Origin of the sequence: Catenulispora sp. EB89 (assembly GCF_041261445.1) — a bacterium.
Lineage (GTDB): Bacteria > Actinomycetota > Actinomycetes > Streptomycetales > Catenulisporaceae > Catenulispora.
Genome location: NZ_JBGCCU010000006.1, coordinates 115343 through 173013, shown reverse-complemented (window position 1 = coordinate 173013; position 57671 = coordinate 115343). Strand labels below are relative to the sequence as shown.

General features: G+C 65.6%; 30 protein-coding genes (2 of these 30 running past the window's edge). 21 read left to right on the top strand and 9 right to left on the bottom strand.

The annotated features are described in order from the left end of the window. The 3 genes from ABH920_RS15265 to ABH920_RS15255 form a co-directional block, all read left to right on the top strand. Nucleotides 1-883: the 3' portion of an amino acid adenylation domain-containing protein gene (locus ABH920_RS15265; RefSeq protein ID WP_370349625.1), read on the top strand. It extends 5516 nt beyond the left edge of the window; 883 of the gene's 6399 nt are visible here — the last part of the coding sequence; the start codon falls outside the window, past its left edge; its stop codon occupies nt 881-883. Next, complete coding sequence (locus tag ABH920_RS15260) at nt 880-5994, top strand: SDR family NAD(P)-dependent oxidoreductase (protein WP_370349624.1); 5115 nt, start codon at nt 880-882, stop codon at nt 5992-5994. Before ABH920_RS15265 ends, ABH920_RS15260 begins: the two co-directional genes overlap by 4 nt. A 192-nt stretch (nt 5995-6186) precedes the next feature. Next, on the top strand, nt 6187-6657 hold the full coding sequence (locus ABH920_RS15255; RefSeq protein ID WP_370349623.1) for a hypothetical protein: 471 nt from the start codon (nt 6187-6189) through the stop codon (nt 6655-6657). 21 nt (nt 6658-6678) lie between these two features. Here the strand turns inward: ABH920_RS15255 and ABH920_RS15250 are convergent, their stop codons facing one another. The 4 genes from ABH920_RS15250 to ABH920_RS15235 form a co-directional block, all read right to left on the bottom strand. Continuing rightward, a complete protein-coding gene (locus ABH920_RS15250; protein ID WP_370349622.1) occupies nt 6679-8187 on the bottom strand; it encodes a methyltransferase in 1509 nt (502 codons plus the stop codon). 65 nt (nt 8188-8252) lie between these two features. Further along, nucleotides 8253-9941 carry a non-ribosomal peptide synthetase gene (locus ABH920_RS15245; RefSeq protein ID WP_370349621.1) on the bottom strand — a complete coding sequence of 563 codons (1689 nt, stop codon included), beginning with the start codon at nt 9939-9941 and terminating at the stop codon, nt 8253-8255. Between the two features lie 56 nt (nt 9942-9997). Continuing rightward, complete coding sequence (locus ABH920_RS15240; protein WP_370349620.1) at nt 9998-11029, bottom strand: ornithine cyclodeaminase family protein; 1032 nt, start codon at nt 11027-11029, stop codon at nt 9998-10000. Nucleotide 11030: 1 nt separating this feature from the next. Then, a complete protein-coding gene (locus ABH920_RS15235) occupies nt 11031-12131 on the bottom strand; it encodes a pyridoxal-phosphate dependent enzyme (RefSeq protein ID WP_370349619.1) in 1101 nt (366 codons plus the stop codon). 256 nt (nt 12132-12387) lie between these two features. On the opposite strand from ABH920_RS15235, the gene ABH920_RS15230 reads away from it, so the two are divergent. The 4 genes from ABH920_RS15230 to ABH920_RS15215 all read left to right on the top strand — a co-directional run bounded on the left by ABH920_RS15230 (nt 12388) and on the right by ABH920_RS15215 (nt 17932). Further along, entirely contained in the window at nt 12388-13728 is a 1341-nt protein-coding gene (locus tag ABH920_RS15230; protein WP_370349618.1) for an MFS transporter, read from the top strand. A 12-nt stretch (nt 13729-13740) separates the two neighbouring features. Continuing rightward, nucleotides 13741-14895: an acyl-CoA dehydrogenase family protein gene (locus ABH920_RS15225; protein ID WP_370349617.1), complete on the top strand. Its 1155-nt coding sequence runs from the start codon at nt 13741-13743 to the stop codon at nt 14893-14895. Then, a complete protein-coding gene (locus ABH920_RS15220) occupies nt 14888-16051 on the top strand; it encodes a hypothetical protein (RefSeq protein WP_370349616.1) in 1164 nt (387 codons plus the stop codon). The genes ABH920_RS15225 and ABH920_RS15220 overlap by 8 nt, the downstream gene beginning before the upstream one ends. Nucleotides 16052-16171: 120 nt before the next feature. Further along, nucleotides 16172-17932, top strand: a complete 1761-nt coding sequence (locus ABH920_RS15215; RefSeq protein WP_370349615.1) for an amino acid adenylation domain-containing protein — start codon at nt 16172-16174, stop codon at nt 17930-17932. Nucleotides 17933-18006: 74 nt separating this feature from the next. Here the strand turns inward: ABH920_RS15215 and ABH920_RS15210 are convergent, their stop codons facing one another. Beyond that, nucleotides 18007-18999, bottom strand: coding sequence for a cytochrome P450 (locus ABH920_RS15210; protein WP_370349614.1), 993 nt, complete (start codon nt 18997-18999; stop codon nt 18007-18009). 442 nt (nt 19000-19441) lie between these two features. Here ABH920_RS15210 and ABH920_RS15205 point away from each other — a divergent pair, with 442 nt between their 5' ends. From ABH920_RS15205 to ABH920_RS15190, 4 genes are read left to right on the top strand one after another with little or no spacing between them, the layout of a single operon-like run. Further along, nucleotides 19442-24865, top strand: a complete 5424-nt coding sequence (locus ABH920_RS15205) for a condensation domain-containing protein (RefSeq protein ID WP_370349613.1) — start codon at nt 19442-19444, stop codon at nt 24863-24865. Further along, entirely contained in the window at nt 24855-28697 is a 3843-nt protein-coding gene (locus tag ABH920_RS15200; protein WP_370349612.1) for an amino acid adenylation domain-containing protein, read from the top strand. Before ABH920_RS15205 ends, ABH920_RS15200 begins: the two co-directional genes overlap by 11 nt. Then, entirely contained in the window at nt 28669-33258 is a 4590-nt protein-coding gene (locus ABH920_RS15195) for an SDR family NAD(P)-dependent oxidoreductase (RefSeq protein WP_370349611.1), read from the top strand. Before ABH920_RS15200 ends, ABH920_RS15195 begins: the two co-directional genes overlap by 29 nt. Further along, complete coding sequence (locus ABH920_RS15190; RefSeq protein ID WP_370349610.1) at nt 33255-40349, top strand: SDR family NAD(P)-dependent oxidoreductase; 7095 nt, start codon at nt 33255-33257, stop codon at nt 40347-40349. Before ABH920_RS15195 ends, ABH920_RS15190 begins: the two co-directional genes overlap by 4 nt. A 113-nt stretch (nt 40350-40462) precedes the next feature. Here ABH920_RS15190 and ABH920_RS15185 read toward each other — a convergent pair whose 3' ends face one another. After that, a complete protein-coding gene (locus tag ABH920_RS15185) occupies nt 40463-41767 on the bottom strand; it encodes a hypothetical protein (RefSeq protein ID WP_370349609.1) in 1305 nt (434 codons plus the stop codon). A 307-nt stretch (nt 41768-42074) separates the two neighbouring features. On the opposite strand from ABH920_RS15185, the gene ABH920_RS15180 reads away from it, so the two are divergent. The 3 genes from ABH920_RS15180 (at nt 42075) to ABH920_RS15170 (ending at nt 47113) form a co-directional block, all read left to right on the top strand. Further along, entirely contained in the window at nt 42075-43271 is a 1197-nt protein-coding gene (locus ABH920_RS15180; RefSeq protein ID WP_370349608.1) for a 3-deoxy-7-phosphoheptulonate synthase, read from the top strand. 123 nt (nt 43272-43394) lie between these two features. Beyond that, a complete protein-coding gene (locus tag ABH920_RS15175) occupies nt 43395-44171 on the top strand; it encodes a thioesterase II family protein (RefSeq protein WP_370349607.1) in 777 nt (258 codons plus the stop codon). Then, the gene (locus tag ABH920_RS15170) at nt 44171-47113 is read left to right on the top strand and encodes an amino acid adenylation domain-containing protein (RefSeq protein ID WP_370349606.1); all 2943 of its coding nucleotides are present in this window, start codon (nt 44171-44173) and stop codon (nt 47111-47113) included. The genes ABH920_RS15175 and ABH920_RS15170 overlap by 1 nt, the downstream gene beginning before the upstream one ends. A 49-nt stretch (nt 47114-47162) precedes the next feature. Here ABH920_RS15170 and ABH920_RS15165 read toward each other — a convergent pair whose 3' ends face one another. Genes ABH920_RS15165 through ABH920_RS15155 form a run of 3 tightly spaced genes read right to left on the bottom strand, consistent with a single transcriptional unit; the run spans nt 47163 to nt 48576 of the window. Then, on the bottom strand, nt 47163-47384 hold the full coding sequence (locus tag ABH920_RS15165; RefSeq protein ID WP_370349605.1) for an MbtH family protein: 222 nt from the start codon (nt 47382-47384) through the stop codon (nt 47163-47165). A gap of 38 nt (nt 47385-47422) precedes the next feature. Further along, the gene (locus ABH920_RS15160; RefSeq protein WP_370349604.1) at nt 47423-47701 is read right to left on the bottom strand and encodes a phosphopantetheine-binding protein; all 279 of its coding nucleotides are present in this window, start codon (nt 47699-47701) and stop codon (nt 47423-47425) included. Between the two features lie 26 nt (nt 47702-47727). Further along, on the bottom strand, nt 47728-48576 hold the full coding sequence (locus ABH920_RS15155; protein ID WP_370349883.1) for a 3-hydroxyacyl-CoA dehydrogenase family protein: 849 nt from the start codon (nt 48574-48576) through the stop codon (nt 47728-47730). A 143-nt stretch (nt 48577-48719) separates the two neighbouring features. Between ABH920_RS15155 and ABH920_RS15150 the strand changes: the two genes are divergently transcribed. From ABH920_RS15150 to ABH920_RS15120, 7 genes are all read left to right on the top strand, one after another. After that, complete coding sequence (locus ABH920_RS15150; protein ID WP_370349603.1) at nt 48720-50372, top strand: formyltransferase family protein; 1653 nt, start codon at nt 48720-48722, stop codon at nt 50370-50372. A gap of 13 nt (nt 50373-50385) precedes the next feature. Next, the gene (locus ABH920_RS15145; RefSeq protein WP_370349602.1) at nt 50386-53403 is read left to right on the top strand and encodes an AMP-binding protein; all 3018 of its coding nucleotides are present in this window, start codon (nt 50386-50388) and stop codon (nt 53401-53403) included. Nucleotides 53404-53421: 18 nt separating this feature from the next. Continuing rightward, nucleotides 53422-54099, top strand: coding sequence for a cyclase family protein (locus ABH920_RS15140; protein ID WP_370349601.1), 678 nt, complete (start codon nt 53422-53424; stop codon nt 54097-54099). After that, nucleotides 54096-55511 (top strand): anthranilate synthase component I family protein, encoded by a 1416-nt coding sequence (locus ABH920_RS15135; RefSeq protein WP_370349600.1) that lies wholly within the window; start codon nt 54096-54098, stop codon nt 55509-55511. The genes ABH920_RS15140 and ABH920_RS15135 overlap by 4 nt, the downstream gene beginning before the upstream one ends. Beyond that, complete coding sequence (locus ABH920_RS15130) at nt 55508-56113, top strand: aminodeoxychorismate/anthranilate synthase component II (protein ID WP_370349599.1); 606 nt, start codon at nt 55508-55510, stop codon at nt 56111-56113. Before ABH920_RS15135 ends, ABH920_RS15130 begins: the two co-directional genes overlap by 4 nt. Next, entirely contained in the window at nt 56110-57189 is a 1080-nt protein-coding gene (locus ABH920_RS15125) for a phenazine biosynthesis protein (protein ID WP_370349598.1), read from the top strand. The genes ABH920_RS15130 and ABH920_RS15125 overlap by 4 nt, the downstream gene beginning before the upstream one ends. 322 nt (nt 57190-57511) lie before the next feature. Beyond that, nucleotides 57512-57671, top strand: the 5' portion of a protein-coding gene (locus ABH920_RS15120; RefSeq protein WP_370349597.1) for an aldehyde dehydrogenase family protein. Its footprint extends 860 nt past the window's final position; the window shows 160 of its 1020 coding nt (coding positions 1-160); it begins with the start codon at nt 57512-57514; its stop codon lies beyond the right edge, outside the window.

Here is a 57671-nt window from a genome sequence, read left to right as displayed (position 1 = left end):
GCTTGATCCGTGGGGAATGCCGTCCCCAGTTGGGGTCCGGGGCGAAGTCGCCATCGCGGGGACGGGGCTGGCCCGCGGCTATCTCGGCAGGGCCGGCCTGACCGCCGACCGCTTCGTGCCCGACCCGACAGGCGCCGGCGGCGGGCGGCTCTACCGGACCGGCGACGTGGGGCGCTGGACCGCGCAGGGCCGGCTGGAACTCTTCGGACGGCGAGACGACCAGGTCAAGGTGCGTGGCATGCGGATCGAACTGGGAGAAGTGGAACACGCCCTGGGCTCGCATCCGAACGTTACGGCGGTGGCTGCGGCGGTCGTGTCCGATCGCGGGGAGAACGAGTTGGCAGCCTTCCTGGTCTTGCGAGAGCGAGAAGGCCGGGCCGGTGATCTCGCCGAGATCAGGGATTACGCGGCCCGCAGCCTGCCGGCGCAGTATCTGCCCAGTCGTCTGGCCGTTGTGGACGAACTACCTCGTACTCCCAACGGCAAGACAGACCGCAAGGCGTTGTCCGTCGGCGCCGACTTCAAGCCCTCGGCAGTGAAGACTGCGGCGCCAAGCACCGGACCATCGGAACCGTTAGAGCCGGCTGTCGCGAAGGTTTGGTGTGAGCTGCTGGGCCTGGGCTCGGTAGGAGTGCACGACAATTTCTTCGACGTCGGAGGTCACTCGTTGCTGGTGATCAGACTGCATGCCCGTCTGGCTGAGACATCGGGCTGGCCCGGGTCGGTAGTGGATCTGTTCCAGTTCCCGACTGTGGCCAGCCAAGCCCGATTCATCGCCGGGCGGGAGTCGTCCGACGCCGCCGACCCGGCGCTGGAGGCGGCGCGCGTGTCGGCGGGGCGTGACCGCCTGCGTCGCCGTCTGGACGCACGGAGGCCCGCATGACCGTATCCCGAGGCACCGAGATCGCGGTCGTCGGAATGGCGGGCGAGTTCCCAGCCGCGAGTACGGTCGACGAGCTCTGGTCGCGGTTGAAGGAAGGCGAGGAATGCCTGAGCCGGTTCAGCGAGGAGCAGCTCGTGGCTGCCGGCGGCGATCGGGTCCGAATCCGGTCGACCGGCTACGTAGCGGCCCGTGGGACGCTGGAGCACGCCGAAGACTTCGACGCCGCGTTCTTCGGAATCGCGCCGAGTGAAGCGGCTGTGATGGATCCTCAGCAGCGACGTTTCTTGCATGTGGTGTGGTCTGCGCTGGAGCATGCCGGATACAGTGTTGCCGGCGCGCAACGAGTGGGTGTGTTCGCCGGCGCGGGCACCAATACCCACGTCTCGCGGCTCGCTGTTCCGACGGATCCGGACTCTGATGAGGCCTGGCGGGTCTCGCTGTGGAACGACAACGATTTCCTGGCGACACGGGCAGCGTACAAGTTGAACTTGACGGGACCCGCCATGACGGTCCAGTCGGCGTGTTCCACTTCGCTCTTGAGCGTCATCTTGGCGGCGCAGAGTCTGCTCGCCGGTGACTGCGACCTGGCCGTCGCGGGGGGCGCGGCGGTGAAAACACCTCAAGTCAGGGGATACATCTATACCAGCGGCGGAATACTCTCGCCGGATGGACGGTGCCGGCCGTTCGACCGGCGTTCGGGCGGCACCGTGCCCGGCAACGGCGTCGCCGCGGTGGTCTTGAAACGGCTGGACGATGCGGTGGCCGATCGGGACACGATTCACGCCGTGATGCGCGGATACGGCTTCAACAACGACGGAAGCGAAAAGGTCAGCTATAGCGCGCCGAGCGCGGTGGGCCAGGCCGGAGCGGTCGGCGATGCCCACCGGACCGCGGAGTTGAAGGCTTCCGAAGTTGGCTATATCGAGGCCCACGGCACCGGCACCGCGTTGGGTGACGCGATCGAGATCGCCGCGCTTCGACAGGTATTCGCAGGCGTCGACAACCTGGTCCGGCTGGGCTCGGTGAAGGGTAATGTCGGGCATCTCGACATCGCAGCGGGTATCACAGGCTTCATTAAGACCTGCCTTATGGTTCGTGACGGGCTCTTCGTGCCGACAATGCATTTCGAGGAGGCCAATGCCGAGCTCCGATTGGACGAATCGCCTTTCGAGATCTGCCGGAAGCTCGAGAAATGGGAAACGGCCGGCTTGCGGATAGCAGGGGTGAGCAGCTTCGGGATCGGCGGCACCAATACCCACGTGGTCGTCGAAGAACCGCCCGTGCGGTCGGCACCCGACTCGGCTCATGTCCCGGAAGTCATCATGCTGTCCGGGGCCAGTGCCGAAGCGGTCGACCGCCGACGCCGCCAGCTCGCCGATCATCTCGCCGCAAGCGGCACGACCGGACTCGCGGACGTCGCCTTCACCCTGGCCCGTGGCCGCCGGCCGATGGAATATCGCAGTGCCTTCGCCGCGGGGAGCGTGGAGCAGCTTATTTCAGAACTCGGCGTGTCCGGCGGTACCCGGCGGTCGGGTGCGGAGCTTCCCGTGGTCTTCATGTTCCCGGGCGGCGGGACACTTCACGCCGGGGCCGCTACGGCTCTGATGGCGTCCGAACCGATATTCCGTCAGCGACTGGAAGAATGTGTCGCAGCCTACAGCGAACACACTCGGGCTTCGGTACGCCGATTCCTCGTGGACCAAGTGCGGGACGCCGTGCCCTTTTCCATCACGCTGCAGGCGATCTTCGCTTTCGAATACGCGCTTTCCGAGGCCTTGCTCGCCCGAGGTGTGCGGCCCGCGGCACTGATCGGTCACAGTCTGGGAGAGTATTCGGCTGCGCTGGCCGCCGGTGTCTTCGACCTGCGGACCGCGGCCGCCGCGGTCGAAGCGAGATCGCAGGTGCTGGACCGTGCGGACGGGACGATGCTCAGCGTGGCATTGCCCGCTTCCGCGGTCGCCGCGGTCTTGCCTGCGGGCTTGTCCATCGCGGCGATCAATACCGACGACTTCACTGTGGTCTCGGGGAGCCATCAGGATATCGACGCATTCGAGCGGAAGCTCCAGGTGCAGCAGGTGGAAGTGCGCAGGGTGCCCATCGCGGCGGCGGCGCACTCGGCATTGCTCGATCCCGGGTTGCCGGGCTTCCGGTCTCACATGGCGTCGACGTCTTTCCACCGCCCGAAGACGCCTCTGATCTCCAACCTGACCGGTGACTGGGCCGACGCCGCGCAGTTCACCGATCCCGACTATTGGGTTCGCCAACTGCGTGAGCCGGTGAATTTTGCTGCGGGTATCAGGACGGCCCTGAGCTTGGAGCCGACCCCGATCCTGGTCGAAGTGGGCCCGGGCCACGATCTCAGTTCGCTGGTGTCCCGTGCGAAAGGCTCGCGGGAAGGGGTGGTGACGGTCTGTCCGCCGGACCGCGACGACTCACGCCTCGTCGCGTTGGCGGTGGCGCGTGTCTGGGAATACGGCGCGACGATCCATGGGATCGAAGACCGAACCACACCGCGCGGCCGGGTACCGTTGCCAACCTATCCCTTCGCCAACGATCGCCAGCCTTCCGCCGGTGCCGAGCCGCCACGAGCACGGCCGCTCGACGATTGGTTCTACGCGCCGGTCTGGCGGCCGTCGGTGTCGCCTCTTTCTTTGAGCGCGGGTGCGGCCGGCCGAATCTTGCTCGCCGGACTCAGCGACCCTGGAGACTTGGCCGCCCTTCTCGGCCTCGCGGATCATGAAGTCACGGTGGCGCACCGGATGCCAGGAGGCCATTGGGTCGGCATGCCCGAGGACCCGGCCTGGCGGCCGACGACTGTGGTCTTCGGTGTCGACGACGAGCCCTGTGGCGATCCGGTCGAGGGCGAAGCCGATCGGGCCGCGGGTTTTCTGGAACTGGTCCGTCGATTTGACGGCGACAGTGCCTCACGGATCCGGTTCGTCATCGTGGGGAACGGGTTGCACGAGGTCAACGGCGGGGACTGTGTTTGCCCCGAGCGGCGACAGCTCGCCGGTTTGTGCATCAGTCTGGCCCAGGAACTCGAATGGTTCGATTGGATCATCCTGGACCCCGGCAGCGATCCTGCGAATGCAGCAGACCCGGGCACGCTGGTCGCGGAGATCTCCGCCGATTCGACCGATCGCGTGGTCGCATATCGGGGAGCACACCGATTCGTCAGGAATTTCGTGCAAGTCGGGCTCCGCTCCGAGCCGGGGCCGAGAGTGCCGGCAGCGGGCAAGACCTACCTGCTCACCGGTGGACTCGGTCGGATCGGACAGCTGCTCGTGAGCCACCTGATCGACAAGGTCGGGGCGAATGTGGTGCTGCTCTCCCGTCGACGACCCGAAGACACACCGCCGTACACGAGGGACGCGGCAGCCGTGCGCCATGTGTCCGGTGACGTCAGCCGAGTGGAGGACGTACGCAGGGCCGTCGAGGAAGCGAAGCGCAGCTTCGGACGGTTGGATGGTGTGTTCCACTTGGCTGCGGTCACCAGGGGACGCTCGGTTCCGCGTCGTGGGTCCGCGACGGATCGCGAGGACCTGCTTGAACAACTCCTGCCCAAGGTGGGCGGCGCGCGTGCCTTGGCTGAAGTGCTCGCGGGCACCGAGCTTGATTTCTGCGTGCTCTTCTCGTCGAATGCCGGTGTATTGGGAGGGTTGGGACTCGGCGCCTACGCGGCAGCGAACGCGGTCCTGGACGGATTCAGCTCCGAGGCCGGCAGGCGCACTGCGACCCGCTGGGTAACCGTGAGCTGGGACGGCTGGCCTGGAGTGGGGGCGACCAGCTTTCGCGACGGCGGCCGTTCCAGCCTGGACGCTTTCGAACTCAGTGCCGAAGAGGCGATCGAGGCGATGGGCCGGGTTTTGGCGGCCGAGGGCTTGAGCTGGATCGTGGTTTCCAGGGGATCCTTCGAAGACCGTCAGCGGTTGTGGGTCGCCGAGCGAGGACTCGCCAGGCCTGGACACGTCGACCAGGCGCGCAGCAGGGTGTCCTCCGATTCCGAAGACGAAGCAGGCCGAAATCCTGCCATTCCCGACGGCGAGCGGATCGATGACGAATCCCGCGATGGGATCGAACGCGTCCTATGCCGGTTGTGGTCCGAAGTCTTGGGGATCGAAGCGACACCGCGTACTGATTTCTTCAACCAGGGGGGTCACTCGCTTCTGGGGGTCCGCCTCCTCAGGCGCATCGAAGAAGAGACGGGGGTGGCGCTCCCGCCGTATGTCATCGCACATGCGCCGACCCCAGGCCGTCTCGCGCCGTTGGTGGCAGCTCCTGGATCCGTGGCGCTGGTGGAGCTCGCTGCCCGCTCGGGCCCTCCTCTGATCCTGATCCATCCGCAAGGTGGAGGAGTCCTAAGCTACGCGCCATTGGCCGACGCGCTGGGTGACATCAGCGTTCTGGCCTGCGACGACAACCGGCTCACCGTTCAGGACCCGTCGACTTCCAGTGTCGAGGAACTCGCCGCGCGGCATGTGCGGACCATCAAGCAGGCGGCTGTGAAGGGTCCTTACCGCATTGGTGGATGGTCATTCGGTGGCGTGGTGGCTTACGAGGTGGCCAGGCAGCTGCGGAGCGAGGGGGAACAGGTCCGGTTGCTCCTTATCGATTCGCCGGCGCCTACCGGTGATCTGTTCCCCATCTCGACTGAGGAAGACCTGATGTCGACTCTCATATGGAACTGGTTGCGGCAGGCGGGGGTCTATCCCGCCCACAGCTATTCCGAGTTCCTCAGCTTGGCGCCGGAGGAGCGCGACAAAGCTGCGCGCGACGCGGCTGCCGCGGCCGGCATGCACTCCCTGGTGCGGGCGTTGGACGACGCGCAGGGAGACGGAATACTGCGGCGCACGGTGAGTGTCGCGGCGGCACACGGAGCCGAACTCAACGCTTACCGCCCCGATTCCTCCGACATCGAGGCTCTACTGGTGCGGGCGACCAGACAGCACGACGGGCCGCTCGCTGCCGTCCGAGACCATGAGACCGACCTTGGATGGGGTTCCTTGCTGCAATCCCTTACAGTGATTTCAGCTGACGGCGATCATGCCTCGATCCTCGCGCGTCCGGAGGTTCGCACCGTGGCGCTGGCTGTTCGGCGATGGCTGTTGTGAAGTGATTGCTCAGTCAGGCGCGGCCGGTGAGTCAGCCGGTATCATCGGCCGTGCCGGCTGGGATAGAATCCTTATGCAGACTCTATGTGTAGATTCTGCGGGTGTGACTGGAGCGGACGCCGAAGGCGGGGTGGGAGCGGACGCCTGACAATTCCGGAGGACGGGATCGCAGTGACTAGATACACGGTTACCGTGACGTCTGATGACGATCGCGCGATCGAGACCACTGTGAAGGTGGATGTTTCCGCAGGTGTGCCACTCATCACGGAGCTGCACCTGAAGGCTGCGCCGGGCGGCGGGGTGACGCCTTCCGAAGCAATGGAGCTGTTACTGCGGGCTCTTCCGCAGAGTACCTTCGCTGAGACTGATACCTCTGCCGCCTCGTCGGATCAGCCGACTGGAGTGGTCAGGCCGGTAGGCGAAAGCTCCGCACCGGCTCGCGTCAGCGTTCCGGCTGCTGTTCGGCCGTCGGCCGAGCCGGGATCCGAGCGGGCTTATCGGACCATGCCGGCCGGCTTCGTGGAGGCTTTCCACGAATACCCGACCATCGGCGCGTTGGCCGACGCCTTCGGCGTTCCCCGGTATACCGCTCAGGCGTGGGTGAACACAGCACGGCGTCGTGGCCAGCTACCGAGCGCCAAAAAACGTACCCGCCGCCGGTAGGAGGCCACGACCGTCCGCAGCTTAGCCGGGTACCGCCATCGTGAGATCCCACGGCAGCCGGCGCAGCGCTGATCTGTCCGGTTGGCCGTCAGGGGTTTCTGGCAGCGCATGCAGGAACGCGAAACGGTCCGGAAGCTTCGTACCGGACTCGCGCAGATCCAGGGTCAGCTCTGTGAGGAGGGCACCACAAAGGCGTTCCCACAGTGGGTCGTTCGCATGTCTTGAGACGTCATACGCGCACAGGTCCTGCTCCAGCCGGTGGACAGTGCCCGTCGGCGGCTCGCGGTCGAAGTATGCGTCGAACAACCCGTTCGGGTTACCGGCGCTCCAACTCAGGTCGAGATGGTACCCGTTGTCGCGGGCCAGATCCCATAGGTCCTCGGGATCGATGCCGGCCACGGTGGAGCCGTTCGAATGCGTAACCACTTCTCCGACCGGGGTGCAGGGATCCGCCGCTGCTATCGCGTGCTGTAGCGCGATAAGCGAGGACAGTCTGGCATTGGGGATCTCTCGGATCGTCAGGCGTGGCCCTCGCCAGGCCGACAGTCTCTCGCCGAAGCTCTGCAACGGCAGACCGCTATCCGGCCAGTGGAGGATCTCCTCGGCGCTCAGCGGTTCAGTCGAGGCTGTTCGGCCGATCCGGAGAATGACGTCGTATCGGAACCGGCTGACTTCGTTGCGGTAACGTCCGCGCTTGAGGAGTATGCGGACTCCCGTGACGCGGGGATTGCGACGGCTGAGCATGGAAAAGTAGCCGGGACTCAGGCAGAGCTCCCGCTCTTGGTCTGCCATGCGCTGGATCTGCGCTCGGAAGCTTCCGACTTCCGTCTCCGGTCGGGTTTTCAGCAGTTCGACCGAAGTGTGGAAGAGCTCAAGGAGCGGGAGGCTTCGGACGTCGCCGATGAAGATGTGACCGCCGTCCGCGGTCGCGTTGATCGCGAGCTCCAGAGTCTTGTCGAGATACTCGACTGACGGGAAGTACTGGATCACTGAATTCATGACGACGGTGTCGTACTCGGTTTCCGCGGTGAAGCTTTGATGCGCGGGCGCGGTCCACAGCAGGAGCGGTGTCGTCGTGTCCGGAGAATGGTCCAGCGCCTGCTGAAGGTAGTCGACGGCTGTTGGCGAGATGTCCGTGCCGGAGTAGGCCGTGCAGTGCTTGAGAACACGGCGAAGTATCATGCCGGATCCACAGCCGACTTCGATGACTCTGCCGGGCCGCAGCGCGGCGATGCGCTCCTCGGTGGTGTCCAGCCACGCGGCCATGTCGGTGCGTTTCAAAGGGCTTCCTGTATAGCTGCTGAGCCATCCGGCGAGGTTCAGATCCGGATCGCCCGCCGCCAGGCTGCCTTGATACGTATGCTCGTACAGGCCACGCCATTCGGCCAGACGCTGGTCGCCCCACTCGGCGTCGCGCAGGCTCGGCTCAGGGCATACGTACGCGATGACGTCGGCCTCAGGGCCCGGCGTCTGCACCTCCTCGACAGCGCAGACACGCACCGCGCGATGTGACGCGATGGCTTGTTCCATCTCACTCATCACAGATCGATCTGCCTTCATGGTTCACCTTTCGACGCGGCGTCGCCGAGTCCCGATCAGGTCAGCCGACTGGACAGGGTGTCGCTCAGCTGTCGCAGACTCTCGGCATCGAAGACATCCATCAACGTCACCTTGACGTTGAGCACGTCCCGAATCTGGTTCACGAACTGGGTGGCCAGCAGGGAGTCCCCGCCTTGTTCGAAGAAGTCCTGCTCGGGATCGACGGAGGCGATGGCGAGTACTCGGGCGCAGATCCGGCACAAGAGCCGCACCAGCGTGGTTTCTATGTCGGGGGAGGGGGACGCGGTCGTCGATGGTGTCGCTGTCCAGAGGAGATCCCGGTCTATCTTCCCGTTGGGCGTTCTGGGCAGCTCCGGCCACCTCGTGAATACTCCCGGGACCAGGTGCAGGGGCAGCCACTCGATCAGCTGATTCCTCAGCGTGACGTGATCAATGATGCTCTCGCTCTGGTAGTGAGCTGTCAAACGTTTGACAGTGTCGAATTCGGTGACCGCCACCACCGCTTCGAGGATTCCGGGTATCCTGGTCAACGCCGCTTCGACCTCACCGAGCTCGATGCGGAAGCCGCGGACCTTGACCTGATTGTCGGACCTGCCCAGGAAGTGCAGGCGGTGATCTTCGCCAGCGGTGACGAGATCGCCTGTGCGGTACATGCGCGCACCGTGACCGCCGGGGTCAGGTACGAACCTCTCGGCCGTCAGCCGCGGATCGCCAAGGTACCCGCGCGCCACCTGGACGCCGCCGAGGTAGAGTTCGCCGGTGGCGCCGCAGGGCGCGGGTTGGAGGTCGTCGTCGAATACCGTCGCGGTCACGCCGCTGTTCGGGTGTCCGATCGACGGTGTTCCCGGGTCTTCCACCAACTCGGTGGTGTTCCAGATCGTGGCTTCGGTCGGGCCGTATCCGTTGAAGAACCGGCGCTGCTGGCGCCAGCGCTCTGCGACATGCTCGGAACAGGCTTCTCCACCGACGAAGATGGTGGTGAGGATCGGGTTGTGAGGCACGGGAGTGACCGCGAGGCTCGAAGGTGGTACGACGACTACTGTCACGTCGCGGTTTTCCAGCGTGGCCGCTAACGGCTCGCCCGGACGTAGGTGAGGCCGCGGTGCCAGGACGAGGGTTGCGCCGGCGCCGAACGCGAGAGCCATTTCGAACACGATCGGGTCGAAGCTGAACGAAGCGAACTGCAGGACGCGGTCGGACGGGCTCAGATTGAGTATCTCCCGTTGGGCGGCGATGACGTTGGAGATACCGCGGTGCGGGACCATAACGCCCTTGGGCCGACCCGTTGACCCTGATGTGTAGATGACGTAAGCCAGACTGTCCAAAGGCGGCGGCCGGAGAACCGCCTTCGCGGCGGGTAGAGAAGCCAGCTGCTCGAATGGAATGGTGCGAACGCGGCTGCGGAGCTCAGGACCGTCTCCCAGGACCACGCGGGTCCCAGAGTCCTGCACCATCATGTCCAGCCGTTCGAGCGGGTATGCCGAATCCAACGGGAGGAAGGCCGCTCCGGCCGCGAGCACCGTCAGGATCGCCGTGATCGCTTGCCGTGTCCGGTCTCCCCAAACCCCGATGATCTCCTCGGAGCCGATTCCGGCTTCCAGCAGCATGCACGCTGAGGAGACGATAGACCGGTGCAATTCGCCGTATGTCAAGACACCATCGGCATCTTCGAGCGCCGGTGCGTCCGGTGTCAGGAGGGCTTGGGCCGCGACCGTCTCAGACAAGGTCGGAATCTCCGGTCCGGGATTGCCGACAGCTTGAGATTCATGACGCGTTCGATTCAACGCTCCAACTCCATTCCGAGACCGAGAGAGCGGGAGGTGCGGAGCACGGCGTCGGCCACGGCCACATCTCCGATACCCATCCCAAAGGGGTTGACGACGACACGCTCTTCTTCACGGTTTCGGCCGGGCGCGGTTCCAGCCAGGACCGCGCCGAGTTCGGCGTCCACCCGCCGTCCGCCATCGGCCGGTTCGGCGCCGGGAGCGACGACGCTCCTGGCGCGGATCAGCCGCCCCAGTACACGAGTCGTGTCGTCGGCGACAAGTGACCAGTCGTCCACGACCAGCCGGTCGGCCCGCATGATGACCTCCGGTTGGACGTCGTCCAGGGAGACGTTGATCACGAGGGCTCCCGGCCGCAGCCAGGCGTACTCGATGTACCCCTGGTTCGTGGTCGTGACGGGGATGACGACGTCTGCGGCCCTGACCGCCTCTTCGGCAGATCGCGCAAGCTGTATCTGAGCGCCACGGCCCTTCAGCCGTTCGCGATACTCTTCCGCGAGGGCTTCCGCACGTCCGCGTTCGATGTCGAAAACATGGAAGGTCTCGAACTGCGGCATCTGCTCGGAGACCAGATCCATATGGGCTCGGGCCAAAGCTCCGGCTCCGATGATGGCGACATCGTGCGCCGACCGGGTGGACAGTTCGCGGACGGCGAGATACGAAACGGCCGCGGTCCGTGTAGCGGAGATCGGGCCGGACGCCAAAACAGCGGCCACTCGTGCTGTCTGCGCGTCGAACATGAGCGTCAGTCCGCTGGCCCGGGGAAGTCCTCGTCGCACATTGCCGAGCGAAGCATTAATGATCTTTATCCCATAGGCGAAGGGGTCCGCTGGGACGCCGCCAGGCAAGGCCAGACTGCGTGCCGGTTCGCCATCAGGCGATGTCCACCGGAGCGCGGCTTCGGCCGGGAGCAAGGTTTCACCCCGTGAATGGGCCATGAGGGCTTCGGCCACCGCCTTCACCGCATCACAGGAACGGAGTGCCACAGTGACTTCGTGTTCGGATAAATACAATATCGAAGTGCTCATATCACCTGGCCAAGGTTCGAGGAGCCGAGTCGGATCGTGAGCCGGAAGGCTCTGTCGTCCGGATCGTTGAGAACGGTGCGGAGCTCTGCGAGATGTCAAGACCCGCTTTCGCCAACCACGCTGGCTGGTAAATAGATGTGTCGTATTTGGTGCCGTCGTCCGGGCAGATACAAGCGATCTGGGTCAGCTCTCGCCGGGCGAGCAAATGCGCGGCGCCGGCTATAGCCGCCCCGCTGGAAGCACCTACTTTGATTCCAGTACGGTTCCAGAGTTCGTGGCAGCTGGTCACGGCTTCCAGATCGCTGACATAGACCAACTCGTCGTACGTCCCGGCGGCAAGGAATTCCGAAGGCCGACTCGAGCCGATGCCGTTGAGGCGGCGCGGTCCCAATGGCCCGCCGAGTGCGCTCGAGCCGATGACGTCGACGGCTACGACGACGACGTCCGGACGGTGCTCCCGGAAGTAGCGAGCGAGGCCGGCCAGGGTCCCGCCGGTCGACACCGCCGCGATGACGGCCTGCAGCCGCTCGCCGCACTGTGTATCGATCTCGGGCGCCGTCGTGGCGTAGTGTGCCAACGGGTTCAGTCCGCTGCCGTATTGGTTCGTCCAGACATAGTGGGGCCGAGCAGCGCACAGCTCACGGACCCGCGCTAATCTCGCGGGCAGGAAGCTACCGTGCTCGTCCGGCCGTTCGACGATGTCCACCCGCGCGCCCAGGGAAGTCAGGACTGCGAGATTCTCCGCAGTAATGTGCGGGTCCACTACCGCATGGAAGCGGTAGCCGAATGCTCTCGCGAGGTAGGCCAGGGCCACCCCGAGGTTTCCCGAGGTCGATTCCACCACGGTATCGCCTGGCTTGAGGCATCCCTGTTCCCGCAAGCCTGTGAACAGTCTCAGGGCAGTTCTGTCCTTGATGGATCCGCCGGGGTTGAAGCCTTCCAACTTGAGGACAAGCTCTGCCTCGCGTCCTCCGTCAACGGTGAACTCCAGACGTCTCACCGGCGTGTCGCCGATGCTCGACACCAGGCCGGCGAGTTGCTCGCTGCTCAGCTGTCCGAGTCGGCTCCAGGCCGCCGAGCCCGGTCTTTGGTACTCTTCCACGCTGGAGACTTTAAGCAGCCTAGAGATTCTGTGCAACAGTCTGGCTGAGTCGTACTGTCTTCGCCGATGCCGCCGCTGGCGACGTACGACGCGCTAGCCTGCTGCGTAGGGAGGTAGAACCCGGTGTCGAGGACTCGGTGACGTTTTCTCGACGTCATGGGCAGACTCGTCAGGGTTGATGTATCCGTCGTCTGAGTGTTGTGATAGGTTGCGGTCGCGTGCGTAAATACTCTAAGGATGCATGAAGGGGGCTTGGATGGCCGACAAGACCACCTCGACCGTCGATAGGACGGGGGGCCGGGTACTGCTGCGCCGGCTGCCGTTGGGTGTCTTGCGGACCGAGCCCCAATTCGCCAGGGTCTGGGCCTCGGCCACGATCTCACTGATGGGAACCGCGGTCACCGGGCTGGCGCTGCCGCTCACTGCCGTCATCACCCTCCACGCCAGCGCGTTCCAAGTCGGACTCCTCGAGGCGACTCAATGGGTGCCGTGGCTCGTGATCGGTCTGTCCGCGGGGGTGTGGGTCGACAGGCTCAAGCGGCGTTCGGTCCTCATGCTCAGCGCGGTCGCGAGTGCTTTGCAGCTGTCCGTCATTCCGATCGCGCATGCGGCGGGTGTTCTGCACGTGTGGATGTTGTTCGCCGTGGCCGGCGGGGTCGGCACTGCTTCGGTCTTCAATACCTCGGCAGGCCCGGCGATCGTGCCGACGCTGGTGGGGCCGGACCATCTCCTTGAGGCCAACAGCCTCATCCGGATGAGCCAGTCACTCGCCATGGCCGTCGGGCCGGGATTGGCAGGGGCTTTGGTTGCTCTGCTCAGCGCGCCGACCGCGATCGTGGTGGACTGCACGACATGGACAATCGCGGCGCTTATCTTGGTCCTGACGCCCATACGGGAAGAAGGACAGGCTGGGGACAGTGAAGCGGGGTCACACTTCGCTCAGATCAAAGAAGGGCTCGACGTCCTTCTCCGGAGCCGGTATCTGCGCCCCATGATCGCGGTCGCCGCGTTCGGCAACTTTGCGAACGGGGTCTGGAACGCGGTCTTCGTACTCTTCGCCGTCCGCGACTTGGGAATCTCGGCCGGGTTCCTCGGCCTGCCGCTGGTCTTCTACGGGTCGGTCAGCCTGGCGGCGGCTCTGACCGCGCCCACGGTCATCCGCCGGACCGGCGTCGGGCGTTCCATGATCGTCAGTTCGCTGGTGGGCAATCTGCCGATGCTGCTGATCCCCTTCCTGCCCCGCGGGGCGGTTTCGATTCCTTTCATCGTGCTGCCCTTCGCGGTGGCCGGCCTGTTCTCCCCGGTTTTCAACGCATCGATGCAAAGCGTGATGCAGGCCTCGGTCCCGACCCGGATGCTCGGGCGGATCGGGTCCACTATGACCATGCTCGGCTGGGGCATGATGCCGATTGGAGCGCTGATCGGTGGCCAACTCGCCGCGCACCATGGATATCGCATGCCACTGCTGATCGCCGCGGTGTCCTGGAATCTGGCCACACTCGGCTTCATCGGATCGTCGGTCTGGTCGCTGCACGAGCTTCCCACCGGCGAATCGTCACTGGACTCCGGCGCCGCCGTGACGACCGCCACCTCATGACCATGGAGTGAGATGGATTTTCGCCTTACAGCCGATCAGCGGGCTCTGCGCAGTCGGGTGCGCGAGTTCGCGCGAACATGCCTCGGAACCACCGCGGCGGAATCCGATGAGTCGGCTCGCTTGCCGCTCAAAGAATGGCGCGAATGCGCACGGTTCGGCATCCTCGGCTGGCCGATACCTCCGGAATACGGTGGGGCCGGCCTGGACCCGTTTTCGATCGCGATCGGCTTGGAGGCGCTGGGATATGGCTGCCGGGACAACGGGCTGGTCTTCGCTATCGGAAATCAGTTGTGGGCGTGCGCCGTGCACATTCTTGCACACGGTACGGAGGAGCAGAAACAGCGGTTTCTGCCCGGCTTGGCCGACGGGTCGCTGGTCGGGTCCCAGGCGCTGACCGAACCGGATGCCGGATCCGACGTCATGGCGCTGAGCACCACGGCGCAGGCCGTCGCCGGCGGCTATGCGCTGAACGGGACGAAGACCTTCATCAGCAACGCGGTGGATGCCGATGTCTTCATCGTGTTCGCCCGGACCGCCCAAGAACGCTCTCAGTCGGCGCTGACAGCCTTCCTGGTCCCTCGGGGGACGGCAGGGTTGGAGGTCACCGGTCTGTCGAAACCAGGAGTGAGAGCCACGTCGATGGGGCGGGTCTTGCTAAGGGACTGCCGGGTACCGGCCGAAGCGATTCTCGGCGGTATCGGCGGCGGTTATGGGCTGTTCACCTCAGGGATCGAGTGGGAACGGATCTTCATGTTCGCGCCACAGGTCGGGGCTCTGGAGTGGATGGCCGAGGATGCCGCCGCCTACGCGGGCTCCCGGAGGCAATTCGGGCGTCCGATCGGTTCGTATCAGGCGGTTTCGCACAAGATTGCGGATATGCGGATACGTGCTGAGCTCAGCCGTTTGGCGTTGTATCGAGCTGCCTGGCTCAAGGGCGAAGGCCGGGTGGCCTTGTTGGAGTCGGCAATCGCCAAGCTGTACATCAGTGAGAGCGCTGTGGCAAGCAGCTTGGACGCTCAACAAGTCTATGGAGCGCGGGGTTATGTGAGTGAGTACGGAATCGAACGTGAAGTACGGGACGCACTGGCGGGCCGGATCTACGCGGGCACCTCGGACATCCAGCGGAACATCATCGCCACGCTGATCGGAGTGCCCACCGGTGACTGAGACGATCGTCGAGCTGGAAACGCCGGTTCCGCTCCGGCTGGAACCCGAGCTCGCCAAGCGGATACTCTTCGTCTCCGCCGCGATTTCGGACTTCACCCTGGTACGCAGCGACAGGGACGTAGTGGCCGTCGCATTGATCGTTTCTCCGGGGACCGCGATCGATGATCTGGCGCGGAAGGTCAACGCCATGGCGGTCAACGATGTGGTCATGCAGCGCGTGGTGGAGCCCCGGGTCTTGTGGACGACGACGTCGGTTCCCTTGACGGAAGACGACCCCTTCGCCGCGATGATCGCTGCCGGTGCCGCTGTGGAGATGGGCGAGGGCATGGTGGCGCTGTCCGATCCGCTCATTCCGCTGGCCGCCTACCTCGACGGCCGTCTCCGCCGGATAGCGGTGGACGAACTGGGCGGGGTCGAATATCAGTATCCGACGGTGATCGCGACCGAGACCCTGCGTCGTTGCGGTTATCTCGAGTCTTTCCCCCAACATCTGATGTTCGTCACCAGACTGCACACTGACATGGACGTGTATAACGCTTTCGGGCGGGAGGTTCGCGCAGATCCCGAAGCGGTCCGTATCCTCGACTTCTGTCGGAATACCGACTACTCGCTCCCGCCTACCATGTGCTTTCACACATATCAACAGCTTTCAGCGACCACGGTGCCGCAGGCCGGTAGTACGTATACGGCACGAGGCAAGTCGTTCCGCTTCGAATCACATTACCGGCGAGGGCTCGAACGCCTGTGGAACTTCACCATTCGCGAGACCGTGTTCGTCGGATCCCGCGAGTTCGTCGTCGACTGCCGCCGCCGGTTCCTCCAGGCCGCCGCGGGTCTGGTCGAGGAACTGGGTCTGTCAGGGCGCTGCGAAGTCGCCAGCGATCCGTTCTTCTTGGGAGACAGTGCTTCCAAGGCTTGGTCTCAGCGTATGCATGAACTCAAATACGAATTGATCCTGGGCGTCGGCGCGGGTCGCGAGGTCGCCGTGGGATCTTTCAACTTCCACGAGCGGTTCTTCGGGGAAGCGTTCGCCATCCGAGCCGAAGACCAAGACGTCGCATATACAGCCTGTGTGGGCTTCGGACTGGAACGTTTCGTACTCGCGTTCGTGGCCCGGCATGGGCTCGACCCGCGGGCTTGGCCGATCGAGCTGTGAGTGCCTCCCGAGGCGCCGTACGCGGCGGTCTTGGTTCATCCCGGCCGAAAGGACGATATTGTGGAGATGCCTGCGACGACGGCACCAACCCGATCCGTGGGTGGTCCCGCAGGAGAGCGAATGCAGACTGTACCGGCGGCGTTCGCCTTACATGCGCAGTCGAAGCCCGCAGCTCCGGCTGTGCGCGGCACCGAGTACAGCATCACCTATGCGGCGTTGGAGAAGCAGGCCGATAGCGTCGCGATCGCACTCGCCGAGCTTGGAGTCGTGGCCGGGGATTTCGTGGGCCTGGCGGTGCGCGGATCTGCCGAACTCGTGGCCGGGATGCTGGGTGTTTTGAAGACGGGAGCGGCGTACGTTCCACTGGATCCCGGGTATCCGGCCGATCGGATACAAGCGATGTGCCAGGACACACACGTGTCGCTCATCATCGCGGAACCGGCGACCGCCGCGCCGTTCAGGTCCGACGGCCGACGCACGGTGATGATCCACGATCTGGTCGCCGCCGGCGATGGTGGCCTCCCTTGGACTCGTGACCAGGCGACCAGCGATTCCCTGGCCTACGTGATGTTCACCTCGGGAACAAGCGGCCGGCCTAAAGGGGTGGCCGTGTCTCATCGAAACATCCTGCGGCTCGCCCATGGTCTGCCGTTTCTGGACCTCGGTCCAGGGTCCGTGGTCCTGCAATTCGCGGCGCTCGGATTCGACGCTGCCACGTTTGAGATCTGGGCACCGCTTCTGAACGGAGGATGTGTCGCCTTCCCTGAAAGCGGGACCACTGCGTTGGATCTGACCGAGCAGATCCCGCTTCTGGGAGCGGACACCATGTTTCTCACCACTGCCCTGTTCAATGAACTGGTCGACGTTGATCCCGGCGCGGTGGCGGGGTTGAAGCAGCTGCTGTTCGGAGGGGAAGCGGCATCGGCAGAGCGCGTCGAGCGTCTTTTGAACATCCGGCAGCGGGATTCGCGGCTCGTCCACTGCTATGGCCCGACGGAGACGACTACCTTCGCGACCTGCGCGGTCCTACCGGCGGGAGCGGTGCGGAACGGCGCCGCCGTTCCGATCGGACGCGAGATCGGTGGCACAAGCCTGCGGCTCTACGACGACGGTCTCGAACCATCGTCCCCGGGTGAGACGGCGCAGCTGTACATCGGCGGCAGCGGTGTCGCTCACGGTTACCTGGGCCGTCCGGGGCTGACGGCGGAGCGTTTCGTTCCGGATCCCTCCGCCGAGGCCTACGGTGCACGGCTGTACCGGACCGGGGACAGCGTTCGGCGCGGTCCGGGCGGGGCCCTGGAGTTCGTGGGCAGGCTCGACCGTCAGATCAAGGTGCGCGGTTTCCGCGTAGAGCCGGGCGAGGTGGAATACGCGTTGCGTACCGATCCCGGGATACGGGACGCGGTGGTCACGGGACGCGTGGACGCTTCCGGCTTCACCCAGCTGGTGGCCTTCTTCATAGCCGCGGGCGACGAGCCCACGGCGCCGGAGGAGATCAAGAAGCGTCTGGAACGGAGGCTGCCTTCGTACATGATTCCGACGCGGCTCTTCGCGGTCGACCGGTTCCCCCTGACGGCCACCGGGAAGACGGACATGGACAGGCTCCTGGGGCAGGCATCAGGCCGCGGTGCCGTCTTCGAGGCACTGCGCCCGCCGTCCACCAACACGGAGAAGGTCCTGGCCGATATCTGGTGCGATGTGCTCGGGTTGTCCGAGGTGGGAGTCGATGACAACTTCTTCAGCCTCGGCGGCGACTCGATCCTATGCATCGGTGTCGTGACCCAGGCCGAGGAGCGCGGGCTGGTGTTCTCCCTGGTCGATCTCTTCCGCAACCAGACGATCGGCGAACTGGCGGAAGTGGCCGACGCGGCAGCCGGCTGACCGGTCGCGGACCCGGTCGGTGGGCGTCGCGAGCCGTGCCCGCGACGCCCACCGGAATGCGGCACCGAATTCGCTCAGGCGACTCGGGGCTCGAGGACGACGGGTAGCCCGGTCAGACCGGACAGGAAGTTCGACTCGAGCCATCGACCGGATCCGGCAAGGGCGATCCGGTCGACACGGTGCGCCAGCCGTGCAATCAGGATCCGCAGCTCCAGCAGCGCGAGGTGGATGCCGAGGCAGGTATGGACACCGGTCCCGAAGGTGAGATTCCGCTTCGCCGACCGGGTCACGTCGAAGCGCGCAGGATCAGGAAACACCTCGGGGTCCCGGTTGGCCGCGGCCAGCCAGACTGTGACCGCATCACCTGGGCGCAGGCAGCTGTCGCCAAGTAGCGTTTCGTCGCGCACGGTGCGCATGACGTGTTGAGCAGGCGTGGCCCACCGGAGTACCTCGTCCACCGCTTCGGACACACTGGCCGTCCCGTCCTGCACGAGCCGGAACTGCTCGGGGTGCAGGGCGAAGGCCAACACCGCGCTCGCCGCGGCGTAGCGAGTGGTCTCGTTTCCGCCGATGACCAGGTTGACGCAATTCAGGGCCAGCTCCGCAGCGGTCAGCTCACGCCCCTCGATTCGGGCGGCGGCCAGCACGCTGATCAGGTCCTCGCGTGGTTCGGAGCGCCGGTCCCGGGCCAGTCGGCTGTAGTAGAGCATGATCTCGCCGTACGCGATCCGCGCCTGGAGCGGCTCGGTGGCCGAGCCGCCGGCGAATGCGGTCGTCGTTCGCTCGATCATCCAGTCCTGATCCTGCTGCGGCACCCCCAGCAACTCGCAGATGACCTTCACGGGAAGCTTTTCGGCGACCTGGCTCACGAAGTCGCATTCGCCACGGCCTATGACGTCGTCGAGCAGCATGTCCACGGTGCCGGCGATCGCGGGTTCGAGCGATCGCAGTGCTCGGGGACTGAAGTGCCGGGCCAGGATGCCGCGCAGGTCGGTGTGCCGAGGCGGATCCGTGACGACCAGCATGCGGCCCGCAGCCGGATCCCCTCCGCCGTCCAGGACGCTCAACATGTTTCCGCCTTCCGAGCTGAAAAGTCGGGGCTCGCGCAGTATCCGCTGGGCGTCCTGATACCGGCCCAGCGCCCAGAATCCGCCGCCGTGACCGCAAGGGTTGCGAGCCGGGCTGCCGGAGTGGAGCAAAGGATCCCAGTACGCGCCGACGTCGTGCGGCGGCGGCACCGGGCCGGCGAAGTCGGTCTCCATACCTGCGCGGTCCGCCGCGCCCTGTTGTCCGAAGTGTTGGTTCACGGTGCACCGCCGTATTCGATGAAGTATTCCCTGGCACTCTCTAACGACTCTCTACTATCATCATGCTCCATGACGCGGTGAATCGGACAGCGCAGTCGGCACTGTCTGTGGCCCGCGAGGCGGTTACCCTGGTCAGGGGGCAAGTAGTGACATCGAATACTTCACCGGTGGCTCGGCTTTCATCGGGCTGGAGCGTGGTCTCGTGAGTATCGGTGGTGGTGACTTGGGCGGTCTGGCGGTGGCCGTGGTGGGCATGGCCGGGCGCTTCCCCGGCGCGGCGGATGTCGCGCAGTACTGGCGCAACCTCTGCGCTGGGATGGAGTCCATCACCGACGTCACGGACGAGGAGCTGCTTGGATCCGGTCTTGATCCGGCGCGGTTGGAACCGGGGTATGTCCGGCGCGGGGCGTTCATCGAAGGCGAAGATCTGTTCGATGCAGGGTACTTCGACTACAGTCCGCGCGAGGCCGCGCTCATCGATCCGCAGCAGCGGCTGTTCCTCGAGACTGCGGTACAGGCCTTCCACGATGCGGGTTGCGAGCCGGCGTTGTTCGACGGCCTCATCGGAGTGTTCGCTTCGGCGGGCATCTCGCTATATCCGCTGAACCTTTTGAACGACGCGTCGCTGACCCGGACGGTGGGCGAGTTCTCGATCGCGCTCGGCAACGAGAAGGACTATCTGGCGACGCGGGTGGCCTATAAACTCAATCTTCGCGGTCCGGCGATCACCGTCCAGACTGCCTGTTCGAGTTCGCTCGTCGCAGTGCACCAAGCTTGTCAGGCGCTTCTCGCCGGCGATTGCGACATGGCGATCGCCGGAGGTGTCTCTGTCCGGGTGCCCCAGCGCGTCGGCTATGGTCCGGGGGAGGGCATAGCTTCACTGGACGGCCGGTGCCGTACCTTCGACGCCGAGGCCAGCGGCACCGTGACGGGAAACGGCGTCGGTGTGGTCGTGCTGCGCCGCCTTGAAGACGCGCTCGCGGACGGCGATACCGTGCGGGCCGTGATCCGCGGCACCGCGGTGAACAACGACGGGGCGGGCAAGATCGGCTATACCGCCCCGAGCCCGTCGGGTCAGTCCAGGGTCATCCGCAGCGCGCAAAGCGTCGCGGAGGTGGGGCCGGAGACGATCGGCTACGTGGAAGCGCATGGCACGGCCACACCCCTGGGCGATCCGATCGAAGTGGCGGCGCTGACGGAAGCGTTCGGATCGCCGGGTGGTCGGACCCAGTGGTGCGCGCTGGGCTCGGTGAAGACGAACATCGGGCACCTGGACGCGGCGGCCGGGATAGCCGCGCTCATCAAGGTCGTTTTGTCTGTCGAACACGGGATGGTCCCGCCCAGTCTGCACTTCCGTCGTCCCAACCCGGATATAGATTTCGCGTCGAGTCCGTTCTTCGTCAATACCTCGCTGCGATCCTGGCCGCTCCCCGACGGACCCCGGCGAGCCGGGGTGAGTTCGTTCGGGATCGGGGGAACCAACGCGCACGTGATTGTGGAACAAGCTCCCGACCGGGCCCGGCGGGCGGAGCCGGAGCTCGCCGGCGTCCAGACGTTGGTGCTCTCCGCGCGTTCCCCGAGTGCGCTGGCCCGTATGGCCGATGATCTCGCGGATCGGCTGGAGGCCGACACCGAGCTGTCATTGGCCGATTCGGCCTGGACTCTTCGGACCGGACGGCCGCAGCTTTCTGAGCGCCTAGCGGTGGTCGCAGCGGATCGGCGGTCTGCCGTCTCCGCGCTGCGGCGCAGCGACGAGCACATCAAGGGTTCGGTGTCGCAGGCCCGTCAACTGTCGCATCCCGTCTTCTTGTTCCCTGGGCAGGGCTCGCAATACGCCGGCATGGGTGCTGACCTGTACGCGGCCGAGCCGGTGTTCCGGCGCGAGTTCGATATGTGCGCGGACTTGGTTCGTCCACACCTGAGTCACGACTTGAGAATGCTGCTGGGCATGCGTGGACAGACGTCGGCGGCATCCGACCTGGAGTCCACGGCGGTTGTCCAACCCGCGCTGTTCGCGCTTGAATATGCGACGGCGCAGACCTTGCAGGCGTGGGGCATCCAGCCGGTCACGATGATCGGCCACAGCATCGGCGAGTATGTGGCCGCCTGTCTGGCCGGTGTCTTCGATCTCGACGACGCTCTGCGGTTGGTGACGACCCGCGGCCGCCTGATCGGCGGCCTGCCCCGTGGCGCGATGGCGGCGGTCAGCACGCCGCTTGCCCGCTTGGAACAGTACTTGCTCCCAGGGGTGGAAGTGGCGGCCGTGAACGGTCCGCGTCAGTGTGTGGTGTCGGGCTCCTTCGACGCTGTGCGTGACCTCGAGGACCGCTTGTCAGCGCACGGCGTGTCAAGCCGGCGACTGCGGACTTCGCACGCGTTCCACTCGGCGGCGATGGAGCCGATTCTGAGGGAATTCTCGGATGAGCTGCGAAGGGTGCGACTACGGGAGCCGGAGCGTCCGTACCTTTCCAACGTCACCGGCGGTTGGTCGGCCGAAGCCGCTGTGGACCGGCCCGACTATTGGGTCCGGCACCTGCGTGCGCCGGTTTTGTTCGCGGCGGGACTGTCCTGTGCGGTCCAGGCCGGAGCGGATCACTTCGTCGAGGTCGGCCCCGGCACCGCTCTCAGCCATTTGATACGAGGTCTGCCCGGGCGCGTACCGGCGGTGCCGACGCTCGCCGCGGGTACCGAAGAGGTGTCTTCCCTGCACCGCGGGGTTGCTCGCCTGTGGGTCGAGGGAAGCCCAGTGGACTGGCGGTCTGTGAGCGCGCGGCCCGGCGCTCGCGTTCCGCTGCCCCCTGTGCGCTTCGACAGTAGGAGTTTCTGGCACCAGGAAAAGGAAAAGGAACCGCCCTCGGTCGCTGAAGCCGGGATTCGTGCCTGGTCGTGGTCCCGGCGCGAGCTTGTCGGACGGCGTTGCCCGGGCGTCGCCTTGGTCGTCGCGTCGGGTCCGCTCGGACTCGACGTCGCAGCCGAACTCGCGAAGCCGGCCGACACCGGTCCCGGCATGGTGACCAGCATCGATACCGCGACGCTCGCCAACGCGGGTTGCGGGCTGACCGACACGACGCAGTGGCTCGAGACGCTCGATGCCGCCGGAGACGGCCTGCTGACGGTGGCTGATGTGCGCGCGCTCGACCGCGGACCGGCGGGTGTCGGACTCGGGGACCTGATCGAATCGGCGATCGTCTCCGGTGTGGGCGGTATTCGAGTGGTCGGGGCGGTTCGGGGGGCCGCGCGGGTGGAGAGCAGTGACCGCGTGACGGATACCGGGGCCATCGACGCCGCACGCTTGCAGCATGAAGTCCTAGGCCGATCCCGGGTCTCGCTGCTAACCGTTGATGTCGGCGACGATCCCGAGAGCGTCCAGGCCGGCCGGCTGCTGGCGACCGAGTGCCGGACTCAGTCGCGGGGGTGCGAGGTCGCGCTGCGCGGCGGACTGCGTTGGGAAGCGGTCCCGGTGCCGATTCCGGAAACGGGTGAGGGGGGCTGGGTCCCGCGTTCGGCGCGCTGCGCCATCGTGGGCGAGAGTCCCCTGGCGGCCCGGTGGCTCCAGCGATCGCGAGACACTTCGCAGGTCGCCGTCATAACGGATCCCGATGTGTCGCTGTTCTTCCACAACGCGTCGTCGGGAGTCGGTTTTCCTGAGTCGATCGAACGTGCGGATGGCCTTGTCGCGGTGGTCGAGCAGGCATCAGAGTCTGGTACCGCCTGCTTGGTCCACGTGGAGGGCGAGGGGGCACCGGCGGTGTCCCGATACCTGTCCGCCCGTCTCGGTGGCCTGCCGGATTGCTCGGTCGTCCTCGTGCCGACGGAGCCGATGACCGAATCGATGGTTGATCAGTATGTCCGGGCACTGGGCCGAGTACGTGCGCGCGAAATCGACCTGCGTCCGGACTCGTCCGCTGTACCAGCGTCCGGTGCCGAGCCGCCGGTGCCGACGGGATCGACCGAACCGGCGGGGCCCAGCCGGAGCGTCACCACTGCGACCGAGCAGGAGATCGCGCAGATCTGGCGGGACGTGCTCGGCGTGGAGGAAGTGGCGCCGGACGATGATTTCTTCGCCATGGGCGGTCATTCCCTCATCGCGAGCCGAGTGGCGTCCCGACTCCGAGCGCTGTATTCGGTCGAGATCTCTGTTCGGGACCTGCTCGAACACCCCGTCCTCGGCGACCTGGCACGTGTCGTCGATGCCGGAATCGACCGCGAGCAGGATGTGGCCGGGCCGAGGAAGCCCGAGCGGATCTCCGGTACGACAGGACCACTGTCCGCAGCACAGGAACGGATTTGGTTCTACGTACGGATGCAGCCGCACAATCCGATGTGGACGATGCTCAACACCTGCCGTCTGGATGGCGATCTCGACCTCGCCGCTTTGAACGCCGCTGCTCGAGAACTGGTCCGCCGTCAATGGTCGCTGCGGACGGCATTCCGTTACGCCGGCGTGCGTCCGTATCAGGAAATCCTGCCGACGCTGCCTTTCGACATCCCGGTCGTGGACTTGTCGAGCCTGCCCGAGCAGAAGGCGGCGGCACAAACTGATCGGCTGGTCGATCTGGCCGCGCAGACCGTGATCGACATCGAGGCGGGATCTCCGATCCTTCTGCAACTCGTTGTTCTGGGACCGCGCCGCCACCTGCTGGTATTCGGCTTTCACCACATCGTCTCCGACCATTGGTCCACTGGCTTGTTCCTCGATGAGCTGTTCAAGCTCTACTCGGCCTTCGCAACGGGAGGAGAGCCCCCGCTCGCGGAGCTAGCCGTGCAGTATATCGACTACGCCGAACGTCAGCACACTGAATTAAGCCAGAACTCGGCGGATGCTTCGATGCGCTATTGGATAGAGCAGCTCGCCGACACACCGGCTGTCGCCCTGCGCTCAGCGAAAGCCAGACCGCCCGTTCCGACGTTCCGCGGCCGGGCGCTCAGCTTCGAGCTCTCCGCCGAGGCGACCGCGGGTGTCGAGGAGTTGGCATCCGACTGCCGAGCGACGCCGTTCATGGTGTTCGCGGCGGCATTGTACGCCATGGTGTACGGCGCCTCGGGACAGCGAGACATCTGTATAGGCACGTTGACTGCCAACCGGGACACGCCGGATCTGGAGCGGATCATCGGGCTGTTCGTGAACCCGCTGGCGCTCCGTTGCCAGGTCGACCCGAACCGCTCGTTCCGCGAGCTGATCGCCGACGTGCGAGAGACCTGCCTCGACGCTTACAACCATGCGCACGTACCGTTCGAACGCGTCGTCCGAGAGCTGCGGATCGAACGAGACTCGGCCCGCAACCCGCTCTACCAGATCGCTCTCGTGGTGGAGAACTCGCCCGGGGCCGCGCTTGTTGCACACGGCCTGGACATCGACGTCGTCGGTGTCAACAACGCGACATCGAAGCTCGATCTGACCTTCGCTCTGTATCAGGAGCCGCGAGGCCACTTCCACGGTTTCGCCGAATTCGCGTTGGACGTCTTCGAACCCGACGACATCCGCGTACTGCTCGACGCCTACTTCCGCTTGATCACTGTGGCGGCGGCCGAACCGGCGGCGAATGTCGGCCGATTGTGTCAACTGGCCTTCGGACCTGCCGACGGTGCCGGGCCCGAGAGCGGAGGAGCGGCCCATGTGGACTGATACAGAGGCTTTGACAGCCGTCGCGGAGTATCCGCTTTCGGCGATGCAGGAAGGCATGGTCTTTCTGAGTCAGGCTGATTCCGACCACCAGTTCTACGAGGACTTCCTGCTCTACGACGTTCGCGCCCGGTGCGACGACTTGCTGCTGCGAGCCGCGTTCGCCGAGCTCGTGGCCGAGCATCCTGTGTTGCGGACATCCATCGACGTTTCGGCATATCCGGAGCCGATCCAGACTGTATGGCAGACGGCGCCGGTGCCATGGCTGACGCGGGACCTACGAGATCTCCCGGCCGACGATCAGCGTGCTCAAGTGCAGGCGGATATCGACGTAGAGCGGTTGCGCAGGATCGATCTGGCGATGCCGCCGCTTCTGCGTGTCAGGGTCTATCGCCTCGCCGACGATCTCATGAAGATCGTCCTTCACTTTCACCATGCGATTCTCGACGGATGGAGCGCGGCGACGGCGATGGCCCAGTGGCTGTCACGCTATGCGGAACTGCTCGACGGTGTGGACGCGACCGGTACGCAGGCGCCCCCAGAGTTCTTCGCGGAATTCATCGCGTTGGAGAAGGCCGCTGTCGCGGACGACCGGCATCGGGAGTTCTGGCGTCGGGAGCTGAAGGAAATCCAGGGTCGTCCTCTGCCGGTGCGGAATCCTGAGGCCGCGCTCCAAGCGAGAAACGTCACGGTGGTCCCCCCGGGGCTGATCAGCCGGATCCAGGACGCGGCCACCGGAGCCCGTGTTCCGTTCAAATCGGTGTTGCTCGGCGCGCACATGCTCTTCCTGGCCCGGGAATTCGGATATTCCGAACCGGTCACCGGCCTGGTCGTCAACGGCCGGCCAGAACGACGAGGTGCCGAGTCCGGGTTGGGAGTATTCCTCAACACGATTCCATTCCGGATCCCCATGACGGCGGACAGTTCCGCGGAGTATCTGGGAGCCGTGTTCGAGCACGAGATTGAGGTCCTGCCCTACCGAAGGTTCCCGCTCGCCGAGATCCAGCGGATGAACCACCGGGTCCGGCCCTTCGATGTGCTCTTCAACTATGTCCACTTCCGGGTCCTGAACGACGTCGGAGGCGGAGCCGTCACGGTGCTCGCCCAAGATGCGGTCGAACCGATCGAGCTGCCACTGTGCGTCACGGTCTCCCGGTTTCCGGCAGGCGACGAGATGACCGTCGAACTCATCCATGACGAGCGCTATGTCGATGCCGGGGAGGCAGCGCGGCTGGGCCGAGGGTTCATCAGGGCCTTGACGGATTTGGTGGAGGATGGGTTCGCATCGTTTCCGTCTGCGCCACACGCGATAATGCCCGCGCCTATGCCGCCTCCGCTTGCTCCGCAGACCGGCCGGGCCACGGAGACCGTCGTGGTGGCCGACGCCGATCTGGCCTTGGTCCGAGGGAACGTCGCCGGTTCAGGTTCCACGCTTGCCCAGCACTGCCTGGCCGCGCTCGCCGTCGTGATTGGTCGGTGCAGCGGGGTGGACGGCGGCTTCGGACTTCGCATACCCGCCGAGGCGGCGTCCAAGGCGTCGGATGACGAAGTGCTGGTCGTGCCGCCTGGCTTGTTGGACCGGCCGAACGGCCACGCGCTCGTCCGCGTGTTGGCCGAACAGCCTCGCCGTCGATCAGCCGTCGCGAACCAGGTCCCCAATGAGCCGGGCGCTGTCTGGATCGGCTACGGACACGTCCGAGGCGACTCCACCGAGCCGGCGGTTTCGGGAGCCGATCACTACGGCGCCATGCTGACGTGCACCGAGAACGATGATGAACTCATAGCCGAATTCACCTACGATCGGCGGATCCTCGCCGGTGGGCGCTGGTCGCAGCGCTGGCGTGAGGCGCTTGTGGCCTTGGCGTCCGACCGATCCGCGCTGGAGACAGAGGTTCTCCCGGCCGAAGAACGTGCCCTGATCGATCGGATCAATGATACCGGCGGCCGATTCACCGCGGAGGGTACGCTGGCCGACTGGCTCGACGTCGCCATGGGGACCCGGGCTGACGCGATGGCGGTTCGCGACGGGGGCGTCGGTTTCAGCTACAGCGAGGTCGGTTCCCGGACAGCGCGGCTCGCCGCACATTTGAGCGGCTATGGCGTAGGACCGGAGAGCGTCGTGGCGCTCTGTCTCGATCGCGGAATCGACCTGGTCTGCGCGATGCTGGCTGCCGTGAGGCTGGGGGCGGCCTTCTTGTGCGTCGATCCCTCCTATCCCGCGGCTCGAATACGCATGATGCTCGATGATGCGACTCCGGCTGTCGTCGTGGGTAGTCCCGCTCCGGAATTGCTGCCGGCCGGCGTGCCCGCGATCTCCGTCCACGAGGCTCTGGACGCTTCCGTGGTCGAGAGCAGCGGCAGCGAGACGGTCACTGGGGCGCACGCGGCGTACCTGTTGTATACGAGCGGTTCGACCGGGGAGCCCAAAGGCGTTGTGAACACCCACGCCGGTCTCGTGAACCGTATAGGCGTCATGCAAGAGGCCCATGGACTGGGGGCAGCCGATCGCGTGCTCGTCAAAGCACCCACCGGATTCGACGTGTCGGTGCGGGAGGTGCTGTGGCCGCTCTCGGCAGGAGCGACGCTCATCATAGCCCGGCCTGGGGGGCATCTGGACCCCGGCTACCTGGTCGAGTTGATCGAACGCGAAGGCGTCACGGTCATACAGATGGTTCCGTCTTTGCTGGGCCCCTTCCTGGACGCGATCGGCCCCGAATGTTGTCCCAGTCTGAAGGTGGTGCTGTGCGGTGGCGAGGCGCTCACTCCTGAGCTGCGCGATCGAGTGTTCGCGAAACTGCCGCAGGCGAAGTTGTTTAATCAATACGGTCCTACGGAAGCCGCCATCGATGTCACCGAGGGGGAGTGCCGTCCATCGGACGGGCCGGTCGTGACCATCGGCGCGCCGGTCGCCAACACGCGTCTGCGGGTTCTGGACGGTGGTCTTCGCGAACTGCCATTGGGCTGCCCGGGAGAGCTGTACCTGTCCGGCATCCAGCTCGCCCGCGGCTATCACGGCCGCCCCGGCCTCACCGCTGAGCGGTTCGTCCCGGATCCTCAGGGGTTCCCGGGGGCTCGGATGTATCGCACGGGCGACAGGGTGCGTCGAGGCGAGTCCGGCGACGTCGAGTTCCTCGGACGAGACGACGATCAGGTCAAGATCCGCGGCGTACGGATCGAGCTCGGCGAGGTGGAAGCCGGTTTGCGGGCTTTGCCCGGGGTGCGGGACGCGGCCGCTGCGGTGATAGCGGGCCATCATGGCGGTGAACGGCTCATCGGGTACGTGGTCTGTCGGAAAGGCGGCCCGGCTCCGCAGGAAATCAAGGAGCTGATGGCGGCCAGGCTGCCTTCCCAAGCAGTGCCGTCAGTCGTGGTGCTGCTGGACCGCTTGCCGTTGTCGCCCAGTGGCAAGCTGGATCGGCGGGCTTTGTCCGCGCCGGCGGTGCACACAGTGCCGGGCCCTGAGTCCGTGATGGCGAACGACACGGAGCGCCAAATCGCCCGGGCCTGGTGCGAGGTGCTAGGCGCGGACGCAGTCGGCCGCGAGGAGAACTTCTTCGACATCGGAGGGGACTCCTTGCTGTTGCTGAGGCTGCATGCTCGGCTCGTCCGTGACGATCCGCGTTTCGCCGAGTTGACGATCACCGATCTCCTGGCCCGTCCGTCCGTCGCCGCACAGGCGGGCGCCGTGCGTGGGGACGTGAGCACGGCCACGCAGACAGCCCGCCGGAGGGCTGAGGCCCGCCGGAAAGCGTCCCGACAGCGGCGGGGCCGTCCCGACGGCCCGGTGCGACCTTTCGAGCCTTGCGATGAAGGACACGATGATGCGCAGAAGTGATGTCAAGAACGCAGTCGCCGTGATCGGCATGGCTTGCCGTGTCCCGGGCGCCGCGCATCCGGAGGCCTTCTGGTCGAATCTCGCGGAAGGACGGGAGTGCATCCGCGACTTGACGGAGGAGGACCTGCGCGCCAGCGGTGTGACCGAGGCGGAGATGGCTGATCCTCGCTATGTGCGGCGCGCGGGTGTCCTACCGGATCTCGACCGGTTCGACGCGGGCTATTTCGGCTACCACTCGAGGGAAGCCGAAATGCTCGATCCCCAGCAGCGGCTGTTTCTTGAATGTGCTGCCCAGGCGTTGCAGGACGCCGGCCACGGCGCGACTGATCCTGACACATACGTGGGTGTCTTCGGCGCGGTGGGTCTGAGTTCGTATCTCCTCAACAACATAGCTCCGAACCTGGCTGAGCTCGATGACGTCAGCCCGTTGGAGCTGATGATCTCGCTGGACAAGGATCACCTGGCCACCCGTGTCGCCTACAAGCTCGACCTGCGCGGGCCGGCCATCACCGTGCAAAGCGCCTGCTCCAGCTCACTGGTGGCCGTGCACTTGGCCTGCCAGTCGATTCTCTCCGGTGAGTGTGACATGGCGCTCGCAGGCGGGGTCTCTCTGCGGGGCGCCGGCGAGGGCTATCTCGACAGCGGTACCGGCGTGGCATCCTCCGACGGCCATTGTCGTGCCTTCGACGCCGACGCGACCGGGACGGTGCCGGGGAGCGGCGTCGGCGCGGTGGTGCTGCGGAGGCTGGAAGACGCGCTGGCCGAAGGCGACACGATCCGGGGGGTGATCCTGGGCTCGGCGGTCAACAACGACGGTGCCGACCGGGTGGGGTTCACCGCTCCGAGTGTGTCAGGCCAAGCCCGGGTGATCGCAGAGGCGTTGGCGGTGGCGGAGGTTGCCCCGGAAACCATCGGTTACGTCGAGGCGCACGGTGCTGCGACCCCGTTGGGGGACCCTGTTGAAGTCACGGCTCTCACCGAGGCTTTCGGCGGCGGATCGGGCCAGTGGTGCGCTTTGGGCTCGGTCAAGACCGCCATCGGCCACCTCGACGCCGCCGCCGGGGTCATAGGCTTGATCAAGACGGTGCTGTCGGTGGCGGCGGGCCTGGTGCCGCCGAGCCTGAATTTCGTCCGGCCGAACCCGTCCATCGAGTTCGCCTCGACCCCTTTCTTCGTCAACACCGTCTTGCGGGAGTGGCCCGTCGACGGTCCGCGCCGCGCCGGCGTCAGCTCATTCGGGCTGGGAGGGACGAATGCCCATGTCATCGTGGAACAGCCACCGGCTTTGGAGCAGCGCGGCGAGGCCACCGGATCGGGACGTGAGGCCGATCCGCAGGCGATCGTGCTGTCAGCTCGATCGGAGGCGGCTTTGCGACAGTCGTCGCGGGAACTGGCCGCGCGGTTGCGGTCGGATCCGCGGCTCAAGTTGTCCGATGTGGCCTGGACTCTCCAGGTTGGCCGATTGCGGTTCGCACATCGACGTGCGGTGATAGCCCGGGATCCGGAATTTGCCGCCTCGGCGCTCGACTCGGGAACCGCCGACCTTTTCGACGGCACGGTCCCCTCGGGAGCTCGGTCGACAGTGTTCATGTTCTCGGGCGTGGGCGACCACTATCCAGGTATGACGGCGAAGCTCTACCAGCGCGAGCCCGTATTTCGTGCGGTGATTGATGAATGCTCACAAATCTTGGCCGGCCATCTGGGCAGGGATCTGCGCCCTCTTCTCTTAGAAAGAGCGCGCATCGACAGTACGGACCATGACAAGGGAGGATTCAGACCGGCTGCCGTCTCCGGAGAAGCGAACCCGGAAATGGACCGGACTGCTGTGGCACAGCCACTGGTGTTCATGGCCGAGTACGCGCTGGGCTGTCTTCTGCTCGCCGCGGGGGTGGAGCCGACCGCGATGGTCGGATACAGCATCGGCGAGTATGTGGCGGCCTGCCTGTCTGGCGTGTTCACAGTGGAAGACGTTCTGGAGCTGGTGGCTCGCCGGGCCTCGGCCATCGAGGACTTGCCGCCCGGTGCCATGAGCGCTGTTCTGCTGGACGCCGACTCCGTGACGAAAACACTCTCTTCCGACGTCTCCATCGCCGCCGAAGACGGTCGCTACCTCACGGTGATCGCCGGTCCGGCGGAGGCGGTGGCCGCAGCTGAGGCGGCCTTCACAGAGCAAGGCGTCGCGACCCGTCGGCTGCGCACCGAGCACGCGTTCCACTCGCCCATGATGCGCCCGATCGCCGCTGATCTGACCGGCGTCGTGCGCCGGTTCGAACTCGCCGCACCCCGGATACCCATACTGTCGAACGTCACTGGAACGTGGCTCACCGAGCCCGAGGCCAAGAGCCCCGAATACTGGGCCACACACTTGCACAGCACAGTGCGTTTCGCGGACAACCTCGCCGAACTGTGGCGGCTGCCGCATCCGGTGTTTTTGGAGGTCGGGCCCGGCAAAGCCCTCGGCAGCTTGGTCCAGCAGCATCCCGGCCGCGGCGATGCCCCGACGGGCGTGGTGCTGTCAACGCTGCCGTCGTCGTCGGCCGCCCTGACGGATCAGGCTGACGACCACGAGCATTTCACCACCGCGCTGGGTCGGCTGTGGGTCGCTGGCGTCGAGGTGGATTGGCAGGGCTTCCATGATCGGCGCGCGGATGCAGCGCCGCACCGTGTCCCGCTGCCCACTTATCCCTTCGAACGTGAGCGGTATTGGGTCGAGCCGACAGCTGTGGACCGGTGCTCATCCGGTTCGGGCCGTGCGACGGACGTCGCCGAATGGTTCTACCTCCCATCGTGGCGCCGTACCGCGGTCCCGCCATCGGAAGCGCCGGAAAGCGTGCTGATCTTGGGGCACGGGCACCAGTTCTCCGAGCGTCTCGCCGCGCGGTTCAGCAGCGGGGGCGCCCGCGTCATCACTGCCACCGACGGCGATCACCATCCTGTCGGGTCAAGTGTTCACCACCGAGTGGCGCTCACCGACCGCGACGACCTCGAACGCCTGCTCGGGCTGGTCTGCGACGACCCGGGTGGCATGCCGGACCGGATCGTGCATTGCGTCGGGGCGAGCTCTCCGGCCGACTCCGACGAATTGACCGCGTTGCGCTCGCTGTTCGCACTCGGGCAGGCGGTGTCGTCCAGGCGAGCGGGCGCCGGCACTGATATCTGTGTGATCACCGCCTACGGCCAAGCGGTGGCAGGCGAACCTCTGCTAAGGCCGGGGAATTCCGCGGTCGCCGCGCTGGCCCGGGTGGTTTCGCAGGACTTGCCCGGAGTGACCTGCCGGGTGATCGATCTCGCCCACGAGGGGGATCCCGACAGGCTCGCCGAGACCATCGCCGGAGAAATCGCGACGGCGCCGGACGAACCCGTTGTCGCCTATCGTGGCGCAGAACGTCTCGTGGCGGACTATGAACAGGTCCGGATATCGCAGGAACGGAAACCAGTCCTGCGATCGGGTGGCGTCTACGCCCTGGTGGGCGGGCTAGGATTCGTCGGTTCGAATGTCGCGCGCCGCCTCGCTCGGACGTCGGGGGTCCGGTTGGCGGTCATCCAGCGTGCTCCGGGTACCGCCGAGGTCGCCGCGGTCGTGGCGGAACTGGAGACGCTTGGTGCGGAAGTCGCGATCTTTGCGGCTGATGCGGCGGACCCGGCCGAGCTGCGCACCGCGCTGGACGGTGCGGTTCGACGCTTCGGCGCACTCCACGGGGTGGTCCACGTCGCGGGGCTGACCGCGCCGGAGGCGTTCGCGGGAATCGAGGATGTCTCCGCCGACCTCGTGGAAGCGCACTTCAAGCCCAAGGCCGCGGTCATGCGATCACTGCGGGAGGCCTTGGGGGACCGCCGCTTGGACTTCTGCGTCGTGTCGTCATCGTTGGCCTCGGTGTTGGGGGGAATCGGCCACGGGCCCTATGCCGCCGCCAACGGCTACGTGGACTTGTTCGCGACTCAGGCGACCCGATTCGGGGCCACGCCATGGACGGCAGTGGCCTGGGAGGCATGGGATTCCGGCGGGCCGTTGCCCAACGGACTCCGCGGGCAGTCGCTGTCGGAATATGTACTCAGCCCCGCCGAAGGCGCCTTGGCATTCGACCGGGTGCTCGCCAGCGGATTCCCCCCCAGACTGGTGAATTCGACGGGTCCCCTGCGCGATCGGCTCGACCAGTGGGTCACCAAGACACCCCGCCGAGCAGAGTCGGAAGCGACTCCTCAGGGGCGAATGCATAACAGGCCTTTGCTACAGACGGCCTACGTAGCTCCGCGGAACGCGACCGAAGAGACGATAGCCGGGCTGTGGGCGGAGACACTGGGCTTGGACCGCGTCGGGGTCTTCGACGACTTCTTCGAGCTCGGGGGTCACTCCCTGGTGGCCACCAGGATCGTGGCTCGTATGGTCCGGTCGCTGTCGGTCTCCATACCGTTGGGGACGTTCCTTCGCCACCCCACAGTCGCCGGTCTCGCCGAAAGGATCGAGGTACAGTCCGCCGCCGTCGAAGAGGGCGTGCCGTTGACCCGGGTGGACCGCAGCCGTTTCCGCATCGGCGCCGGCGACATGGGAGAGTCACGATGAGCGCATGCGCGTTTCCGCTTTCGTTCGCACAAGAGCGGTTCTGGCTTATCCAGCAGCTAGACCGGACCGCGCCCACCTTCAACATCTCGATGGCCTTGCGGCTGAACGGGCCGGTGGATACGTCCGCGCTGCGCACAGCCCTCGACACGGTGGTCGAACGGCATGACGCGCTGCGGACCAGCTTTCCGGTCATCGACGGCCGTCCTGTGCAGATGGTCGAAGAGAACTTGCCCCTGACTTTGTCCGAGGTCGATTTGGGGCCGATGCCGGCCGACCGACGGGCGCACGAGCTGTCCGCGCAGCTCGAAGCCGACAGCAAAGAACACTTCGACCTGGAAGCGGACCGACTCATTCGAGCGACGCTCATCAGGCTCGGAGACCGGGAGCACGTACTGGCCGTGTCGGTGCACCACATCATCTGCGACGGCTGGTCGCTCGACATCTTCCTTCGCGAGTTTACCAGCCTTTATAGCGCACAGGTGGAAGGTTCGCCCGTCCACCTGGCCCCGATCGCGATTCAGTACCCCGACTATTCGGTCTGGCAGCGCGAGTATTGCGACACCGCCACATTCGAAGCAGAACTCGAATATTGGCGTGCCAAGCTGGCCGGAGTCACCCGGAACGAAATCCCGCGCGATATGCCGAACCAGGCCGCACACAACTTCGCCGGCGGTCGGCACACCTTCGAGATCCCCGCCGATGTCATGGACAAGCTGCGTGTCGTGGCCGCTGAGGAACACGCCACGATGTTCATGATGATCCTCGCGGCGTTCACCATGTTACTGGCCCGGCTTCAGGGCCAGGAGGACGTCGTCGTGGGCACCTCGGTGGCGGGCCGTACCCGGCCGGAGCTGGAACCGATCATCGGGTGCTTCCTCAATACCGTCGCTCTGCGGACCGATCTGTCAGGAGACCCCTCGTATCTTGATGTCCTCAAGCGGGTGCGGACGACCTCACTGGAAGCCTTCGAGCTGCAGGAGGTTCCCTTCGAGCGTGTGGTAGCAGCTCTCGACGTCGCTCGTGACCTGAGCCGTACCCCGCTCTTCCAGACGATGCTCGTGCTGCAGAACGCCCCCGCGGAGGACGTGGACTTCGCAGGCCTGACCGGTTCGTTCGAACCGAGGTTCAACGGAACCGCCAAAGTGGATCTGATGCTTGACGTGGTGGAGTCCGGCGGCGCTCTGGCCTGTACGTTCGAGTACCTGACCAGTGCTTTCACGGCCGAAACCGTTCGCCGCGCGGGCCGTCAGTTGACACGGATCTTCGAGGCCGTGGCGGGTCAGCCCGGCGTTCGCTTGTCGGAACTGAGATTGGCCAGTCTCCAGGAGCGGCAGGCGGCACTCGGGTTGGGTGCCAGGAACGTGCTTGGCGATAGCCAGGCCATGACTGTGGGCCAGCTTGTCGATGTCCAAGCCGACAGGCTGCCCAACGCGCCGGCCGTCGTGAGCGATGACGGCCGTCTGACTTATCAGGAACTCAGATCCGAAGCCCACAAGATCGCTGACGCGCTCCTGGGGTCCGGGCTCCGAGCCGATGAGCCGGTGGCGGTCAGCCTCGCCTCAACCGGGAGACTGGCGGCCCCTGCGGTTCTGGCGCCCCTGATCGCCGGTGGCGCTCTGGCCGTGGTCGACGACGGCGAAGTCCCGCGCGATATCCGGTTCGTGGTCACGCCAGAGGGCGACGATGTCCGGATCACCGCGCTGCCGGTCGACGGCACCCCCGAGCCCGCAGGCTCGCAGAGGACCGGGTACGCGGTGACCGCTGCCGCGGCTGCGGACGCCGTGTACTGGGCGCGCGGAGTCCTGAGCTCGAACGAACTGGCCATGGTGACGCCGTTCACGGAGGACCCCGTGGCCGTCGGATGGTCGATTCTCCTTCCTCTCTGTTGGGGAGGCAGCGTCCTGATCCCGTCTGCCGATCCCGTGGCGAGCCGGCAGACTCCGTCCGGCGTGACTTTGGCGGTGACCACAGGCGATGACGGGCAGGACCACCGGTACCCGGGCACTACTGTGTCTTGCCGGATTCTGACAACGCTTGAGAAACCATTGTCGCGGCAAGGACGAGACAAGGCGTTGGTCCTCTACGCACCCTGGGGCGTCCCTTGTGCCGGGGCTGTCTTGGAAGGCGACTCATTGGCGCACGCCGGCCTCGAACCGTTCCTGCGCTCTGGAGTCTTCCTGCTGGACAGCTGTTGTGAACCGGTGGTTCCGGGCCAGCCTGGTCAGGTCTATCTGGCCGCGACGCCGTCGATCGATGACGGGCATCGCGTCGCCATCACCGTCGACGGGCGTCCTGTAGAGCTGGTGCCGACCGGCGACCGGGCCTTGTGGACGACGCGGGGCCGGTTGGCCTCGGCCATGGCCGGCCGTTCGGCGACGGCCGGAACAGCGGGTTCGGCGACGGCCGGATCGGCAACGGGTCTCCTCGGACGGCCCGACGAATCAGCCGTCGCCGACATCTGGCGAGAAGTGCTGGGCCTGGACCGGATCGCGCGTGATGCGAACTTCTTCGACCTGGGTGGTCATTCGCTCGGTCTGGTCCGGGTCCAGGCCGCGATCGCCGAGCGGCTCGGCCGTCGTCTGGAACTCCTCGATCTGTTCGCCAATCCGACTGTCGAATCGCTTGCCCGCTTTTTGTCCGCGGGCGAGGACCCCGCCATGGTCGTTGAACATCCGATGGCCCACGTCGGGGCTGAAGACGAGGACCCGGCACCGTCGGCCGGCCGGCGAAAGGGCGGTGCGGGCGGCTTTGAACCGATGGCGATCATCGGCATGGCGTGCAGATTTCCAGAAGCCGACGGCTATGACCAGTACTGGCGGAACTTGGTCGAGGGCGTTGACGCCACGCGGGTCCTCTCCGACGAGGAGCTGCTCGCAGCCGGCGTGGGCGTCGAAGAAATGGCGGATCCGTCATATGTAAGACGGGTCGGGGTGGTCGACGGCGTCGACATGTTCGACGCGGCGTACTTCGGCCTCGCAGGCCGCGAGACCGAGCTCATCGATCCACAGCAAAGGGTCTTCCTCGAAACCGCTCACGACGCTCTCCAGGACGCCGGCTATGACCCTGACCAGTATTCCGGCCGCGTCGGCGTCTTCGGCGGGATCGGCCTCAACCTGTACGGATGGGAGAATGTCGCGGCCAACAGCGCCGAACTCAACTTGACCCATCTTCAGGCCCTGATCGCGGTGGAGAAGGATCATACGGCGACCCGGACGGCCTACCGGCTCAACCTTCGCGGCCCGGCTCTGACGATTCAAACCGCGTGTTCGACCTCGCTGGTATCGGTGAACGCGGCCGTCCAGGCCCTGAGCCTGGGCGAATGCGACCTCGCCTTGGCGGGCGGTACCAACGTGGCCGCGCGGCCGACCGGATACCGCTACGTCGACGGCGGCACTTTGTCGCCCGACGGGCGGTGTCGCGCCTTCGACGCGGACGCGAAAGGGCCCGGTCCGGGAATGGGATCCGGCTTCGTCGTGCTTCGTCCACTGGCGGCCGCCCTGGCTGCGGGCGACACCGTTCACGCCGTGATCAGCGCTTGTGCGACCAACAACGATGGTTCGGACAAGGTCGGCTATACGGCTCCGAGCCTTTCGGGTCAAGAACGAGTGCTGCGTACCGCGTATGAAGCCGGTAAGATCGACCCGCGCACCGTCGGCTGCCTCGAGGCGCACGGCACGGGTACGGCGCTCGGCGATCCCATTGAGGTCGCCGCGCTGGTCAAGGCTTTCGGACCGGCCGTGGACGACGAGCCCTGGTGCGCGCTGGGCTCGGTCAAGACAGCCATCGGGCACCTCGACGCCGCAGCCGGCATCGCTGGCCTGATCAAGGCGGTGCTCTCGGTACAGCGCGGCCTGATTCCCCCGAGCCTGCACTTCCGGTCTCCGAACCCTGGCATAGGGTTCGCGTCGTCGCCGTTCTTCGTGAATGCACAGCTCCGGCCATGGCCTGAGAGCTTCCCGGTGCGGCGCGCCGGGGTGAGCGCGTTCGGCATCGGAGGAACGAACGCCCACGTGGTCGTCGACCAGCCGCCGGCTCCGCGAGAGGGCGACCCCGCGGCTGAATGGCAGCTCATCGTGCTCTCTGCAGCTACTCCGGCCGCCCTGGAGAGGTCCGCTTCGAACCTCGCCGACCATCTCGCGTCCCATGCCCAGATGAACTTGGCCGACGTCGGCTTCACACTGCAGGTCGGACGCCGTGCGATGCCCTGCCGGCTGGCGGTCGTGGCGCGCGATCTCCCGGATCTCGTGCATGCGCTCAGAGCCCGAGACGACAACAGAGTCATCCGGGGCGTTGCCGACAGGACAGACGGTGTCGTCCACCCCAGGGCGGGGTTCGCCGACGGGCCGCGCCACGGAAAGTCGGACGGCGATGAACGGGCTGCTTGGCTCCGGAGAATCGCCGATGCGTGGGCCGCAGGCGCGGATGTGAACTGGCAGGACCTGCACGCCGGAACTCGACGGTGTCGTGTCTCCCTGCCGACATACGCATTCGACAAACGTCGTTACTACGTCGAACCGGCCAGGATGCCCGAGAGCCCGACGGTGAGCGTGCCTGTTCGTCGTGAGCTCTCAGATGCCTTGTATCTGCCTTCATGGCGGAGGGCGAGCGCTTCGCCGAAGACTCGAGACAGCCGGTACCTGGTTGTCTGCGACAGCTCCCCGCTGGCCGGCGATCTAGTAGCCGAGCTTCGGTCCGCAGGGGCGGACGTCGTGCTCGCCGGGCCCGGGGCGGCCGCCGCATCAGCCGGCTGTTTCGCGGATCTGTCCGACCTGACCGGTATGACGGAGCTCTTCGAGACGTTGCGCCGTGAGTCGTCAGTGCCGTCTTCGGTGGTGCACTGCGTCGGGCCCGGCAGCGGAGAGTCGGCCGGATATCGCAGCTTGGTCGCGCTGGCGCGGGTGTTGGCGTCGGGACGGGCCACGGAGGTTGAATCTCTCGTGGTCGTAACTGATGGCGGACAGGCGGTGGCCGGCGAAACAGGCCTCGACCCGGAAGCAGCCATGAGCGCGGCACTCGTCCACGTCATGAACCAGGAATTGGGACGGATCACCTCACGTGTCGTCGATGTGGCGACCGGCGGCGGGCCGAGCTGGGCCGTGGCTCGACGTGCCGTCGCGGAGATCCGCAGCCAGTCCTCGGATGTGCTGGTCGCATTGCGCGACGCGGACCGTTGGACTCGGGGCTACGAGCCGCTCCAGACTGGCGCCGCGCCGTCGTTGCTGAGAGAGCGGGGCGTCTACATTCTCTTCGGCGGCACAGGGACAGTTGGGCGCGGTCTCGCGCGGTTCTTGGCCGAACGGTTCAGTGCCCGCTTGGTCCTGGTCCGCCGATCGCCTCTCGCGGCGGACACGGACCACGCGTTCATCAGCTCGTTGGAGGAACTCGGCGCGGTCGTTCATTTCGTCCAGGGCGATGTGGGCGATCGTGCCGACGTGCAGCGGGTCGTTGAGGAGACCGAGCGGCTGTTCGGAGCTGTGAGCGGAGTGGTGAACGCCTCTGGGGTGGTGGCAGAGGGCTACGCCGCGTTGCTCGCAGACCTCGATGCCGAGGTCTGCGAGCGCAATTTCCGGTCGAAGGTCGATGCGGCGGCCGCGCTCGAGGCCGTCTTCGCAGACCGGGGTCTCGACTTTTGCGTGTTGAGCGGTTCGTTGTCCGCAGTCCTCGGCGGCCTGGGCTACGGCGCCTATGCCGCGGGGAACGCATACATCGATGCTTTTGTGGAGTCGCTGCGCCGCCGACGCGACGTGCCGTGGATCGCGATCGACTGGGACGCGTGGGGCACCGCTGACGCGGCCGGCGTGGGGCCGGCTGCCGACCTTGCGGTGCCGTTGACCTCGGTCGAAGCAGCTGAGCTGTTCGAACGCATCCTGGTCGATGGTTTTCCGGCACGCGCGGTGGTCTCCAAGAGCGATCTGAGCGCACGGCTCGCGGCATGGGTCGATCGTGATCTCGGTGGTGCGCGAGACCATGATGAGAAGGAGGACGAACGGACGGCGATGCCTCGGTATCCCCGTCCCGACCTCAAGACGGTGGCGGTGGCGCCGCGCACTGAGACCGAATCCGTGATCGCCGCCATTTGGGCCGATGTCTTGGGACTGGACGCGATCGGGGTCTTCGACGACTTCTTCGAGCTCGGCGGAGATTCCCTGCTGGCCCTGCGGGTGGTCGAGCTGATGGAGCGGAGTCTCAAGCGGCCCGTGTCGCTCAGTGCGATCCTCGATACCGGCACGATCGAGCACCTGGCGGATGCCATGGACGGTGACGGTGCGGCAGCCGAACAGGTCCTGGTTCCGCTCGGGGGTGAGGGCGACCGCAACATCTTCCTGGTGCATCCGCTCGGCGGTAGCGTCCTGGGTTATCGGAGCCTTGTCGGACGGTTGCCGGCGACGCTCTACGGACTCCAGCCGCCGTCGCTTGTGGAGAACCAGGTGGGCGTGCCGAGCATCGGCGACCTCGCCGAGCGATACCTCGCGGAGGCCACAAGAATCCAGCCTCAGGGCCCGTATCTGATCGGCGGCTGGTCTATCGGCGGCACGATCGCGGTCGAGATGGCTGAGCGGCTCCTGGCAAGGGGCGACGAAGTCGCCTGGACAGGGGTGATCGACGCGGCGCCGCCACGGCCCGGCGACGACTTCGCCACCGATCGGGAGCAGATCGCCTTTGGCGACTCCGAGATCCTTAAATCGCTGGGCGTCGCGACGACCACGGATAGCGTGCCTCCCGTCCCGGAGGGCTACGAGCAGGGTGCGCTGTCCGAGCGCATCGAGAGAACCGCACAATGGCTTGTCGAGCACCGCTTGCTTTCGCGCGGGCCTGATGTCGAGCGCCGGGCCCGGATGTTTGTGGTCGCGCGAGACAACCTGCACGCGTACCACCGGCACCAACCCACCGCGTTCGACGGCCGGATCAGTGTGTTCGCGACGGACTCGAGTATCGAAGTGACCGCGGATCCCACGCTCGGTTGGGGGCGGGTGGTAAACGTAGAGCAATCGATGCTGCGCGGGGAACACGAGACTGTACTGGAGGAGCCGCAACTATCGGAACTCGTCATATTGATGCGGCACAGTCTGTCCAGAGTGATTGGCTCTTGACCGGACGAAGCGAAGGTCGTAGCGCTCCGGCAGGGATTCGGTGTTCGTGATAGGCACATACGCAAACGTCGTCGTCTTTAAAGACGACGACGTTTGCCTCTATGACGAGCGGGCTAAACGCGCGGAAGAAAAAGATCGTTAAGGGTTGACACGTAGTCTGCGTCACTGCCGGAAGAGACTGTGCAGTAGAGAAACGAATCGGAGCCGACGACGGGCGCGACGGGGCTGACCAGGAAGACTCCCAGCCCGATGGTCGGGTCGAAAGTGATACCTGCCTTTGCCAGACCTTCGAGGAAATGTTCCGTTGAACGGATGTCCCAGCCGGGCTCCGCTCGGCGTTGGCGCACGGTCGTGTGCGCCGGCACCACGCCACGCTCAATGAGATGGTGCAGATGCGAACCCGATGTGGTGCGCGCGTTCACCTCGGTGGACATCACCTTCCCGCTGTCGGTGACGATGCCGTCCAGGGAGAGGAGACCGCGGTATCCGATCGACCGGTAGATTTCGGCGAGCCGGAGCGCGCTCCCCGATGCTTGGTCCAGAGCAGGATCTGCCAGCCCGGGATTGCCGAGCGTCTCGCAGACGATCCCGCCCTCCTCATATGACAAGACGCCTGTGCCGACGATTGCGCAGGCTTCGTCGGTGACCTGCACTTCGACATACATCGTGGTTTGGACGCTCTGGAGCTCCTCCACGATCACTGGGAACCGGGATTCGGAGGAAGCCCATGACCACCGACTCCGCCAGTAGGTCCGGACGGCGTCGGGTGTGTCGGAAAGCCGGTACTCGTGGCGCGCCCCGATGTTCGCCGGCGAGCTTGAACCGGGCCGCAAGACCATCTCATTGCCGAATCCGGCGCCGCTGTGTGCCCGCTTGACCATCGCGCAGTGGCCGGACTCAGTGATGCTGCTCAAGGCGCGGGCTGCGTCGGCTTCTGTGTGGCACACGAATCCGGGTGCGATGACGACGTCTGCAGCCGCGGCCAGCGCCCGGAAGACAGCCTTGCTGTTCGCCATCTCTGTGCCGCCCTGCGCGAAGAACGCTGCTCCCGGGGTCCGATCGGTCAGCCCGAGAACGGCGGCGCACTCGCTGACGAGGGCGGAAGGAAACAGAGAGAACACCTCTGTGATCCGCTCGGCGTGCGGTGACATGTCGGCGATGAATGAGGAGTGGGTTAGCGATTCCACCTGGATCACACGATTGCCCCGGGGCCCGGGAGGGCAGGTCACGACGGCGATTCGGTCACTGTCGATGAACTTCACGGCGGCGACGTGTCGCACGAAGGAGGCGTCGGGCGTATCCGAGACCACGACCAGGTCGCCGTCGTCGGCGAACCAGAAAACACGCTGAGACCAGTCTCGGGCGTCGCGACCGAGCCAAAGGGCGCTGTCGACCGCATTGGCGATCAAGAGCTTCACCGGTGCCCGTCCTTCCGTAGTGCCGAATGGTCGTCCATTGAAGGCGTTACGGCGCAGGCCCCATGGGGTGGCGACTGGGCGGATCGCGCAACAGCCGCCGACGGACACGATGCGTCGATGACGTATTCAATCTTCAATGAAGACATCTCATCGTAACGATTCGGAACCAGCATAGCGTCTGCTAAATTCGTGGAGTCAACACTCGGCGCGTAAAAGCTTCAACGATCGCCCCTCCACGACCCGATCCGACACGCGGGTCTGCCTCCCCACCGCCCCGACGCTTGCAGAACGGACGATCATGGTGACAGTGCGATCCGAGGCCGGCGAGCGCGGCAGCGCCCGATCTGCGCCGCAGGACTTCGATGAACAAAGCCGCCGGGAATGGCAGCAGCCGGACTGGGACGATCACCCGGATCGGGCCTGGGCGCTGGGGGAACTGTCCCGGGCCGCGCCTCTGGTGTCGGCGGCGGAGCTCCGGCAACTCCGCGAAGGACTGGCGGCGGCGGCCGAAGGCGAGTCACTGGTCCTGCAGGCGGGGGACTGTGCCGAGAGTTTCGCTGAGGGGACGCCTTCACACATCGCCCAAAAGCTTCACCTGCTGCGCTCGCTGGCCACGGAGCTTTCCGAGCGAGACGGCCGGCGTGTGCTGCAGATCGGCCGGATCGGGGGTCAGTTCGCCAAGCCGCGGTCCCACGAACACGAGCACCATGGCGGTCGTGACCTGCCCGCCTTCCGCGGACACCTGATCAACTCCGAGATCCCGACGACCGATGGTCGCCAACACGATCCCGCGCGCATGGTCATAGGCCACGGTCACGCCGCGCAGATTCACCGGCTACTGGACAACGCCCGCGAGAACGACGGTGCCGGGCCCTGGAGCAGCCACGAAGCGCTGGTGCTCGATTATGAAAAGGCATTGATGCGAGGTGGCGAGGCCGGCGGTGGATATCTGAGCTCGACTCACCTGCCATGGATTGGCGAACGCACCCGCCGGGCCGACGGCCCGCATGTCCGCCTGCTGGCCCCGGTGCAGAACCCGGTCGGCTGCAAGGTGGGTCCTTCTGCCGACCCGGAGGAACTCGTGCGGACGTGTGACGCCCTGGATCCCTTCCGGATCGCCGGCCGATTGGTCCTGATCACCCGGATGGGTTGGCGGCACGCGGAGAACCGGCTCCGCGCCGTCGTTCGAGCCGTGGCGGCTGCCGGCCATCGGCCGGTATGGCTTTGTGATCCCATGCACGGCAACACCGTCGTCACGTCCGACGGCGTCAAGACCAGATTCCTCAGTCACATCGCCGCGGAGGTCCGACAGTTCAGGCGGGTGCTGAACGGCTGCGGCGTCCCTGCCTCCGGTTTGCATCTGGAGGTCTCCGCCGACCAGGTCACGGAATGTGTGGGTGCGGACGTGCCGGACCCGGCCGCGCTGAAGAACCGGTACACGACCCTGTGCGATCCGCGGCTCAACCCGCGGCAGGCGCTGGAGGTGGTGTCCGTGTGGTGTTGAGGTATCACCCCTGACGCATCGAACGCCTGACGGCATAGCGCTTCTGTGTAGTATCTTGGCGAGTAGATACTTCAAGCGTCTGGCGGAGTCTTCCCGGATGAGGAAGACGCCGGTTTGGGGAGGATGGGTATGCGCAACCGTCTAGTCATGAAGCCGCGTACGACCGCGAGGGCGAGACTGTTTTGCTTCCCTTCCGCGGGCATGGGCGCCTCGATGTATCGCGGCTGGCATGATGCGTTCCCCGAAGGCGTACAAGTCGCCGCGCTGCAGTGGCCGGGGCGTGAGAGTCGGTTCAGCGAGACGCCGCTGAGCTCGGTTGCCGAACTAGTCGACCACGCGGTGGAGATCATCCGTCCCTATCTGGATCTGCCGTACGCCCTGTTCGGGCACAGCATGGGTGCGATCGTTGCGTACGAGACGGCAAACCGGCTCCGTGCAGAAGGAATTCACCACCCCATCCACATCTTTGCGTGCTCACACAGCGCGCCCCAACTGTCCACCGGCGATCCGCGTTCGGCGAAGATGACAGACGAGGAACTGGTCGAGCATCTTCATGGGGCGGGCGGCGTGGGGGAGGAGTTCCTGGAAAGCCGTGAGTATCTCAACCTGATGCTCCCAGCTATCAGGGCAGACCTGCTCGCTGTAGACACCTACCTGTGGCGCGGCGACGAACCGCACACCGTCCCCATCACCGCGATCGCGGGTCAAGACGACATATGGGCCTCGCCAGAGGCGCTGCAGGCGTGGAAGGTGCACACGGCCAGTCGATTCAGCACCCGAATAATGGCCGGCGGACATCACGTGGTTCGCGACAACCGGACGATGGTGATCGCGGCCGTGGCGGACGACATCACGTTGTCGATGGCGCTTTCGTCCCCCGACGAACGTCCCGTCCGGTGATGAACGGCCCCGTCCCTGACCCGTCTGACCGGCCGTTCGTCTGCGAACCGTCGCCTCTCCAACGGCGGATCTGGGAGCAGGAGCGCGCTTTCCCCGGTTCGGTACAGCCTGTGGTCCGCGTTCTGCGTTTCCGCGGTCCGGTCGGTTCCGACGCCGTGTATACGGCCGTCAGGATGCTGGCGACTGAAAACGCCGCACTTCGTTCGGCGTTCGTCCTAGACGCGACTGGTGAACTTCTGGCTCTCGTCGGTGCGGCAGCTCCGGTCCCGGTACTAATCGGGGGAGGCTCCAGCGATGAGGTCGAGACTTTCGAGGAGTTCGTCAGCCGTCCGTTCTCGCTGTCGGGACCGCTGTTCCGCATCCGGTTCGACCGCGACCGGTCGGGATCTGGCAGGCTGGTCCTGGTCGGCAGCCCGGCCGTCGGCGACCATCGCTGGTTCGACGCCTTGGCCGCCCGTCTGGCCGAGACGATCGTGCGGCCGCGGAACTCGCGCGACCTGTTGGGTATCCTGCTTCAGGAACCCGCGGTATCTCGTACCGGGCTCATACCGGCCGAGGCGGAATTTCCCGCCGATCGTCCCCGGCCCGCCCTCGTCGGGCCGACCTGGTCCAGCCCGATCCGGGTCGGCAGGCAGAGCCTTGAAAGGCTCGCAACGACGGTTTCCGGCGGTGCGCCGGATACCGAGCTTTCCGTAGCCGTAGCCGTGCACACCGTCGCGGCCCGGTGGCTCGACCGGCGACGGATGGGGGTAGCCGTTTGCCGCGGAGCGCACTTCTCGGTGACGGAGTTGGACTATCGCCCCACTACTGAGTTCCGGTCTCAAGTGGACACACTGGCTGACGTGGTGCCGGGGGCAGTGCACCCGTTCCCACCGCTTGACGCGGCGTCGGTCGTGCTCCGGCCCGCGATTCAAGCCGCCGGCCCGGCGGCCTCGGTCCATGGGGAGTTGACTGCGCCGCCTTCACAACATGCTGCGGTGGAATTCACCTTTACGATCGCTGATGAGCCTCAAGCCATCCTGTCTGCGCGCCGTGATGTGGTTTCGGAGAAGGCGTTCCACGGCATGGCCGAAGCTCTGGTCATGGCGCTTGACACCTTCGCCGGCGACCCCCAGACGAACCTCGGGGCGGCGGAACTGGCATCCGCGTCGGACCTCGCTGGCAGTGCGACGTTCGCAAAGCCTCCCGTGCCCGCCGCGGAGTATGGAATGTTGCTGCATCAGCTGTTCGAGGCCCAAGCCGGCAGAACCCCAGACTCCCCCGCCGTGATCTTCGATGGCGCGGTACTGAGTTATCAAGAGCTGAATGCCCGCGCCGATCGTCTGGCGTGCGCGCTCGCGCATCAAGGCATCGGAAGCGGCTCCGTCGTGGCGTTGTGTTTCGAACGTTCCGCGGCCTTGCTCACGGCGACCCTCGCCGTGCTGAAGGTCGGCGCCGCATACCTGCCGTTGGTCTCCGAACTGCCGCCGGAGCGGCTCGCGCTCATCCTCGACGACTGTCGGCCCCGCGCGGTCATCGCCACACGGCAGATGGTCGAACGGGTACCCGGCCGGCATTGCGCACGGCTGCTGATTCTCGAGGACCTGCTGGAGGCCGCCGGCGCCGAACCACAGACCGATCTCGACGTGAGGTCCTCACCCGAGGATCTCGCCTACATCGTCTATACGAGCGGTTCGACCGGCCGTCCCAAAGGCGTGATGGTTCGGCACAAGAGCCTTGTCTCCAGGATCTTGTGCGATTCCTATGAACCGACTGTTCTGGGCGAAAAGTACCTGTTGACCACGGCGCCGTCATTCATGGATTCCAATTGGGAGACGTTCACACCGTTGTCGAGCGGCGGGACGATCGTCATTCCGACAGACGCTGAGTCGCGGGACGCGTGGCGGTTGATCGAGCTGGCGGGTGAACACGGCGTCAGGCGGCTGGTGATCGTGCCGTCGCTGTTGTCTGCGATCCTGGAACTCCCGGCGTCGGCGCTGAAAGCGCTCAGTGCCGTGCAATGGTGTCTGTGCAGTGGTGAACCGTTGCCCCAGGCTGTTCTCGATCGTGCGGCGCGCGCTCTTCCGACCATGCGGGTAGCGAACGTCTACGGACTGTCTGAGACCTGGGACGTGTGTTGGGCGGACGCCACCAAGACTCGTGAAGCCGAAGTGATAGGGCGGCCGATGCCCCACTCCGAACTCCACGTGCTGGATGCCGGTCTGCTTCCCAGCCCGGCGGGCGTCTCAGGCCAGCTGTACGCCGCCGGTGCCGGTCTGGCTCGGGGCTACCTGTGTCGCCCCGCGCAGACGGCGGAACGCTTCGTACCCAATCCCTACGGTCCGCCGGGATCGAGGATGTACAGGACCGGCGATCGGGTTCGATGGCGCGACGACGGCATGCTCGAGTTCATAGGCCGGATGGACCGGCAAGTGAAGATTCGTGGTTTCCGTGTCGAGTTGGAGGAAGTGGAAACGGTACTCAGCGCCCTTGTTGGATTCGAAACCGTGGTCGTGGCGGAGCAGGGGGATCGAGCACGGCTGACTGCGTTCGCCGCGGTGCCTGAAGAGTCCCGGTTGGACGCGAGGACGTGGCGGGCTCGACTGGCGTCGCATCTGCCGGATTACATGATGCCTGCGGAATTCATCTGGCTCGACGCCTTCCCACTGACGGCGAACGGCAAGGTCAACCGGCTGGAGTTGTCGTCTGCGAGGCCCCGTCGCAGCGTTGCCTATCGACCTGCGCGAACTGGCGTCGAGCAGCTTCTGGTGAGTTTTTGCGCACAAGAGGCAGGCCGTCCCGGGACCGGCCTCGACGATCCGCTGGACGGGATCGGCGTGGGGTCGGTGGTCCGGATGCAGCTCAAAATCCGCTCGCTGCTCGGGATAGAGGTCACGCTCGCAGATCTGCTTGAGGCAGGATCGCTCAGTGAGGTCTCGGATCTGGTGAGTCGGATGAGATGACTGTCCCCGAGTGGGCCGGCAACGGGCATCGCCCGTTGCCGGCCCATCGTCACGCCTGGCTGTCGGCGGCCGCTTCCATGAACTTCCGCAGGCTCAGCGGGCGCATGTCCGTCCAGACCTCTTCGATGTGGGCCAGGCAGTCCGCTTTGGGGCCGGTCGGCCCGCACTCGCGCCATCCCACGGGACATTCTCGCTCGGCCGGCCAGATGGAGTACTGCTCCTCGTGGTTGATGACCACCTTGTAGGTCCTACCGTCTTCGTCCTCGAACATGAGAGTCTCTTTCTGCTGGAAAGGGGTGTCGTGCTGAGTCAACTGGTCTGATCGCTGCGCGCGGCGGTCTTGTGACTGATGAAGTCCGCGACCGCGCTTATGGAGTTGAAATTGCCGACGTTCAACTCCTCCGGGCCGACTGCGATGTCATAGGTCCGCTCCACCCACATCACCAGCTGGACGGCGAAAAGCGAGTTGACCCTGCCGGTGGCGAAGATGTCGTCGTCGTCCGCGACCGGCTCCTCGCCGACGTGTCTGCCGACGAACGTCCGCACGGAGTCCAGTGGGGTTTCGCCTTCCGCCACGGTCGCATCCATCGTTTCCTCCCGCGTTTCCGATGTGGTCAGATCGTTTCGTAGTCGAAGAAGCCCGCGCCGGTCTTGCGTCCGTGCAGACCGGCGTCGACGAGACGACGCAGGTAGGGGCACGGCCGATATTTCGGGTCCTTGAAGTCTTCATAGAGGACTTCAAGGGAAAAGAGCACGGTGTCCAGGCCGATCAGGTCCGCCGTCGCCAGCGGGCCCATCTTGTGGTTGAAGCATTCCCGGAACAGGCGATCGACGTCGGAAGGCGTGGCGACCCCGTCCTGGATCAGGAAGGCGGCCTCGTTGACCGTGAGCATCATGACCCTGTTGGTAACGAACCCGGGCATGTCGTTGACGACCACCGACCGTCTTCCCGTCCGGGCGAACAGCGAGCTGGTCAACGTGACGGATTCGGCGGAGGTCAGGTGGCCGCGGATCACCTCCACGGTGGGCATCATCGGTGCCGGGTTCATGATGTGCGTGCCGACCACCCGGTCGGCACGGCCCGTGAGACCGGCCACCCTCGTGATCGGGATCGCCGACGTATTCACCCCGAGCACGCATTCTTCCCCGCAGATCGCGTCGAGTAGCGGGTAGACCTGGGCCTTGACGGTCCAGTTCTCGGTCACGTTCTCGACGACGTATCCGACCTGTGACAGAGCCTGGTAGTCAGAGGTGAACTCGATCCGGGCCGCCACCGCCGCGTGGTCCGGTCGGAAGCCCCGGGTCAGCGGCGCCAGCCGGAGGTTCCGGTCGATCTCGGCGCGGGCTGCGCGCAAGGCCTGTTCTGATACATCGACGCAGACCACGTCGATGCCGGCTTCGGCGAACATCTGGGAGACGCCGCGGCCCATCGTGCCGGCGCCGACGACGCCGACTGACCGGATCCTCGCCGCGGCCAGATCCGTCTGCTCCCGACCGTCGTCCGGTCCATGGTGATGACTCTCCAACATTGGACCAACTGTAGACTGTCTCGACTGTCGCCAAAAGAGGCTTCTATAAATACTCTAGTTCCCGTAGACTCTTCAGTGTGAGCGAACCGGAATCGTTCGACTGCTGGCTAATCGGGGGCGGCATCTTGGTCGCTGAGTGTGGGCAGACGCTACTGCGGCGAGGCCACCGCATCGGAGCGGTGATCACCGACGACCAGGAGATCCGAGAGTGGGCACGGGAGCACCGGATCCCTTGGCGGGAGAATCTTGACGCTGCAGCCGCCGCCTCGGGCGGACGCCCGGATTTCCTGTTCAGCATCGCCAATGGAGTGATTCTGACTCCCGGCCAGATCCAGGTGCCGCGGGTGTCCGCGATCAACTTCCACAGCTCTCCCCTGCCACGGTATGCCGGCGTCAACCAGACCTGCTGGGCGATCTACCACGGTGAGGCGGACTACGCGGTCTCGTGGCATGTCATCGATCCGGACATCGACACCGGCGACATCCTCCTCCAACAGTGGTTCGGTCTCGACCGCGACGAGACGGCGTTGAGCCTCAACCTCAAATGTCACAGCGCCGGTGTCGTCAGTTTCGCTCGCCTGGTGACCGGTTTGGAATCCGGCGACATCACACCTCGAAAGCAGGATCTGTCCCAGCGGAGCTACTTCGCACGCAAGGACACGCTGCCACATGGCGGAATCGTTTCGTGGGACTCTGAGGCCGCCCAGATCGAGCGCGCGTGCCGCGCGGCCGACCACGGCCCGTTCGTGAATCGGCTGGGCGTACCGAAGATCGTTGTCGGCGAGCATGTTTTCGTCTTGCGCCGAGCCGCCGTCGTGGATCGACCGAAAGGCGCGATAGGCACTGTCGAAGTCGACGGGAACGGGTCGGTGGTGGTCGCCGCCACCGACCGCGGCGTGCGGATCGACGAGTTGACCACGTTGGATGGCACCGCGGTGCCACCGCGATCGGCCATCGTCGCATCCTTGGAGCGGGCCGGAATCGCCGCCAGCCCGCTCTCCTACCTGCCCGCGCAGATCCTGGAGCAAGCGGCCGACGTGGCCAGACGGAGTGCCCGGCACGAAGATGAATGGGTCGACGTGCTGGACGGCCTCCAGCCCGTTGCGCTGCCTGGGATCCCGGACCTTACGGCTGCGGACGTACAGGAGCGGCAGCCGATTTCCGTGGACCGGCGTACGAAGCGGGTTCTGTCGGACACCTGGGCGGCTTCTGCCGAGATCGATGTCGCTCTCAGCGGCTGGCTGGCGGCGATCACCCCGCGGGGGCAAGAGGGCGCCAGCGTCCTCTGGAGCACACCCACGCTGCGCTCTGTGACAGATGGCGTGGGGATGCTGTTCGCTGACGCCGTTCCGATCAGTGTGGCGGTGCCACGTGACGCGACGTTCGCCGAGTTCGTGGCCCTTACGGCGGATCAGCGCGCGGCCGCCGAGCGGAGGGGGACGTTTCTGCGCGACCTTGAAGCCCGAATACCTCGTGCGTCGCCGCGGCCCCCGCTTCAGATCGCGTTCAGCGAGGAGGCAGACCGCCAGGACGCTCCGTCGGCGGATTCCTTGGTGACCGTCTTTCTGGGGCCGCGGGCATCCTGGGCGGTCTGTGCCAATACAGCCCCGGATCTGGCTTCCGAGGTGTGGTGGGCCGCATCCGTCGTTGCCAGGCGGGTCCAGACCATCATTTGCGCGGCCGCCGAATCGCCGACACTGACGCTCGCGCAGCTGTGCGACATGGCCTGAGTCTGGGGGAAGGATGGATGACGGCACTGTGAGCCTGTGGGCTGCTGCGATGGCGACAGCGGAACTGTACCCGGAACGGTTGGCGGTTCTGGCTCCAGATGGCGAGGCCACCTACGGTGAACTGCTCGGATGCGCGTATGCGCTCGCAGCGCGTTTCGTGGCGGAAGGAGTCGGCCCGCGTGACCGGGTCGGCGTCGCGGTGGCGCCGGGTCGCACCGCCATCGCTGCCGCGATGGCTGCGATGATGTGCGGGGCGGCGTTCGTCCCGGTCGATCCCGCGCATCCCGACGCTTTCATTCAGAGTCTGTTACAAGCTTCCTCCGCGTCGATCGCAGTGTCTGCTCCCGGCAGGGCATCGCTCGGCCTGCCGACCATCACCGCCGACGAGGTCGAACCCTTGTTCGGGGCGGGTGTCCGCGACGTGTTTCCGGCTCTGAACAGGGACGTCGCTTACGTTATACACACATCGGGCTCCACGGGCGTTCCTAAAGGGATCGCGGTCTCTCATCGGAGCGCACTCAATGTGATCGCGGAAATAGATCGAATCGCCCCGAGTCCGAAATACGCGAACGGAAGTTGGTGGGCGAGTCCCAGTTTCGACGTCTCGATTTGGGAAGCGTGGGCTCCGCTTCAGCGTGGAGGAGCCGTCGTCGTGGTACCGGACCACGCCAGGCTCGACGCGGAAGAACTCGTGGGCTTCCTGGACGCACAGGGCGCCGCGAGCATGCTCATCATGCCTGGGCTGTTGCCCTCGGTCCGGGATGCCCTGGTGAATACGGACCTTGGTAAAGGTTTTCGGTGCTTGCTGACTGGTGGGGAACCTGTCCGGCTCGGCGTTTGCCAGGACATCTTGGCGGCGCGGCCCGAGCTGGTCGTCCTCAACGGCTACGGCCCCGCAGAGACGACCATAGCCAGCTCTCTTTACCGGGTGCCCGCCGTTGGCGGCGACCGTAACGGCCGCACGCCCATCGGCCTGGCCGTCGCCGGCAACCGTATCCATCTGGTGGATTCCTCCGGAGCCCCGACGACCAACGAGGTGGGCGAGCTTTTGGTCGCGGGGATCAATGTCGCCCGCGGCTATCTGAACGGCCAAGCGGGTGGGTTCACCACCGAGCCCGGAGGCACCGGCGAGCCCGCGTACCGTACTGGAGATCTGGTGCGCCGACTGCCGGACGGGAATCTGTTGTTCGAAAGCCGTGTCGACAACCAGCTCAAAGTGCGCGGCCACCGTGTGGAACCGGGCGAGGTCGAGGCGGCGCTGCACCGGGTGGGCCGGTTTCATGAGGTGGTCGTCGCGAGCCGCAACGGCAATCGAGACCTAGTCGCCTATGTGGTGCCGCGACCAGGGACGGATGTCGACCCCGACGACACCATTCTGAACGTCCGCAAGCTGTTGCCCGCGTACGCCGTGCCCTCGATGATCGTCCGGATCGGCGCGGTGCCTCAGACCCGGAACGGGAAGACCGACTACGCGGCCCTGGCGGCGTTGGCGGTGGATAAGGGTGACAGAGAACCGAACCCGGTAGCGGATCCGCTGCTTCAAGCGGTCCTCGACTGCTTCTTCGAGTACGCCCAGGGTACGGGCGGTTCCCCCGATAGCGGGTTCATCGAAGTCGGCGGGACCTCATTGGGCGCGATACAGGCAGCGGCAGATCTCCGCAGACGGCTCGGTAAGAGAGTCAGTGCGGCGGACATCCTGCGCGCACCGTCAGCGCATGCTCTGGCCCGGCTGCTGGCTGACGCGACGGAAGCGACTAGTGCAGGCCCGTTAACGGGCACGATGCGCGGTCCTCTTACCCCGGCGCAGCTTGCGATGTGGCTCCACGAACAAGTGACTCAAGATGACCTCCGCTATGTCGAGGTGGTCGCGTTCGATTTTCCGACAGGGCTCGACACCCTCCGGCTGGTTGGCGCGATACGTACGGCCGCTGCGAGACATCTGGCGTTCGGGGCACGGATCGTCGAGGAGAGCAGCGGCCCGCATTGGTCGTTGGGTGAGCGCATGGTTGCTGTCGGGTGCCCAGAACGGGCAGTGATCGCGGGATCGGCGGAGCACGCCGTTCGGATCGCCGAGGCGTTCGGCGCGTTCGACCTGTCGACGGGGCCGCTGATGCGTGCGGAGGTCATTCGGTGCGGTCCCGATTCCGGCACGGTGGTGTTCTCCTGGCACCACCTTGTCATTGACGGTTGGTCGCTTCGGAGGTTCCTTGCGGAGGTCGGCCGGTGCTACCGCGATGACACGTACGAGCCGGCCAGCGAACCGAGAACGGTATGCGATCTCGCGGCGTTGTCCGCAGCCGCCCAAGCGGATCCGGGCTTCGCTGCCCGAGTCAGCGCTCGGGCCGACCGGATTCGCGGCTCGGGTCCGATCCGATTCGCCTGGCCCGGATCTGTTTCCGCCGAGGTGGAGCCAGACCGGGGACTGTGCATTCTCTTCCATCTCACCGGCTTGGAAAACGAGGCACTTCTCGCACGCGCGCGCCAATTCGACGTCACGATCCACACGATCTACCTCAGCGCGTTCCAAGATTCGGTACAGCGGGTCACGGGTCTGCGCGACTTCAACGTCGCCATCGCCGTGTCCGAGCGTGATGTGTGGGGTGCGGGGGATGTCGCAGGCTGTCTGGTCAACACCGTTCTGGTGCCGGCCGCTGATCCCGACCTCTCCACGGCGAATTACGTCCGCAGTGTCGGGACGGCGGTCAAGACTGCCTTGGCGGACGTCGACATCCCGTTTTCGGCTGTCATGCGAGAGCTGCTCAGGGGAATCAAGCCCCGGCCGTCAAATGTTCCTCAGCTCTACTTCACCATGGATCAGGCCGCGACTCTAGATCTCGGCTCCATCGAAGGCCGTCCGCGGTATATCACGCAGCGCAGCCCGAAGTTCGAAATGACATTCAGGCTCGACGTCGGCGCGACAGACGTCCACGGGGAGCTCGCATTCCAGCCGACCGCGGTACCGCCGGGGGTGGCCCAGGCCGTGGTTGACGAGTTCGTGGCGGCTGTCGCCCGGCTCTGCTTATCTCACTAGACAAAGGGTGCAAACGACATGACACGTATCGTCGATCTCACACACGGATTCTACGACGGGATGCCTGCATATCCCGCAGACTGGTTCCCTGCTTTTGCGACGGAGTCCACTATGACCCCGACGTCCGATCCGAATGGGACGCAGCGCACCTTCAGCGTTCTTCATCTCTTTCCGCACAACGCGACCCACATGGAGTATCGCCTGCATTTCTTTCCGGGAGCTGAGGGAATCGACGCGGTTCCACTGGAGACTCTCGTCGGGCGGGCGTGCGTCGCAGACCTCTCATACAAGAAGGATCTGGAACCGGTCACCGGCGAGGACCTCGATGCCGTACTCGCCGACATTTGGCATCCCGGAGATCGGCTCCTGATCCGCACTGACTACGTTCGCAGGGCCTGGGGGCGCAGTGACTACTGGGATGTGCCACCGTATCTGACGCCGTCCGCTGCGAAGTGGGCGGTCGATAACCAAGCGGTGCTTGTCGGTTTCGACTGCCTCACCGAGCTTCCGGGTGACCGGCAGTCACCCGTGCACCACATGCTGCTCTCTGCGGGCATTCCACTTCTCGAATACCTCACGAACATGCATGAGTTGAGTCGCGACGTCGTCGAGCTGATCGCGCTGCCGATCAAGGTCGCGGGTGTCGAGGCGGCGCCGGCCCGGGTGGTGGCCATCGAGACCGACGAGGCCCGGTGAGCACGCTCGCCGATATCGGAGACCGGCTCGCGTCTGTCGAGGCGGTGGTAGCCGTCTCCGGCGAGCCTGTATGGCGCCATGAGATCGTGCTGCCCGGTGCCTTGGACCCGGTGTCGGTCGCGGCGGCGCTGCGCGGCGGACGAAGAACTATGCTGCTCAGGGCCGAACGGGACCCGGTAGCGCGTGTCGTACTGGCCGTGGGCGAGCTGGCTGTCGTCAGTACCGGTGTGCGCGCCGATTCCGCGGGCGGGATCGCCACACCGACAATCCTGCAGCAAGCTATCGCCTTCCTGGACGACCTCCAGCTGCGGGACGCTGTGCTTCCTGAAGAGCGCCGCTGGTTCGGCGTACTCGGGTTCGACGCGATCCGCGACTTCGAACGGCTCGGACCGGAGAAGGATCAGGATCTGCCCGTCTACGACTTCTTCCTTCCTGAAGCCATCGTCAGCTTCGAACCGGAGAGTGTGCGGGTGGTGGGGCGTGGTACCACCCCACCGACTGCCGCGCGAGTGTGCGATCACGTCGTCGAGGCGATTGTCGGATCCAGGCCGGCTGTCTTCGCCGAGCCCAGTACTTCTCCCGGTGTGTTCACCTTCGGGGCTGCTGATTACGCCGACGCGGTCACTGCCGCAAAGCAGCACATCGTCGACGGGGACGTCTTCCAAGTGGTCTTGTCCGTCGGGGTCACCGCGGAATCGGACGCGGACGGTCTGGCCGTGTATCGGGAGCTGAGCCGATTCAACCCGTCGCCGTATCAGTTCTGGTACAGCGCCGGAGCATTCGAGGTGGCGGGCTGCTCACCCGAGCCATGCGTGGAACTCGCCGACGGTCTTGCACTGGTCCGGCCCCTTGCTGGCACCCGGCCTCGTGGGGCGCGGCGACAAGACGATCTGCGCGCTGAACGGGATCTTCTCGGTTCGCACAAGGAACTCGCCGAGCATCGGATGTTGGTCGATCTGGCCCGCAATGATCTGGGCCGCGTATGTGACCCGGGCACGGTGACCGTGCCTCGGCTGCTCGGGGTGGAGCGGTTCTCCCACGTCATGCATCTGACCTCGGAGGTCACCGGTCGGCTGGCCGCCGACCGCACAGTCGCGGACCTGATCCAGGCGACGTTTCCGGCGGGGACGATGACAGGGGCCCCGAAACTGCGTGCCATCGAGGTCATCGACGAGCTCGAACCACGAGGACGTGGCCTCTACTCCGGAGCAGTCGGCAGCTTTGGCCCGGAGGGCGTCGATCTCGTTCTCGTGATACGGAGCGTTGTGTTGACCGGCGGGCGTATAAGGATCCAGGCGGGCGGGGGCATCGTCTACGACTCCGACGCGAAGCATGAGCGAGACGAGTGTTTCGCCAAGCTGGCCGCACCGGCCCGTGCGGTCCGGCTCGACCTTGGAGGCAAACTTCGGTGATATGCGTCATCGACAACTATGACTCGTTCGTCTACAACCTGGTCCAGTACGTCCGAGCTCTTGGCGTCGAGTGCCTTGTCTTCCGGAACGACGCCGTAACAACTCGGGAGTTGGAGCGTCTGAAGCCGGCTCTGCTGCTGATTTCGCCGGGGCCTGGAAACCCGGATACCGCAGGGGCGTCGCTCAACGCGGTCCATGACCTGTCCGGCCTGATCCCGATATTTGGGGTCTGTCTAGGCCACCAGACCATAGGCCAGGCCTTCGGCGCCAAGGTACGTCACGCCGCAGTGCCCATGCACGGGAAGTGCTCTGTCATCGAACACGACGGACGCGGAGTCTTCGAAGGACTGCCGTCGAGGCTCACCGTCACGCGCTACCACTCGCTTGTCGTCGATCCCGACACGTTACCTGACGCGTTGGAGGTGACGGCCTGGTCTCCCGAGGGAGAGGTCATGGGATTGCGCCATCGAGAGATGCCGGTGGAGAGCGTGCAGTTCCATCCCGAATCGCATTTCACCGACCACGGCCAACAGATGATGAAGAACGTGCTAAGCGTAGCGGGTTGTTTCTCACCACTTTCGGAGGAGTTGGTCGAGCTGTGAGCAGCGATGGCATGGACGCGTCCGTCGCCGCGGGTGGCGATCCCACAGCCCACCTTCGCGATATCTTGCAGTGGCATTTCGGTGCCGATACGGGGTCGCCGTTCTGGCTCCGTGCGGCGACCCGATGGGACTTCGACCCGCTGACGGATATCCGCGAGCCCGACGATCTGCGCCGCTTTCCCGACTTGAGTGACGAGCTCAGGAACATCGCGGTGGACGATCTGATCCCGGCAGGAATCGTCGGCGAACCCTTCTCGGTCTATGAGTCCGGTGGTACGTCGGGCGCGCCCAAACGCATCGTCGAGCACAGCTCCCGCTTCGACGCGCTCGGCTGGGTGGATTCCGTGCTCACGGACCACGGTGTCCCCGTGGGCGGACATTGGTTGCACATCGGCCCCACGGGGCCTCACATCGTCGGCAGATCGATGCGGCGTCTGGCCGAAGTCCGCGGCGGGACATGCTTCACCGTGGATTTCGATCCCCGGTGGGTCAAGCGGCTGATCGCCGACGGGCGCAGAGCTCTGGCTGACGAGTACGTCCAACATGTCCTTGACCAGGCCGACCTCATCGTGACCAGCCAGCGCATCGGTGTGATCTTCGCGACTCCTCCGATGTTGGAGGCGCTGTGCGCCAGGGCTTCGCTGTACGACCGCCTCGCATCGGGCCTCGGCGGCGTCATTTGGAGTGGCACGAGTATCAGCCCCATGACACGTCAGCTGCTGGAGGAGGAATACTTTCCAGATATTCCAGTGGTCGGCCTGTATGGGAACAGCATGATGGGTATCGCGCCCCAGGTTCCGAGGACTGAGCGAGACCGGTTTCCTTGCGTGTTCCGCACGCCGCAGCCCCAAGCATTGGTCGAGGTGGTGAATCCCGACACTGGAGAGCGCTCGGCGGTCGGTGAAAGGGGCAGAGTTCTGGTCCACTTGTTGACGAGGGATATGTTCTTGCCCAACGTGCTTGAACGGGACTCCGCAATCAGGGTCGGCACGCCTGATGGCGGGTTCGGGGACGATGTGGCCGACGTCCAGCCGCTTTTGACGGACGGGCAACAAGTCGTCGAAGGCGTGTACTGAGATGGTCGCGTATGAATTTCAGCCGATCGTCTGCGGCGACACGTGGCGATCCGCCGATCGCGTGGAACTGACCGGGGTCGACGGGTCCGTTCTGGCTCTGGTCGGCATCGCTCCGCCCCTTTTGGTCAATGTCGCCCTACGGAGGGCCGCGGAGGAGGCGGGAACGCCTCCGGAATCGGCGCTATTCGGCCGAGCTGCCGAGTTGTACGCCGTTGGGACGGTGGCCGGTCTGTCGCCCCGTGACTACTGTCAGGCTGCTGCACTGGCTACGGGGGTACCGTACTCGGCCTACGCTCGAGCGCTTCAAACGCTTGGTACCGGGGTGGCGGAAGTACCGTCGGCGGTGCTCGCCGAGTTGCCGGCTCCCCTGTCGGGTGACTTCGAGGTCAGGCACATGCCGCGGGGCAGGACGTTCGGTGTTGTGGCGCCGAGCAACCACCCAGGCCCGCATCTGGCTTGGCTGCATGCATTAGCCCTCGGCT

Coding starts and splice junctions, on each gene's coding strand:
- ABH920_RS15230 (WP_370349618.1), top strand. CDS start 12,388: ATGGCCGACAAGACCACCTCGACCGTCGATAGGACGGGGGGCCGGGTA.
- ABH920_RS15140 (WP_370349601.1), top strand. CDS start 53,422: ATGACACGTATCGTCGATCTCACACACGGATTCTACGACGGGATGCCT.
- ABH920_RS15160 (WP_370349604.1), bottom strand. CDS start 47,701: ATGGATGCGACCGTGGCGGAAGGCGAAACCCCACTGGACTCCGTGCGG.
- ABH920_RS15170 (WP_370349606.1), top strand. CDS start 44,171: ATGAACGGCCCCGTCCCTGACCCGTCTGACCGGCCGTTCGTCTGCGAA.
- ABH920_RS15240 (WP_370349620.1), bottom strand. CDS start 11,029: ATGAGCACTTCGATATTGTATTTATCCGAACACGAAGTCACTGTGGCA.
- ABH920_RS15225 (WP_370349617.1), top strand. CDS start 13,741: ATGGATTTTCGCCTTACAGCCGATCAGCGGGCTCTGCGCAGTCGGGTG.
- ABH920_RS15195 (WP_370349611.1), top strand. CDS start 28,669: ATGAAGGACACGATGATGCGCAGAAGTGATGTCAAGAACGCAGTCGCC.
- ABH920_RS15250 (WP_370349622.1), bottom strand. CDS start 8,187: ATGGAACAAGCCATCGCGTCACATCGCGCGGTGCGTGTCTGCGCTGTC.
- ABH920_RS15175 (WP_370349607.1), top strand. CDS start 43,395: ATGGGTATGCGCAACCGTCTAGTCATGAAGCCGCGTACGACCGCGAGG.
- ABH920_RS15190 (WP_370349610.1), top strand. CDS start 33,255: ATGAGCGCATGCGCGTTTCCGCTTTCGTTCGCACAAGAGCGGTTCTGG.
- ABH920_RS15165 (WP_370349605.1), bottom strand. CDS start 47,384: ATGTTCGAGGACGAAGACGGTAGGACCTACAAGGTGGTCATCAACCAC.
- ABH920_RS15145 (WP_370349602.1), top strand. CDS start 50,386: ATGGATGACGGCACTGTGAGCCTGTGGGCTGCTGCGATGGCGACAGCG.
- ABH920_RS15260 (WP_370349624.1), top strand. CDS start 880: ATGACCGTATCCCGAGGCACCGAGATCGCGGTCGTCGGAATGGCGGGC.
- ABH920_RS15200 (WP_370349612.1), top strand. CDS start 24,855: ATGTGGACTGATACAGAGGCTTTGACAGCCGTCGCGGAGTATCCGCTT.
- ABH920_RS15215 (WP_370349615.1), top strand. CDS start 16,172: ATGCAGACTGTACCGGCGGCGTTCGCCTTACATGCGCAGTCGAAGCCC.